The organism is Mesorhizobium sp. B2-7-2 (genome assembly GCF_006440775.1).
In the GTDB taxonomy this organism is placed as follows: Bacteria; Pseudomonadota; Alphaproteobacteria; order Rhizobiales; family Rhizobiaceae; genus Mesorhizobium.
Window position 1 is genome coordinate 1 of the sequence record NZ_VFTZ01000017.1, and the last position, 50,308, is coordinate 50,308.

A 50,308-nucleotide genomic window follows, 5' to 3' on the forward strand; every position below is an offset into this window, starting at 1 on the left:
ATACCCTGCGCCGCCACGGAATCCGAGCAGCCACAACCGAGTCAATCCGTCGCAGAAAGATGTGTATATGCCCTAGCGCTGTCACGGGGCCAAGAAGGTTTTTCTTTGCGCGCGCTGGCTGAGCTCGAACGGCCATTGCTGCCCAGGGGGCACGCATCGGCTGAATTGTCCGGGACACAGTATCGCCTGCCTCGAATGCAGTGTGCGCGAGAGCTAGCGGGATTCGCGGATCTGCCGCCGGTCGATTGCAACGCCGCCGAATCTTGTTCTATGGCAGCAATGATCATCTGACTGGGACGCGCCCTGCGACGGCAAACACTTCCGCTCCTTGCGGTCGTCGCGCTGATCGTCACCTTGCGCGCCAACTTCGCCGAAACGCAGATCGGGAACCGCAACGCCAGACGCGAAGCAATCGGCCGGCGGCGAAGCTGAGGGACGCGCTGGCGACGCCCTGAGGCCGGGTCGCGCCGTGGGCCGTCAGATGCGGCCGAGCAACACCAGGATGATCACGATGACCAGGACGAGTCCGAGGCCGCCGCCGCCATAATAGCCGGTGCCGTAGAAAGGCCCTCCGCCTAAGCCGCTGAAGCCGCCAAGTAGGGCAAGAATTAGAATGATGATGAGAATCGTGCCGAGGCCCATGGTTTCTTCCTCTCTGACAGTGCGATCCCGCGCATTGCTATCGAGGAAGTGAACTCGCAAGCCGCGCGCATGTTCCGCCGACGTCGAAGCCAGCTTCTGTTTTCGGACGACCCGATCGGCGGCTCGATCCGCTTGGAACCATTTCGCAGCCGGCAACGTTGGAGCCTGCCCATCCGGGCAATCTTGGTAAGGAGGCAGGCATATGGGCGCATCGATCCTTATCGGCATATTGATCACCTTCCTGGTGGTGATCCTGGTGCTCTACCTCGTGCAACGCCTGCCGCTCGATGCCCGCGCGCGGCAGATCGCGCAGATCATCGTCATCATCATCGGAATCGTTTCGCTGCTCAAATATCTTGCGGTATTCTAGCCGCGGTCCATATTCGACACCCGGAAACTTCAAAACCCCGGCGTCCCCATGAGAACCCTGTCGATCGCACTTGGCGCTGGCAGAATATTGTGCGCCGGCCCAATGTTGTGCACCGTGAGCGCTGCCTACGCCCGGCCGGACACACGCGCGATGACTTGCGAGCAGACGCAGACACTCATCAAAAGCGATCGTGCCATAGTTTTGAGCACGGGTCGGGATACCTATGACCGGTTCGTTCGGCAATTCGGCAATGAGTGCGACTGGCCGGAAGTGCCTGTGTCGACGACGGTTCCGACCAAGGACGGCGAGTGCCGCGTCTATCGGTGCGAGGAGCCGATCAACCTCCCCGACTGACCGGTGCTTCTTGCTCGCAGGCGTGGAACTATCGCAACTTGTTGCGGGTTTTAGCAGCCGGCGGCGGGACCTGCCGGGCGCGAGGGAAATTGCCTCTGTGCATAACCGAGGGAGGAACGGCAATGCCTGAAATCGCACGCAGCGGGAGTTGCCTGTGTGGCGGGGTGCAGTTCCGCGTCACTGGGGAGCCGCTCCGGGTCGGCCTCTGTCACTGCAAGGACTGCCGCAAGACAAGCGGATCGGTCTTCCATGCCTACGCCGTATGGCCGCTAAAAGCGTTCGAAACCACCGGCATCACCAGCAGCTATGGCGCTCGGAGCTTTTGCCCCACCTGCGGAAGCCGCGTCCCGTTCGTCGGCGACGACGAGGCCGAAGTGACGATCGGTAGCCTGGACGTGGCGCCAACCGAAGGGCTGGTGCCGAGCTACGAGCTGTGGATCGGACGCCGCGAGCCCTGGTTGCAGGCCCTCCCCGCGGCGCGCCAGTTCGAGCATGACCGGATCGCCGATGATTCGGCCGCAAGCGCTGAAGCCGACCTGGAGCCGCGGCAAAGATTGGCCTAGGTTGATCTCTTGGCAGACTTTAGTCCGAACGACCTTCAGTCTGGTGACGGCTTCGGCACGTCCGGGAGGACGCCCGGCCGCGGACTGATGCGCGAGCTTTTCTCGAAGTTCCGCGTTTTTCAACCACCGGTCGGTTTGCCGGTCAATCGGCTGACGCTAGCATTTGGATAAGCTGCAAATATGAGGCGGTAAGCCGGCTTGGCTCCCTGCAGCAGCACGCAAAGAGTTTTATTCTTTTTACAAAATATAAGAATTTTCAACCATCCTTCTTGTGGAAATACAACCTCCGGGATTGTTTCGCCTGCTTGCCTGCCGCATTTTCGTGTGAAACGCCAAGCGGCAGTTGCAACATTATGGTGAAAATTCTTTCGGCTCAAGAAATTTTTCTTCACCGTCTTGCCGGTTATACCGAACATGGCATCCCGAATTGCCACCGGCAGCAAACCTTATGACTTCGGGCCTTGTACAAAAGGCCATGTTTGTTTCTTACCGATTTTGCGACATAGTGCTGCCAAAGCTTGAAACCGGACGGGGCGGTTTTCATGACGTCGGCGCCTGAACACGACCGCAACATGCATATGCGGTATCCACCGATCGACGGGTTCTGGACCTGGGACATCAAGCGCGACCGCGTTTATGGCGACGCCAATCTTTCAGATTATTTCGGCCTGACACTCGATGAGTTCTCTCACGGCGCCTCGCTTGAACGATGCATGCAAAGCATCGATCGGGACGACCGCTCACGGGTCCGGCTGGCGATCCGCAAGGCCGTGGAGCGCAGGTCCGCATTCAGGGAGGTCTATAGGGTCCATTCCGAAAAGATGGGATTACGCAAGATCCTGGCCGTCGGCCAATGCTATGTTGACGGGACGGGCGAGGCAGCGCTCTATCCCGGCTGGTTCGTCGATTTGACGGACGACGCCGCGTGCGAAGAGCAGGCGCTGCGCGAGATCCGCAACCATGTCGGGCAAGCCAAGGACCTGGCGCGGTCGATCGGACACGAGCTGATGTCGTATCTCCTGGACAACATCGAGGAAGAGGTCGAGCAGCGGCTTGGCGCAAGGCTGGGGAGGCGAAGATCGTCTTGAAGCAGCTTTCGCCGATTGCTCGCGGGTCAATTTCGCTTGCCGCGTCGGCCGACTTCAGCCGCGACCATGCGCGCAAAATGCGACTGGGGCGACCGGCGCTCTATGAGCTTGGCCCGCTCCAAGGCCGCATCGCCGTAAAATTCGATCAACACGCCGGCTGCCTTGGCGGCGTCGGCTCTCAATCGGCCCAAATCGGCTTGCCCGCTCTCGCTCGGGGGCTCGCTCCTGCCGATCACGTCAAGCATGGCTTGCAACTTGTCAGGAGTGCTGCCCTCGTCTTCGTGCATGGTCGCCATCCGATTGGGCGCGTAAAATATCGACATTTCCGCGCGATGTCCAACAGCTTCGTTGATCCGGCGTCCTCAGTGCAACCGAGTACAGCTTCACCGCGAGCGAGGCGATAATCTTCGTACAAGCATAGTGAGCCAAACTTACCGCACCGACATTTGGGGGCACCCATGGACCAGCCTAGCAAAATGGAAAACCTGCAGTTTGCGCAGGGGATCCTGCGAGAACTTCGCCAGAAGGCGGAGGCCGATGGCGAGAAGCTTTTGACCTACCTGATCGACATGGCTTATCTCGAAGCTAGCGACCGCATCCGCGCCCACTGGATCGGCAGCCACGAACACGAAGGCCGCCGAGCCAAGGGCTGAGGCCCGCCGGGCCGGGACAACCGGCCGGAAACGCAAAAAGCCCGCCATGCCTTCCGGCATGGCGGGCGGATCAAAGCGCGTGAAACCTATGTCAAACGCGGCGGTCGCTGATTATGACGCGGCCGCCTGTTGGCGAACCGGAAGCTTCCAGCCCGGCCGTGCGAAATGGCAGGTGTAGCCGTTGGGATAGCGCTCGAGATAGTCCTGATGCTCGGGCTCGGCTTCCCAGAAGGGCCCGACCGGAGCGAGCTCGGTGACGACCTTGCCAGGCCACAGGCCGGACGCGTCGACATCGGCTATCGTGTCCTCGGCGATCCGCTTCTGCTCATCGCTGGAATAGAAAATCGCCGAGCGATAGCTCGCGCCGATATCGTTGCCCTGGCGGTTCTTCGTCGTCGGATCGTGGATCTGGAAGAAGAATTCGAGCAGCGTGCGAAAGCTGGTCCTAGCAGGGTCAAAGATGATCTCGATCGCCTCGGCGTGGGTGCCGTGGTTGCGGTAGGTGGCGTTGGGGACATCGCCGCCGCTGTAGCCCACGCGCGTCGAGATCACGCCGGGCAAGCGCCGGATCAGATCCTGCATGCCCCAGAAGCAGCCGCCGGCAAGGACCGCGCGCTCGGTGGAAGAAGCCATGTCGTACCTCCTTTGGATTGCTCCATAGATAGGCGTTGCGCCTGGATTCTTCCAGCGGCTCGATCGGGCCAACCGCTGACACCGGCATCTTGGTCCGGTGTGGACGATCCGCCGGTCGACGTCTTGATGCCCTGCACGCTTCGGTCCGCCGCGATCAGGAATCCGGCGTTTGTTTGAATCTTCGCACCACCACCTCGAAAACGATGTCCGAGATCCACATTGCAGAGACTCCGATGAGGAAGGCGGCGGCGAGCGTGGTGGTGTCGTCGGCGGCGGGGATCGGCAGGCCGCTTGCCCGGATCCAGGCGACGACAGGCAATGTCAGATAGGCGGCGGCCAAGGCGCCGCAGATGGGCGAGGCAATCATCTCGCGCAGCTTGTAGCGATGGCGCGACAGCGCCCGCAGCACGCCGCCGGCGAGCCCCGCTGCCACGACCTGGCCCTTGATGCCGAGAAGATCGAAAATGTCATGCATCACGGCCTCCAGCCGCAGAGTTTTTCGCCCTTGCGGTTGTGCGCAAGCAGCGCCCTCGCCTCCTGGTCGGACAAGGCATCGACCGCGCTGGCAGAGAGGCGCATTGGCGAGGCGACGGCGCAGAAACTGCCCCTGGCCGTGGTGCAGCCGGCGAGCGCGGCGACGATGGCGGCGACGATCAATCCCTTGCCCATGATTTCAGCTCCTTTCTGACCGCGTCAGCCGGCAAAGCGCCGACATCGTTGTCGACCTGGTCGGCGACATCCCGGGCCGCGACCTCGGCGTCGGCCTGCTTGCTGCGCTCGGCCCTTGCGCCGGCGAGGCGCTGGCTAAAACCCCAGCCGATCGCCCCGACAAGGCCGGCGGCGATCGCCAGGATTGTCGGATTGGTGAGAAGCCATGCCAGCAGCGCGCTCATAGCAGCGCTCCGATGAGAAGACCGGCGACAAAGCAGGCGGCACCGATAACGACATACGGCCTGGCGGCTTCGATACAGGCGGTGAGCAGACCTTTCAGATTTTCCATGGTCAATGCTCCCAGCCGAACCGGCGCGCGAGCAGATGCCACCACTCGGCCGCGGCGGCGACGGCAAGACCGAGGCCGGTCTCCAGCGCCATTTGAATGTCGGGATCGGCGGAGAGTGCCGAGGCGTCGTCGGCGGCCAGGAGGCCGCGTGCGACAAGCACGCCCGCGCCATAGCGCAGGGCGATGCGGATGATGACGGCAATCATTGGCAGAACACTCCGAAAAGATTGCAGGAAAGATGCGCGGTCCAGGCGGTGAGCGAGCCGAGCGCCAGCGCGATCAGCGCGAGGACGCCGGCTACCTTGGCTGGCGATGCGGATTTGTGTGGCACAGCGAGCGCCTCGCCGGCGGCAGGCGATCTGGCGCCGGCAGGGGTTGCGGCTAGCGGAACGTCATCGGCGGACGCAGGCCCCGGCGAAACGGATCCCTCAGTCGCCGACGGCGCGGCCGACATCAGCAGCGCCTGCCGGCGCACGGAGGCGACTCGGGCGCTCCAGCCCCGGCCGAAGCTCGGCCAAGTCGATAGTCTTTCCAGGAAGGCGAGCCGCGCGTCGCACAGCGCATCGATGACGACGCCGGCGGGTTTTGCCCTCACCGCCGCCAGCGTGGCCGGGCCAATGCGGCCATCCTGAACAACGCCGAGCACACCTTGAAGATACTTCGCCGCCCTGCCCGGCCCGCTGTTCACGGCGAAGTCGAACAGCGCGTAGTCGATGCCGCCGGGGAGCTGAGCGCCCGCTACAGCATCCCAATAGAAACGGCGGTAGACGGTGGCGACTTGGTCATCCGAGATGGCGCGCAGATCGGCCTTAGTGGCGTCTGCTTTGACGTAGCGGCGGAAATTGGCGAGCGTGACGCCCTTCATGGTCGCACCGCCGGGGTCGGCGGGGTTGTCGGACCAGCCGCCTTCGGAGGCGAGAACGAGCGAAAGGGCACGCGCAAAGTTGCGGTCCATGGGAGTTCCTTTCGGATTATGTTTTGGATATGGCCGGCGCCAGGAGAGGCCGATGCGCGACGGCGTGACCTTGAGGCGCACCGATGTTCAGGCGGAGACGTTTGACGAGGCGGCGGCAACGCTCGGGCCGGTCAAGGGTGGCTGAGCCGGGAGCCGACAGCGGCCGGACTAACTGGGCTGCTTAAGTGACGATCACTCGGCAGGAGCGAACGTTCTGCCCCTCATATGCCTGATGCCGACCAGTTCTCCCATGCCATCGAGTTCCATCAGGCAGCCATCTGGACAACCCAGTTGGTGCCGTCTGAAATCAGCAGCGCCCACTTCCCCGCAGTAGCGGCAAGGATAGCAGTTCCGGCCGCGCCACCCGCAAGCGGCACGACATTCGCCGAAGCAGAAACTGTCGTGAAGGCTACAGTCGTCTTGATGAGGATCTCACGGCCGAGCCAGCTGGACGCCGATGGTAGGGTGGCGACGCAACTTGACCCCTTCGTTACGATAATGCTGTTTTCCGCATCTCCAACCGTGAAGTCAGCACTTTTCGTGACTGGGCCGGAACGCCCAAAGCTGCCTGATACCATTGACATAAACCCCCTATTGTCGACGGTCACCCGATCGGTGACAGCAGCCGCGCCGTCAGAGGTCGTCGAAATTTTAACCTTACCAGGCATGTCCCCTACGCCGGGAGTGCCGTCCACCACAATGGAGATGGACGCGGCCGGCGGAGCGTTCACGCCATCATCGCCGTAGCCGATCACTGTCGCAAGAGTGTCACCGTTCTGAACGATCGCGCGCGCTCCCGGCGAGGTTCCTCGAGACTTGAACATCCCGATAGTGGAGCCCCCCACGGAATTGGCCCAACGATAGAAATTCCCTTGCGCGCCGCCGGCATCCGTGCCGTGGGATTGGAACTGCGGCGCCGAGGCGCTGGTCGCCCCCACTGCCACCGACGTGCCATAACCGAGCATGAACTTGCCGAGGAGGTAGGACAGGACGGCTGTGCCGAAGTTCCTCAGCAACCCTGAGGCTGGTTTCGCCCCGGTCCGCCCAATGACGTTGTTGGCGATAGCTCTACCGATCGCCCAACAGCCAGCGCCTGTAGGGTGTGCCGTGTCTTGCCACATAGCGGCGGAAGTCCAGCCGGGATAAACGAACTGGCGTGTCTCCGGCTCAACCTGCGCGCACTGCTGGAGGACGGTATTCATCACGTCCTTACCGGAGGTGCCCCCCAAGACTTCCGGCATGAGCCCGCAAATGGTGACGGGCAGCTCGCGAGGATACCACGTCTCTCCGCGGAACCTGGTCTGTACTGTTTCGAAGTCCGTCTGATAGGTCGTTGGCGTTGCGATGTCGCCCTCGCCCTGCCACCACAGCATGTGGCTGATCTTCGACCGGCCGAGCAGCGTCAACGCCGCTTCGACGTTGCTTTTGCAGTTCGCATACTGGTCCGGTGAAGATGCGCCCGCCTTCCACTGAGCGATCCCGTTCGGCGGTACCAGCAAGCCGACGCGGACCAGATAGACCTTGCGAAGCGGGTTATTCTCGGCAATTGCGGCAGCGAAAGAGTACGACGTGTTGATTTTCGTGCCGTCGAGCGCCGCAAAGGCCGTCCCGGTCGTGCCGTCAACGCCGCTGTAATTCCAGTTGTAGAGGTTCGTCGGCGGCGTCCACAAATAGTTCTCCTCTTTGCCGATGTTCGATTGTCCTGTAGCGAGGATAACGATGGGATCTGTGGTGATCCCAGGCAGAGCCGCCGCCGCAGCAGCGGACGCCGCCGCCGAAGACGCGCTGCCCGCCGCCGCAGTGGCTGAATTCCCTGCATTGGTCGCTGCGGTCGAGGCTGTCGATGCTGACCCAGCAGCAGCCGTCGCCGACGTTAACGCGGCGCTTGCCGAGCCGGAAGCGGCCGTGGCCGAGCCGGCCGCATTGGTGGCGCTGGTGGCCGCCGCATTCTTGGAGGTGAGTGCTGCGGCCGCGCTCGCGGCGGCGGCATTGGCAGCATTCACTGCGCCGCCAAGCGTGTCCTGCGAGAGATAGAAGCTGAGCACGATCGGGTCGGCGCCAATCACCGGATCCAGCGTCTCGAAGGCATAGACGCGATCGACCGAAACAAGCCCCTCCTGCACATGCACCGTCGTGCCCTTCTGCATCGTGCGCGCGGTGCGGGCGTCTGCGGCGCGAAACCACTGGCCCTCGCTGGCGGTGTAGATACCGTTCTGGGTCTGGTCGGCCTGGTCCTTGACCAGCACGCGGTCGCCAACTTCGGCGGCCACGCCGTCGATCGTCTGCAGGGCATAAAGGGTGTTGTTCGCGGTCGTCGCCAGGCGCACGGGTTCGCGTTCGTCACGTACACGACATCCGCTTCGGTATCCCAGGCAAGCTCGACCGCGGCCGACGGATGGTCCCAACCGAAATCGAGCGCGCCGATGCGCGGCCACCAGCGCGGCAATTTGAACGGCTCGCAGGCGACCATCTCCTCCGCCACCGGGAAGATGCGGCCGGAGCCCAGCACCGGAATGCCTTTCGCGCGGGCCTCACGCTCGTGCTCGGAATAGGCGGCGACGATCTCGGCGCGCTGCTCGGGCGTATAGTGCCCGGCATCGTCGATGGTCATGAAGGTAACGTGGCGGGACATGGCAAACCTTTCCCTTCTCCCCCTCCGAAGGACGAGGCGAGACCCGTGGCTCGCCCCCGGGCGGTGGATCGGCGCAGCGCCGAGACGGATGAAGGGTGTTCCACCGGAGAGACGCGCTGGCGTTCCCTGGAGTACCCCCTCATCGGGCCGCTTCGCGGCCACCGCCCGGCCTTTCGCAGGCTCAAGGCGTTCGAAGCTCGAAAAGCCAAGCAATCGGCTTTTCGTCCGCTAAACGGACCACTTCTCACCCCGCAAGGGGAGAAGGGAAGAGCTTCACGTCGCGATATCGTTCACCGGCGCCAGCGGCGCGGGAAGCGCGGTCTCGCCAAGGCCACGGCGCAGCTCGATCTCAATGTCGCGGCAGATTTGCGAGATCGGCACGTCGTTGGCATTGCCTTCGAACGGATTGGCGCTGCTTTCGCCGACCAGGTCCAGCGACATGTAGACCCAGCCCAGCAGCGCGCTGAACGGGATGGTCAGCCAGATCGAGATCCAGCCGAGCACGCCGCCCAGCTTGGCCATGTCGGCAAAGACCGGAACGACACCAAACGGCAGCAAGGTGCAGAAGATGATCATGAACATCGAGCTCACGATCGCGTATTGGCGGGGATAGGGATTGTTCTTGATGCGATCGCAACGCGCCTGCTGGTCCTGGAAGTCGCGTATCAGCTTGGTCAATTCGGAATAGACCTGCGTCGGAATGGCCGAGCTCTTCAACAAGCCGTTGACCACGGTCAATTGCCTGTCGAGAAGTTCTATCGCCGGCTGCGGCGATTTCAGCACGCTTTCGGCTTCCTCGCCGAGCAGCCTGCGCAGTTCCTCGGCAAGTGACGTCTTGTCCTCCTCAATGTGATAGCGACGGCGCCTGAACTCGATGTTGGCTGCTTTCGCCAGCGATTCCCAAGGCATCGGCCGCCGCAGCGAAAAACGCAGCGCCGTCAGCCAGGCGAGATGGCGGTGGATCAGTTGCCGGGCGGCGGCCGCATCCATGAAATCGCGGCAGAAGCCGGACAGCATCCGGCTGCTGGCGGTGATCTGCGAAAAAGCCTGCAGAGCCTCGTTGGCGCGGGTGAAGACCTGAGAATTCTTGAAGCCGGTGACCAGCGACACCGTTGTGCCGAGCACCAGCACGACCGACCACGGCACCGAGAAGCCCGCGGTCGCCGGAAGGCGGTAGGCGGCGATCGCCAACCCGCTCACCACGACCATGTAGATGACGCTGCGCCGCGACCAGAGCGCGAAGTCCAGCAACCTATAAGAACGGCCTACATACATTCCTGAAGTCCCTTACGGCAGGCAAATCGCGCGACCGCGCGCTCGCGCACCATAAGGGGTGGAAAACGTTTTGACAGGGGCCTACAGCCTTCCCTTCTCCCCTTGTGGGAGAAGGTGGATCGGCGCGCAGCGCCGAGACGGATGAGGGGTGTTCCAGCGGAGTGAGACGTTGGTTTTTCTGTCGCTATGCCCCTTCGCTGTACGAGCGCTTTTGCCAAGCTGGAGCACCCCTCATCCGACCGAGCTACGCTCGGCCACCTTCTCCCACAAGGGGAGAAGGGAAAGCCAACGCTCAGCCCTTATAGCCCTCGTTGACGCAGTCGTTCTTCCAGGCCCAGTCGAAATCGGCCTGCGACATGGACGAGCCGAGGCCCGGTTCGACATAGGGCCCGGCGCCGTCGATGTAGACGATGAAGCGCGCTTGCTTGGTGAAGATGCCGACCTTGCTTGCGATGACGCCGCAGGTCTGGCCGCTCGCGCTGTCGCCGGTGAGGTCGACATGCGAGAAACTCGCCGCCGGATCGTTGATCAGGCTCCGCATCCTGGCTTCGGCCGAAGCGATCGCATCGCCGCGCCAGTCGCCGCTAGAGCCGGAACAGGCCGAGAGCAACGCGCAGGCCAGAAGCAGGTTCGGTTTCGGTCGCATGTCGGCCCCCGGATCGTGGCCGAAAACTACTCGACCTTCGGTTGCGGCCAAAGCGACATCGCAAATCATGGTTTCGGCGCGGTTTCGCGTTGGGTGCGGCAGCCGAAGCTGCCGATCTCCCCCTCGTGGGGGAGATGTCCGGCAGGACAGAGGGGGGCGCTGTTCCCGCCGGCGTATCAGTGGTCAAGTCGGTGTATGAGCGATCAGACCCATCCACAATGGTCGAGGAAGCACGCCGCCGCGGATAAAGTCGAGGTAAGCACTCTACGGCGCCCCCCTCTGCCCTACCGGGCATCTCCCCCACGAGGGGGGAGATTGGCCGTCACCTACCTCTTCCCAATTCTTTCCACCTCGCCCGCGCTCAAGAACCTGAGCACCACATCGCTCATGCCGAGCAGCGGCGTGAACGTCACGATCGTAATGCCATCCGTGGCATTCGTACGGGTGAGGCCCTCGGAGTAGATATCCAGCGGCGGTTCCTCGTCGAACCAGACGCCGTGCAGCGTCTCGCCCTGCCATTTCTCGCGGCCCTTCTCGTAACTCTTGAACGAAAGCACGCTCTCGCCGGCCTGCACATCGCCGCCACCGCCCCAGCGCACGACGACGCTGTCCAGCGCTCCCGGCGCGCCGCGGCCCATTACCGTGTCGGCGATGGCATCGGCCGGGATCATGCCGGTGCCCCATTCTGCCTGTTGTTGCGGCGGACCGACCAGCACGCGCTGCGGATTGTCGCGCGTGCCTTCGCCGGTCACGCCGGCGGCCCAGAGCCTGACCGGTGTGTCGAACACTTTGCCCTTCCACCAGCCCGGATAGCGGCCGGTGAGGTGCATGGCCCATTCCGCGCCCCCTGCCCTGGTCTTGCCCAGCTGGTTGCCGGCCATGAACAGGCGTTCGCGGTTCGTTGCCCCTGCCGCGTGAAATTCGGCCTGCTGCTTGTAGGGCGCGTAGGCTGCAAGAAGGTTACGGCGACGCCTGCGGTCCATCTCCTCGAGCAGCGCCAGATAGGTTTGCATCGCTGTCCAGGAGCGGCCGGAGGCTCGCTTCGAGGCCGCGGATGCGGTTGCGGATCTCGTCATCGCTCAACTGCTCGAGACTGGTTTGCTTGGCATCGACAGGTTCCGAGAAATCCTTGGCCGAAAAATCCTTGGGTAGCAGCGTCAGCACGACCTTCAGATACTGGTCAGGTTTTTCGGCCCGCACCGCGGCGATGACGCCGGCACCATGGGCGCGGAAGTCGGCGCGAAGCGCGGCGGCGAAATCGTCGACGAGCGTCCTTCGCGAGCGCTTCGGGCGGGGGGACGGAGTGGCAGCGGCTTGGGTGGCTTTCGGCTTTCGCCTCGCCCGCTTCGCGCCGACGGGCTCGCGGCGCCTGCTTTCGTCAGCCATGCGTGACCGCATCCGATGGTGCTGCTTTCGCCGCCTTCGCCTTGCGGACCTTGCGGGCGGGTTTCCTGCGTCGCCTTGCGCTGGTCGGCTTGGCGGGCTTGGCATCGGCGGAGGGCGCGGCCATTGCCTTCAGCCCCGCCGTGGCTGTGCGGACCGCAGCCGGGCCGAGGCACTGGCGCGGGAAACCAAAACCGGCGACGACTTCATCAAGGCCACCCCGCACCATGCCGATGCGCACGCCCGGCGCGACCTGCTCGACACGGCCCGAGCGCTGCGGAAGGCTTGCGCCTTCGAATTTGCCGATAGCGCTGACGATCTCGGCGCCGTCATCGGCGGTGACGATGGTGGCATAGCGTGGCATCTGGGCCTCGATGTTGAAAGCGCCGCAGGACAGGGAAGACGCCGCCAGCGCTTCGAAAGAATGGATGGCGCGAAAAACAAAAACCCGCCGGCGGCGGGTTCGTTGGCGCAAATCAGCACCATGGACAAAATAGTAGCATAGCTGCCTTCATCAGGCAATAGCTTCTAGGTACATTTTCCTAAATTTCTCGCAATCGAGCCAGCAAAGCCCCGTGCGCGCCACACCTATAAATTGAAACGCCAGGCCAGATCACAGCAAATTTTTGTCGGAACCAACCCTGGTCCGACGGGTTGCACTCTTAGTCGCAACGCGACAGACGACCGTCTCGCAACAGAGGAGAAGAGATCATGCTTACGAAGATTCTTGCAGCTTCGGCCTTGACCATCGGCCTCGCGACGGCGGCGATGGCCCAGAACGCCGGTACCGCCGGAAATGACGGCGCGGGCAGCGGCCAGACCGTTACCGTCAACCCGAAGACACCGGCCGCGCCATCGCCTGACCAGGCCCCTCCGCCCGATACCGGCACGACCGGCAGCATCACAGGCGGCGACATGAATTCGAACGCCGACAAGAACTGCGCGAATAATCCGCAGGGCGCAATGGGCGATGCCAACAACAGCACCGCCACCACGGTGCAGCCGAACGTGAACGACAACAACTGCGGCAAGTAGCTGCGGCAAGCAAGGGCATCGGGCTTGGACCAAGGGCCGTGGAGTTCGCTCCGCGGCCCTCGTCTTTTGGCCTGGCGGCGCGCCTGCGGAAACCGCGGCGGAACAATGGCACGGCTTGGCCGTTCGTTCCCAGGAGGCAAAAAGGAGAGACCGATGGCAGACAATGACACCAGCACCACCAATTCAGCCAACGGCAACGCGAAGACCGCCGCCGCGCGCGCCACGCGCAACCGTCCCGCGTCCCGCAGCAGCGCACGAGCCTCGCGGGCATCGGAAGACGCGATGAAGAAGCAGATCGCCGAGTTGAAGCGCGAGGTGAACCGGCTGAACCGCACGCTTTCCGAACAAGCCGCAGAGACCGCGCATGGCTGGTACCAGGGCGCGGCCGACCGGGCCTCGACCCTTTACAGCGGCGCCTCCGACCGCGCGTCGCGCGCGGCGAGCCAGTTGCGCAGCCAGGCGCATAGCGTTTCGGAAACCGTGCAGCAGAACCCCGGCACCTTCTCGACCGCGATGTTGATCGGCGGCCTGGTCGGCTTGCTGGCCGGCATGGCGATCAGCCGAAGCTCCGCCCCCGAGCCGGACTGGCTGCATCGCTGGCACAGGTAGACATTTCCGGCCCGGCTAGAGAGCCGACCCGGAAAACGGTGAGGTTGCCTTGCGGCGACCGCGCGGAAGGAAAGGCCAGGCCGTCGCGCCCGGCCTTTTTCTTTCCCCGCCGGCTTCCAGTTTCCGAGGTTGTGCTGGGGCCTGCTCTGTTCCGGCGGCCGTCCCGGGCTGGTCATTAGCCGGTGCTTGTGGGATCATTCCCCAAGGGAATCGCGGAGAGCAGGCATGGACAAACCTGCCATGGCATCCGTCTTTCGGATGCGGCATGTGCCAGCAAACATTTCGGGCGTTCGCAGCCTCGGCCGGGGCCAGGCCGATCCGATCTTCCATTCGAGACCGCTCGGCGAAGCGATCCGCTTCATCGCCCAGGCCGAGGGCCAATATGACCTCAGCGCCGTCGCTGTCTTCTACGGCGACCGCCAGACGCCGCCGCTCGGCAACCGCGAGATCCGGCGGCTTTGGAGCGAGTATGGAGAGCGGTGGATGGAGGCCTAAGCGAGGCTCGCGCATCTCCGGATCGTAACCGCGGCTCGCGCGTTTCACCCCGGTCAATGGGAGCAAAAGCCATGAATGTCGCCAATCTGCAGCTCGAGGGCCTCCTGATGGCCGTCGCTTCGGTCAACCAGGTGCTGGTGCGCAAGGGCGTGCTGACGGTCGAGGAGATCGACATCGCGCTGCGCAAGGCGGAGGCCAGCGAAACCAGCGAGGAGCGCTCGGAAGGCATGTCGGCCTCGAGCCGCGACGCCGTCAACTTCCCGATCCGGCTGCTCGAACTCGCCAATCAGTGCCAGCCGGAGGCCGACATGCCGTCCTTCTCGAAGCTGGCGCGCATGGTCGGCCAGATGAAAGAGCCGTATAACGATCAGATGTGAGCGTGTGGGGAAGGCGCCTTGTCTTGAAATGTTGGCGCCGCCCCTCATCCGGCCTTCGGCCACCTTCTCCCAGTAGAACGGGGAGAAGGAAAGTTCATGCCCTGCCCGGCCAACCCTGCTTGAGGGCCAGCACGCTGCCCGGGCCGTGGACGGCGGCGTAGAGCAGCCCGGCGGCGAACGGGAAATGCGACATGAAGGCGCCGAACTCGGCCTGGTTTCCGGCCCAGTGCGACGGGCCGTGAAAGGCGAAGCCCAGGAAGATGACATAGACCGCGCCGATCAGCGCCAACGGCGTCAGATAAGCGCCGGTGAGGAAGGCGATCACCAGCAACGCTTCGAGGATCGCCGCGCACCAGGCCAGGAACAGCGGGAACGGGAAGCCGGCGGCCGCGATGTAGCCGGCGGTGGCGCCGATATCCATCAGCTTGAAGGCGACGGCCATCGCGAACATGGCGGCGAAGATCAGGCGGGCGATGAGGATGGCGGCGGTCTGCCAGATCGATTGCATTTCCACGATGTTCCTCCGGATTGTTGAAGCGGTTGATGCCCCCAAGGACGGGCGGAGGGAGTTGGTTCCGACAGGCGGTGGAAAAATTGTTTGGCGGGGACGCGGCGCCTCGCCTTCTCCCCTTGTGGGAAAAGGTGGATCGGCGCGACAGCGCCGAGACGGATGAGGGGTGTTCCAGCGAAGTGAGACGTCGGTATTCCCTGGAACACCCCTCATCCGTCCGCTTCGCGGCCACCTTCTCCCACAAGGGGAGAAGGAGAAAGTTGCGGCGGATGGCTGATCGAATCCCGAACGGTGCCGTATTCGGCGCCCCAGCGGTCCGTCATGGCGCAGCGAATGTCCCAGAGCTCGGGGAAGAAGCGGTGACGGGCGCCGCCTTCGAGGATCTCCACCGGCCTGCCTTTCAGCGACTTCGCGCCGAGCCCGATAGAGCGGTGGATCAGATAGAGGTGATTAGCGCGGAATTTCTGGAACAGCTCGTCGAACTCGATCAGCGCCTCGGCCACGACATAGGAATCGCCGTGGTCATAATGCTCGTCATAGATATCCTCCACGGTCAGCCCGCGGCCGTCGAGATAGGCATGCCTGAAGGCCCGCCAAAGGTCCGGCGGCAGGCGCAGCAAAAGCTTGAAGCCTGGCGATTCCTGGCCGCTGCCATTGCCGAGCTGCAGGCGGATCTGCTGGTACTCCTTGGGCGACATGGTTTCCAGGAGGTCGAGCTGCGCCGTCATCATGCGCATCAATCGGTGCACGCGGCCCATCAGCGTGACGATGCGATGCGTGTCCTGTTTCTCCAGATAGTCGAGGACATCGACCAGCGTGTAGGCGATGAGCTTCATCCACAGTTCCTCGACCTGGTGCACGATCTGGAACTGCAGCTCGTCGGCGTTGACCATGTCGGAGAGCGGTTTTTGGCAGGCGAGCAGCTGATCGCATTTCAGATAGACGCCGTAGTCGCGCATCTCGGGGGTCTCGATGCGGGCGTGATAGTCCGTCTTGTCCATGGCTTCTCCTCCTCGCGGCAGGTTTTCGACCTGGCGACAAGGATAGCGCTTTCGGCTTGAACATTGTTCCTTTCTGTTATTCAAATGACGTGGAATGAAGGACGATCGTCGATATCTTCTGTCATATTGGAGAACGAATGACGCTGGATTCTGTCGACCGTAGAATAGTCGCCGCACTTGAGCGCGACGCGCGCATCTCCTTCGGCGAACTCGCCGAGGAGGTCGGCTTGAGCAAGACGCCTTGCTGGAAACGGGTGAAGGCGTTGGAAGAGGCCGGCATTATCCGCGGATATTCGACCCGCATCGACCCGGCCAGGATCGGCTTCGGCATCGAGGCCTTCATTCAGGTGTCGATCGACTTCGAAGTGTCGGACGCCTTTGAAGCGGCAGTGAAGAAGCACCCGCTGATCCGCCGCTGCTACGCCACCACGGGCGAAGCCGACTATCTGCTCCAGATCGTCACCGTCGACATGATGGCGCTCGACCGGATGCTGCGCGAGGAACTCAGCCGCCTGCCCGGCGTGCGCCGCACGGTGACTTCGATGGCGATGCGCGAGATCAAGGGCGACATCTCGTTCGCCGACGCGGCGGCGCGTGCGCTGAGGGGATAAGGCGAGCGGCAAATTGAGACTCGGCTCGACGGTACCCCTGTCGGCAATCGAGCCGTGGACGCTGGCCGCGCCGCACGGTGTCTTTATGGCGACGCGAGGCGATCTACTGGTTGGAGGACGCGTGACGAGAATATGGGAGCCTGGTCACGGCCGGCTCCCGCTCCACCTTCTCCTTCTCCGCGTCGGCCTTGCGTTTCGGGCATTCCTCAAAATCATGGTCGCGGCCGCCGCAGTAGGAGCAGCACTTGGCTGGAGTGTCGGGGTAAAGCATCGAGACCATTCCCAAGAATGCACCAAAACGTTTCCCATTGCAGCAATCGCGTGAAGACGCTGCAATCGCCGTTCAGCCCGATGCCCAGACGTCGCAGTGGCAGGAGCTCGCCGCGTGCGCGGCGGGCTCCCGCTCAATCACCGCTCACGCATGAGCGTGGGGATGACGGAAGTCCCAGACAGCCCAGGCCGATGCCGCGACCACCAGCACGCCGAGAACGACATGCGTGGCCATGACATACGTGTCAGCCGCGAAGTGTAGCAACCAGGGCGACACGATCAGCCAGAGCCCGAGGACGACGTTTACCCATTCTTCCCACTCGGCGAACACCGAAAGCGTCGCGAGCGCCAGCGCGCCGAGAAGAACGCCGACAATCCAGGCGTTCCACGCGGGCACCGTTGCCGCGGTGAATCCGATGACCCATGGTGAGATGAACAGGCAAATCGCCAGGATCAGGGTGATCCAGTCCTGGCTCTTTCTTGCTTCCATCAGTTTGCTTGGCATGACAACCTCCATAGACGAAGCTTGACCAAAGCAACTGTATCCGCGTGGACATTGCACGCTTAGCGATTGATGTAATTACGTTTCTATCAGGCTGCAAGTGGCGGTCGGGCGGGTCCGGACTGCGCGTCGCCCGGCGCGGGACGGCAGAAATCCCGCCGCCTGCCGCTCAGACGCTGAAGTCGGTATCGCTCTCTGCCCCCAGCTGCGGAACCACGATTGCCTCGAGCGGCGCGTCGAGCGTCCATTTCACGCTGCCGGGCGAACGCTCGAGGCTTGAAGAACCGCTCAGCGACTGCGGCGCCACCCGCTGCAGCACCACGGTGCCAAAACCCTTGCGCTCATTCGTCTTCTGCTCAGCTCCAACGGCCGTCGCGCCGGATGTCTCGTGCCACAGAAGATGAAAGCGCCGCTGCGCTTGCGGGCCGGGCTCGACCTGCCAGGTGATTTCGATGCGGCCGCCTTCACCCGCCAGCGCGCCATATTTGGATGAGTTAGTGCCCAGTTCGTGGAAGGCCATGCCGAGATTCTGCACGGCGTTGGACTGCAGCGTCAGGAGCGGCCCGGAAAGCGAGATGCGCTCCTCATGGCCGAAAGGCTTCAGATGCTCCTGGATCAGGTCGAACAGGCTGGCGCCGGCCCATTCGGAGGTGACCAGGAGATCGTGCGAGCGCGACAGCGCCATGATGCGCGAACGGATCAGTTCCTCGAACTCGCCCGGATCGGTGGAGCGCTTGCTGGTTTCCCTGATCATCGACAGGATCACGGCGAACTGGTTCTTCACGCGATGGTTGACCTCGCGCATCAAGAGCCGGATGCGGCGCTCGCTTTCCTTGGCAGCGCTGATATCGCGGGCGATTGTCGAGGCGCCGATGATCTCGCCCGCGTTGTTCTTGATCGGCGAAATCGTCAGTGAAACGGTGATCAACGAGCCGTCCTTGCGCCTGCGCACCGTCTCGAAGCTCGGAATGCGCTCCCCCTTGCGGATGCGGCCGATGATCTCGGTTTCCTCGTCTTGCATATGCTCTGGGATCAGCATCAGGATCGACCGGCCGATGGCCTCTTCGGCGGTATAGCCGAACATGCGTTCGGCCGCGTGATTCCAGTCGGTGATCACGCTGCCCAGAGTCTTGCCGACGATGGCGTCGTAGGACGAATCGACGATCGCGGCCAAGCGCGCATCGGCATTCGGATCCTGTCGAAACGTCCCCCCGCGATTGGTCATGGACGGTAATTAGGGCCGGCCGAGGTCAAGGCAATCTGCCGCGAGCGAGCGTGCATTTGCTCAGGGTTTCGGGTCGCTGGAGCCATCTGCGGCCTTCCGATCCAGCGATATCACGCCGAAATCCTGCGACTTCGCGCCGAGGCCAGCGGCCAGAAACCCATCGGATGCCAGCCCACGGCGCAAAAGCTCGCGCACGGCGGCCGAGCGGCTTGGCATGCGTTTTTCGAAACGCCAGTTTTCCAGCGCCGCCAATTCCTCGTCGGTCAGCATGATCTGCAACCGTTGCGGCCGTTCAAGCTCAACCACTTCCGCCTCCATCCGAGCCGAATGCTGTGAGTTAGTATCCGCCTAACTGTGAGTAGAAATAGGAAGCGGCGATAAGGCGTCAAGAGGGGATGATTTGCCGACCGGCAATGAAGCCAACGATGCTAAGGATGCGGTGAAACTGCGTTTGATATACTTTGCTAACCGGCTGATTTATTTATTGTTTTTAAAATTTGTGTATTGCCAACCGCACTGCTCCGGCGCATGGTTGCAACAGAGGGATAGACCCCCGCGAAAGGAGGGTTTTCCAATGATGCGAGGATTTTCCAACCGGCTGCGCGACGACTCTCACTGCAAGGTCCAGCAGGCCCTGCGGATCGACGGCATCGTCAACATCATCCGGGTTGCGGAAGAAATCAGGCTCAAGAACCTCGCCGACAACATCGCCCGCGAGGATATAGAAAGCCTGGTGATGCAAATCGCCCAACTTTACGGGGCGCCAATCGAGTTCGACGACCAGGCCTTGACGGCGCTCGACCTGCCGGAAGCCACGGGCGGCGACAACCGCAACGACCTCGAAAGAGCCCTGTGGGAGCACTCGCTGCCGGACGCGCGGATCGATTTGCTGCAGCTCGACGAATAGCGGGCGCCGCCGGCAGCAGGCCGGTGCCCCCCGACGCCGCTCAGTCCCTGGCGGCCAACTCGTCCAGAATGCCGAGCCCCGTCTCATACCGGTCCGGCGCAACGCCCGCCTGATGAGCTTGCCACAGATTGTCGCGCAGGTCGGCTATCTTAACCGGCAGGGCAAGCTCGTTCGAGGCGGCGCGGAAAATGAAGCCCTCCTCGCTCTCGTCCATGCGCCTGGTCAGCGCATCGACCGCCGCCACCACCGGCAGGCCGAAGCCGGCGCCTTGCAGCCGCTCGAGACTCCAACCCTCGCCTTTCTCGACCACGTCATGCAGATAGGCAACCGTCTTTTCGTCCAGCGTTTCGACCGCATCGGCAACCCGTCTCAGATGTTCGATGTAGGGTCTGCCGGTCTTGTCTTTCTGACCCCGATGGGCCTGCTCGGCGATTTTGGCGGCTTGGTGAAGCATGGTTCTTCCGATCTCGTCACGATAAAGCCCGTCCCGGCGAGGGACGGCCGAGGCGGGCTTGCTCGGGTCGGAACCCGGTCGGATGACGCGCCTTCGGGGAACTGCGCGCCATCATGCATGCAAAAACCTCGGCACCGGCCTAATGTTCCAACGCTGCCGGATTTTTGAGGATGCGCCATCGCCAATCCGCGCCACCCGTTCCAGGCGGGATGCCAGCACCTGAGGCGCGTCGCTGAAAGGGATTCAGACGACACGCTTTAGGTCTTTGTTTTGATGCTCGTCGTCCCAGAACCGCTGCGCACTTCTGGGCGACATGCATTAAAAAGAAGCCCGGACCAGGAGCCGGGCAAGAGAGGTCTTGGGAACATGCTGACCGGGGGTCACGTTCAGCGTTTGCTAATTTGGCGGTTCATTATGACGGCCAGATGAAGGCACATTCGTCCGCGTCGTTGTGCTCAGTGCCTGCCTCGACGCAGAAAGAGCTTTCGACAGGAACTTCGCGGTCGTGTTGCCGTTAGCCCTCCGTGTCCAACAGGAGGTCCGGCCATGGACTGGAACCGCGTCGAAGGCAATTGGAAGCAGGTGAAGGGCAAGGTGAAGGAAAAGTGGGGCAAGCTGACCGACGACGATCTCGACCGTATCGCCGGAAAACGCGACCAGCTCGAAGGCATAATCCAGGAACGCTACGGCCTGGAGAAGGATCGCGTGCGCCGCGACATCGACGACTGGTACAGGATGCAGGGCTGGTAACAGCCGGCTCCCCAAAAACGAAGGGCGTTGCCTCGCGGCAGCGCCTTTTTGCGTAAGCCGGTCAAGCCCTCGCGACGGCGGCGTGTCCATCTCGACCTGCAGGTCGGGCGGCATGAATGGCTCCGACGGGCTGCCATGGCCGAGTTCCGCCCCGCTGCGGGCGCACCGTATTATCCGGATTCGGCTTGCCTTCGCGAGGCTCCTGGCGCGCCGCCTTGCGGCGGTTCCAGAAAGACGCGGCATCGGGGACCAGCCTGAAATCTCATGGTCCGCCGCCAGCGGGACATCCCCGGATGTCAAATTGCGGAAACGGATGAAACATGCCGCCGCCTCGACAGTTCCTACCGGAAGGAGTTGGCTCATGATCGACGATGGCGCCGAACCCGGCGACGGCAAAGCGGCTCAACCAGCGAAGGGCGATGTGGAATTGCTTGCCCGCCGCCTGGCAAAGGATATGGACATCTCGGAGGACGAGGCTCGCGAGCTGATCGAGCTTATCGGCCCCGACTGGACTTCACTGGTGAGAGAGGCGAGGTTCCTCAAGGGACGGCACTGACAAAGGCTTGTCGAGATGATTTTCCCGCAGCCGGGGCGACCATTTCAGGAAGTGATGAACCCAGCCCTGCCGCCACGGCCCGCTCAGGCCGCGCCCCTATTTGGCGGCGGCCTTCTTCTTCACCTTCTTTACCGGCTCCTCCACCGGCTCCTGCGCCAACCTGGCCTTACGAAGACGCGCCGTCTTGGCGATCCTGGCCGCCGCCTCGCTGTCGATGATGGCGCGCGCGGTTTTTGTAGTGGCCTCGTTCTTGGCGTCGCCTTTCGGCTTGAACACATTCGTATCAGCCATGTGCTACCTCGCTATGCAAATGAAAAAGGCCGGGCGAACCCGACCTTCCCTCAAAGCCCCAGCGCCTGTGCCGGTACATCCGTGGTCAAAGGCGCCGACGCATGGCTTAGGCTGCCTGGAGGTTCTCCGCGGCGCTCTTGCCGCTGCGAGCGTCCTTGACGACGTCAAAGCTTACCTTCTGGCCTTCGACGAGAGAACGCATCCCTGCGCGCTCCACGGCGGAGATGTGAACGAACACGTCCGGCTGGCCGCCGCCCTGTTCGATGAAGCCAAAGCCCTTGGTGGCGTTGAAAAACTTCACGGTTCCAGTAGTCATACGATTTCCTTTCAAATCGACGCAAATCACCGCCGCTTGGCCGAATGCCAAACGTCACGGTTTTCGAAATTGAGAGGGAAGATCGTCGGGCGCAAAGGCGCTGAAACAACGTTCGTTCAACAAGATCGATATCACACATATAGCGTTTAAACTGACTCCCGGCAAGACAACCCCCGATATATTTATGCAGGACCCTTTTCGGCACCCGACCGGATCCGCCCTCTGATGCGAAGGTGACGATGACGGCGGAACCGACCTCATCGCCGCCAGTTACTCACCATCTTCGTTAGCTCTTGCTTATCTACGCAAAACACCTGTCCGAGCCTGTCGTGCAAGTCGCTCCGATTATCCCTGGCCTCGGCTGCCATTGCGCTAGCGCTCGGCCGGGCATGGAAGAAGCAACGATGGCCGAAGTCGGTTCGCACATCGAGAGAGAACAAAGCAACAGGTCGGCGAAGGGACCTTTGCAGCGGTTCCTGCGTACAATCGGCCCCGGTTTTATCACCGGCGCATCCGACGACGATCCCTCCGGCATCGGAACTTACAGCCAGGCGGGTGCGCAGTTCGGCTTCGATATCGGCTGGACCATGCTGTTCACCTTCCCGCTGATGGCGGCCATCCAGGAGATCGCCGCCCGCATCGGCCGCACCACGGGCAAGGGGATTTCCGGCAACCTCAGCAGACACTATCCCGGCTCGCTGCTCTACGTCGTGGTAGTGCTGCTTTCCGTCGCCAACGTCATCAATATCGGCGCCGACCTCAGCGCCATGGCGGACGCGTTGGAGCTGCTCATCGGCGGGCCGAGCCCGCTCTATGTCATCGCATTCGCGATCGTCTGTATCTGCGCGATCGTCTTTCTCGACTACACCCGCTACGTGAAAGTGCTCAAATGGACGACCTTGAGCCTCTTCGCCTACGTCATTGCCATGTTCGCCGCGAATGTAGCCTGGGCCGATGCGGCCAAAGGTCTGTTTGTTCCGCACATTGAATGGAGTGGCGCTTTCTTCACCACGCTGCTCGCGATCCTCGGCACGACGATTTCGCCCTATCTGTTCTTCTGGCAGGCCTCGCAGGAGGTCGAGGAGGAGGAACTCAAGCCAAGCGCCAAGCCGCTGCGATGGGCGCCGTGGCAAGCTTCCAGGGCATTCCGGCGGATACGCGCCGATACGCTGGTCGGAATGGCGTTTTCGAATTTGATAGGCATCGCGATCATCTTCACCACGGCCGCCACGCTTCACAAGGCGGGGGTGACCGACATTGCCTCGTCCACCGACGCGGCCAAGGCTCTGGAGCCGGCCGCCGGAAAATTCGCCTTCATCATTTTCTCGATGGGAATCATCGGCACCGGGCTTTTGGCTGTGCCGGTGCTGGCGGGGTCAGCGGCTTTCGCCGTCGGCGAAGCCCTGCACTGGACGGTGGGGCTGCAGCGCAAGCCGAAGGAAGCGTTGGCGTTTTACGTCACACTCGCCGCCGCGACCGCGCTTGGCACCGGGATCATGTTTACCCCGATCGACCCGATCAAGGCGCTTTACTGGAGCGCCGTCATCAACGGCATATGCGCCGTTCCCGTGCTGGTCGTCATGATGCGGATGGCCGGCAGCAAGGACATCATGGGTGAATTCCCGGTTCAGGGTTGGCTGCGCGCGCTGGGATGGCTGACGACAATGACAATGGCAGTCTCGTCGGTGGGCCTCATCGCGCAGTGGTTTGTGTGAATCCCGGGCAGGGAAAGCGGTCTTTCAGATGCGACAGGCGGCGATTCATGCGTCGGTCCGGCCAATTGCCTGGCCGCGGCGGTGCTTCGTCGCCGTCAATAACAATTGATGCTTTTAGCTGTGTCGCCGCATGTATTTCTTTCTGGAACAAGTTTGATCAGGCCGTGTTGGTGATGATCCAACCCCCACCAGGAGATTCAGAATGGCGACGACGAAGGCGGCCTCGAACAAGGGCCTCAACGAACTTTTCCATGACACGCTGAAGGATATCTATTTCGCCGAGAAGAAAATCCTGACGACGCTGCCCAAGATGGCAAAGGCGGCGCAGGACGATGCGCTGAAAATGGCCTTCGAGAAGCATCGCGACCAGACGGAGGAACATGTCGCCCGTCTCGAGGAAGTGTTCGAGGTGATCGATAAGAAACCGGCGGGCAAGACTTGTGCCGCCATCATGGGCATCACCGAGGAAGGTGCAGAGATCATGGACGAGTACAAGGGCTCGCCCTCGCTCGACGCCGGCCTGCTGGCTGCCGCGCAAGCCGTCGAGCATTACGAGATCTCTCGCTACGGCACGCTCAGGACTTGGGCGCAGGAACTCGGCCTGACGGAGGCCGTGACCTTGCTCGACAAGACGCTGAACGAAGAAAAGGAAACGGACGCCGCGCTCACCCAGCTTGCCGAATCCGCAGTCAACGTCGCGGCTGAAGCCGCATAGCGGACGATCCGCTGACGGCCGCCGGGCCCCGGCAGCTTGCCAGGGCTCGCTGCCACATTGCAGGTCCAATCGAACGGCGGCGGCCGCTGCCGGCGCTGCCAACGATCTTAGCTGTTTGTTGGACCGATAATTCGTCGTGGATGGCAGAATTGGCGCGCCGGTTCTTGCAGCGATCCCGGGCCTCTTGACGGTCAAGATCTACAAACCCATATCGCCGCTGAGCTTGGGCCGCTGTCGGCACCAAGCCGTTGCCTGAACTCAATTGTTCGTTCGATTGGAGGACGTTATGAACGATCGCATGTTCGACAGCCCTGTTTTCGTGAAGAGCGGAGACAGCCTCATCCAGGAAATCGCGTGCCTGGAAGATGCCCTGGAATTTCTCTACGCGTGGCCCAAGAACAGGCGCGGAGCCATCTTTGAAACGGCCCTTCGTGCCTGCCAGCGGGCATTCGACAGCGGCTATCCGCTGACTGCCGCCAGAGATGCCTTTAGCGGTTTCGCAAGGTCGGTCAAAATTCTCGAGGACGTGAGTATCCCCTTGCCATGGATGACCGGCAAAGGCGGCCGCGGCGGCGGACTGACTGCTTGAAAGTTTCGCGGCTATGGGAGTTCGCGATGCTTTCCAAACCTTTCGAGAAACCCCTTCGCGTTTGGGTAGGACTGGGCTTTCCCCGGCAACTGAACACCGTCGTCGATGCCTATCAGTTCGCGACCGACTGGTGCGGCAATAGCCCGGAGCAGAAAGCGGCTATCCGTGCCTGCAAGGCGGCTTTGGTCGGCGACGTCGACGCGGAAACCGCGCGAGGCGTTTTCGCCGCATTCGCGCGCAAGAAGGATATCCTTGTCGAGGACGGACCAATCCCCCCCGCGATAGAAAAAGCTCGGCCGTCAGATCACCGATGACGATCGGGGCGCGCCCCGCGACCGCTGTCGGGGCGCCTCACCGCGTGCGGCGTGTCATCCGGTCCGCCCCTTGGCACTGGATCGTAGCCTCGAATGAACGCCCACCAGTCGCGGGAATGGTGGGCGTTCAAACAGTTGACGATGAAGGGACTCAAATATCCGTCAAACCGTCCCCCAACCACCAACGGCGGGCTAAGGTTTCACTGCTTGGACCAAAGCGGCGCTGCGTGCGACTTCAGTCCCAAGTGAGTGGCATGTTGCGGCCGCCCAGCCTGCCTTCCTGGTTTCCAGCAAGTGCCTCATGCCGCACCGTCGTGGAGGAACATCGGCTAAATGGAACCTCGATCCTGATTGTCTGTTCATTGGAAGGCGGGCCAACATGAACAGATCGTCGCTTCATCTTCTCAAAGGTACAGGGTATCTGATTTCCACAGTGAGCGTGGCACTGCTGGCGATCGTCAGCTGGGACAGTGCCTCGAAAAGTCCGTTGCTGGTTGCTTGTCTGCTCGGCGGAGCCGCTACCTCGGTTATCGGCATGTTCTGCCGCTGGCTGTCCTACGAAATCGAGAAACGGCAGGAAGAACGGCGGTAGCCCCCGAGCCTGGCGACGAGGTCGTGTCAGCCTGAGCGGCGCAAGACCCGCGTGACAAGCAGAGTGATCAGGCTGCCGAGGACAATCCATAGGACGATCCCACCGCCGGATGCCCGAGGCGCCGCCGCGCCGACACTTGCACCAGCGTCGGCCGGCATCGTCGTCCCGGGTTTGGCTACTTTTTCGATATAGTGCGGCGCAGCCCGGTCGGTTGCATTCGCAACGACCGGCGCGAGGTCGCGCCGGCTGCCGCGCCGTACCGAATAGGCCCGGGTAATCTCGGCGCCGAAAAGAAAAATCTGTGCCGAATAATAGACCCAGACCAGCACCACCATCAGTGCGCCCGCCGCTCCGTAAGACGTCGCTATAGCGCTGGTGCCGATGTACCAGCCGATCAGCGACTTGCCGATGGTGAAGAGCAGCGCCGTGACCGCAGCGCCGATGCCGACATCGCGCCATTTGAGCGTGCGGTCCGGCAGGACCTTGTAGATCGCGGCGAAGAGCAGCGCGATCAGCACAAAAGAGACGATCGTGTTGACGCCGCTGACGATCACGCCACCGAACGGCAGGCGTCGGTTGATCAATTCGCTCAGCGCCGAGATCGCCGTGCTTGCCGCGAGTGATACCAGCAGCAGGAAGCCAAGCGCCGCGACGAGACCGAGGCTCGCCGCCCTCGCCCGCACCAGGCGCGACAGCGACACGCCGTCGGGCTTCACCTTCCATATCTCGTTGAGCGACTGCTGCATTTCGCCGAAGACGCCCGAGGCGGTGACGAAAAGCGTGACCAGTCCGATGAGCGTGGCAAGCGTGCTTGACCAGCGCTGCGCCGCGCTCTCGATCGTTGCCTTCAGGAGGTCGGCACTTTGCGGCCCCATCACGCCCGATATCTCGGCCGAGAGCGCCAGTTGTGCGGCGTCATTGCCGATGACGAAGCCGGCAATCGCCACGACAATGAGGAGTATCGGCGCCAGCGAGGTCGTGGCATAGAAAGCGATTGCCGCTCCGTGGCTCAGGGCATTGTCGGCGATGTAGCCAGCGACACTCTCCCGCAAGAGCAGCCAGCCTTCACGAACCCAGCCCGGCATCGTCGCCTCATCTGTTTTGGACCTGCCCTTTGCCGCCAGGTCCGGCTGACGCGGTTCGCAAATCACAATCCCATGCCGGCACAATGGTTCCCAATGGGCGTGCACCGACGCCGGATCGCTAAAAACGGCCGCGTATTTGCAATCGGAAACAATGGATTTATATTTAGCTGACTAAGTGATTCATGGCGCGGTGAACCGATGGCCAAGAAGAAGCACAGACGGTCGGCTTGCACTGTTTCGGCAACTTCCGACGCCGAGATCCTCGAAGCGGCTTATTTTGCCCGCAAATGCGGCCTCACGCGTGAGGAGGCATTGCAGATGATACGCGAGGCCCACAACCTGCCGGCCGTCAGGGCGGCCGAAGGCGAGAAGCGCAAGCATTGAACCCTTGTTGTAGAAGACGGGCCTCATTGGCCGGTCTGCGGCGGAATTTCGCCCGGCTTGATCACCGGCATGTCGCTGCCTGTCGGGGGCGGTGGCGTCGCGTTCTTGTCGCCGGTCGGCGGCGGCTTCAGCACGCCGCCGCAATTGCCGAGTTTTTTCGACAGTTCATCCGTGTCGGCCTGCTGCTTTTGTTTCTGCTGCTGGTCGTTGGCGTCGGGCTTGGCCTGGCAGTTCTGCGCCTGCTGGTCGTTCGGCTGGGCGGCATTCTGGGCCACCGCCGGCAGAGCCTGGACCAGGGTGACGGCTGCAATGAGAAGCGCTTTTTTCATGAGATCCTCCTCATGGGTGTCAGTAACCCCCGATGATCGGCAGGATTTCGCCGGTGATGTAGCTCGAGCATTGCGGTGAGGCCAGGAACACATAGGCCGGCGCGATCTCTTCCGGCTGGGCGGGCCGCTTCATCGGCGTCTTGGCGCCGAACTGCGAAACGTCTTCCGCTTGTTTTTCGGATGGGTTGAGCGGCGTCCAGACCGGACCCGGCGCCACCGCATTGACGCGGATGCCCTTCGAGATGAGGTTGCCGGAGAGAGCGCGGGTAAAGGCATGAATGCCGCCCTTGGTCATCGAGTAGTCGACCAGTTCCTTCGAACCCTCGATGCCGGTGACCGAACCGGTGTTGATGACGGCCGAACCCGGCGTCATGTGCGGCACGGCTTCCTGAGCCATATGGAAATAGCCGTAGAGATTGGTCTTCAGCGTGGTGTCGAAATGCTCCTCGGTCAGATCGGCGAAATCGGCCGAGTGGATTTGAAAGGCGGCATTGTTGACCAGCACGTCGAGCTTGCCGAAAGCCTTGAGCGTTTCCGCCACCGCCTTGCGGCAGAAGGCGCGTTCGGCGACGTCGCCGCGCAAGGTGATGCAACGCCTGCCCTCCGCCTCGATCGCATGCTTCGTCGCCTCGGCATCGCGGTCCTCGCTGAGATAGGCGATGGCGACATCGGCACCCTCGCGTGCGAACAGCACGGCCACAGCGCGGCCGATGCCGGAATCGCCGCCGGTGATCAGCGCGACCTTGTCCTTGAGCTTGCCCGACCCTTGCCAGAAGGGCGCATCATAAAGCGGCGCGGGCTCGATCGCCCATTCCTCGCCGGGCTTGGGATGATGCTGCCTGGGGAAAGGCGGCGTGGGGTATTTGCGCGCGCCGGCCTGCATGGCGCCCGGCGCTTCCGGCTTCGGCTTGCCGCGGTCCGTGGCATCGACTTTGCGCTGCACGCCGCGCTGCCTATTCGCCGTCGTCGCCGTGTCTGTCTTCTTGGCGGTCGCTGATTTTCTGGCCGTGTCGGTTTTCGTTCGGCTGCCGGTCGGCATGGTGGTCTCCTTTCGGAGGACAACGCATGCCGACGGAAAAGGTTGGCCCTTGGATCGCCGCACCTCGCCGAGATGCCTGCGCGTACATCAAAGTTAAATGCGGCCGCCCGGCCGCGGTGCTATCGCTTGGTCACTGGGGGACTCTTTAGGAGGAGTCCACATGGACGTTCGAACTCTCATCGGCAGTCTCTCGGCCGCAATGCTGCGCCGGCGCGCGGCAGCGCCGCCAGTCCCCGTCAGGGTGATCCGCGCTTCGCTGGCCGAGGTGCCGCTCAGGCCGCGCCCACGTCCGCCGCACCGCCCGGCGCCACCGGCCCGGCCCGCGAGCAATATGTAGCCTCGGATTTGCAGCCTCGGACCAGCCGGCCGGATGCAACCGACTGCCGAAGTCATCGTTTATGGCCATCCGCAATTTTTACGGTGAAACATGAAATCCATGCGTACGAACAGCCCGCTTTTCATTCTCGCCGCCGCCATGATCACGGCCGCGCCCTTTGCCGGTCTTGCCTGGCGCACGCGCGAATGGCTCGGATGGTGAAAGACATATGAGCCGTTTCCTGCCCCTCACCATACGCTTCGTCAGCGGTGGTACGATGGTGGTCACCACCGTCGCCGAGGCCAAGAAGGCGCTCGGAGGCGCATGGAAGAACAAGGATGCGCCAGCCTATCTCAAAGCGGTCCGGCTGGTGGACGACGCGATCGCCGGCACCTGCCGTCCAGCCATCGCCTTTGCCGCCTTCAAGAAGGTCGCCGCGCAGCAGGGCCTGCTGAGGCCTGCCCAGCCGAGTGCCGCCCTTACGATGCTGGATGAGCTGTGGTCGCGATCCAAGACCCCGCGCAGCTAAAGCGCGTCTTTCAGATTCGCTCCATGCGCTTTAGCGTCTTGATTTTACGCATGTCTTTATCCCGAAACCGGTTCCCACTTTCGGGAGACATGCTTTAGATGCCTATCTCGGCTCGCGCGTCATGCTGAGATAGGTTGGATCGAATTCGGCGATCGCAACCAGCCGCTCCCAGTCGAGGATCGTGATCATATGGTTCGTCCAGTTGACCACGTTCATGCGGCGCAGCGTGCCGATGACCCGGTTCATATGGACGACGGAGAGGCCGAGCACGTCGGCGAGCTCGGCCTGCGACAGCGGCAGATGGAAGCTCATCTCGCGCGTCTTTTTCACCACCTGCAGCCTGACGAACAGCTCGCATATCAAATGCGCGAGATGAGAGGTCTTGGAACGGCGTCCCATGGCCACGATCCATTCGCGATGGATGGCGCCATCGACCAGCGTGTTCAGCCACAACAGCCGGGTAAGGTGCGGCGCCTGCTCGGTAATCGTCTTGAGCTTGCTATGCTCCGCTGCGGCGACATGGCAGGGAGACAGCGCGACGATGCCATGGTCCATCGTCTTCAGCAAAAACGCATGAAGGTCGACGAAATCGCCCGCGACCTGCAGCGAGGTGAACTGGCGGCCGCCGTGCTCCAACACCTTGTAGCGGGCGGCAAACCCGTCGATGATGAGCGTGCTGTAGATCGGCCGCGTGCCTTCCGTGACGATATGCTCGCCGGCGGCGAGGTATCTTTCGAGCGACATGGCGCCGGCGAGCAGCGCCTTCTCTTCTTCTGACAGGACGTCATGCTGGCCGAGGTTGAGGTAAAGCGATTCCAGCATCCGCGGTTCTCCATGCGCAACAGCTAACGCCGCAGGGCCGGGCCGGTTGCAGGCGGCCGCGCAGCAAGGGCCGGCGCGCCGCGGATTCTCCTGAGGATCAACCGCTTGGAACCATGATCGGGGCCAGGGATTGAACTTGCCAAACGCCCGGAGTGCTTCATCGATGGAACGCTACTATTTCGACCTCCATAATGCCGAGCATGGCCAGGTTGACGAGCACGGGCAGCTTTTTGCCAACCGCGAGCGTGCCCGTCTTGAGGCGTTGCGCATCCTGCACGACATTGCCCGCGACGAGGCGCCCGGGACCGAACAGTTGAAGATCACCGTGAAGCTGCGCACCGCGAAGGAGCAGATATTCGAGGCGTCGCTGACGCTGGACTCGGCCTGGAAGTGAGGCCTTTGCCCTCAGCATCGCATCCCGCCGGAGGCAAGCATGTTCGTCGATTTTGAAACATTGGAAATAGACACCGGCGAGGCGCGTATCTTCGCCCGCCATGGCGGCAGCGGGCCCGGCCTGCTCCTGCTGCACGGCTTTCCCGAAACGCATGCGATGTGGCGCGACGTGGCGCCCAGCCTGGCGCGGGATTTCAGCGTCGTCTGTGCCGATCTGCGCGGTTATGGGCAAAGCTCCTGCCCGCCATCGGCCGCCGACCATGCGCCCTACGGCAAGCGCGCCATGGCCGCCGACATGGCGGCGCTCATGGAGGACCTCGGCTTCCGACGTTTCCTGGTCGCCGGCCATGATCGCGGCGGGCGCGTCGCCTACCGGCTGGCGCTCGATTATCCGGACCATGTCGAGAAGCTCGCCGTGCTCGACATCGTCCCGACCGCCGAGGTCTGGGACCGGGCCGATGCCAGGCTGGCGCTAGGCTTTTGGCCGTGGTCGCTGCTGGCGCAGCCCGAGCCGCTGCCGGAGACGATATTGGCGGCGACGGCCGAAGCAATCGTCGACAATGCGCTTTCCGGCTGGGGATCCGCAGCCGACGCGTTCCCGCCCGGCGTGCGGCAGGCTTATGTCGATGCGTTGCGCGATCCGGCGCATATCCACGCCATCTGCGAAGAGTATCGCGCGGCGGCTTCGCTCGACCGGCTGCACGACCATGCGGACCGCGAGGCCGGCCGGCGTATATCCTGCCCCGTGCTGGCGCTGTGGAGCGAGCATGGCGCGCTGGCCGAATGGTATCGGGACGAAGACGGACCGCTGGGCATATGGCGGAACTGGGCCGACGATGCCAGCGGCGGGGCGATGACCGGCGGCCACTTCTTTCCGGAGGAATCGCCGATCGAAACGGCGGCCACGCTCGACGCCTTCTTTTCCGGAAGATAGAGACTCTCCGGCAGATGGCGCCGGCCGGCCAAGCGGCCGGTCGGCCTGGCTCACATCAGCATCAGCCAGAGCAACGGCAGGGCCGCCAGGCCGATCGCCATTGCGATGAGCGCGGCATGGCCGAGACGCTCGGCGCGCCTGGCAATGTCGGCGACCTCGTTCTCGTCGTTGATGATGTCGAGGAACGAAAGATCGGCAAGGGTGGTACGCTGGTTGTCGTTGGCAGGCAGGCTTTCGGCATCCTGCCGAGCGGGCTTTGCAGAGATATAGGTCAAAACGTCGTCTCGCTCCGAAGTCGGCTGCGCGGCCTTCTGTTTATGGATAACGGTGCCCGCCGGAATTGCGCGGGGCTGACCGGCGGGCACCATGATAGCCGGCGATGGAGGGGGCTTTCTCGTCGGCCGCTCACCAATTCGCAAAAAGAGATTTGGTTGCACAGGCCAGCCCAATGCGCTGGCCGGATCGGACTTCAGTCTGACGAGTCACAAAATGTTTCGATCGGAACATCGGTTGCGGGCGCCTGTTCCCCTTACTCAGGGATGTTGGACGCATCCTTGAATTCACCCTCAAGAAAAATCCGAACCAACGGAGAATTCGACATGGCCAATCAAGGCGGAACCCACGAACAGCACGTCAAGGCCGGCCAGCAGAGTCACAAGAACCGCGAAGGCCAGCATCGCGGCAGCGGGCAGCAGCAGGCCGAGGACCGCGACATGGGCCAGCGGAGCGCCGGCCAGCATCGAGGTGGCAGCGGCAACTTCGCCGAAGACCGCCGGCGCGCCTCCGAGGCTGGTCGCAAGGGCGGTCAGCACTGAGTTTCAAAATGGCGTTCGCAAAACGCGGGCGCCATTTTGGTGTCCCGCGACTTCCAGATGTCCCGCGACTTCCAGCCGGGATGGAACCTCTTTCCCGTCCTCCAGTTCCCTTAAGGGCCGGCCGCCTCAAGCGAAGCCGTCGCCGCAGGACGTTACATGGAGGCACCGATGTCCTTGCGTACACTTCATCCCGAACGCGTCGATGAGACCCGGGTACAGGCGTATTCGACCTTCGGTCCGTTGCTGATCCATTCGCTGGCGCAGAAACTGGCGCACTACCAAGGCATGCGCGAACTGGACAAGCTCGAACAATCGCTGGTGCGGCTGGTCGAGGAGACCGACGTCGCCGCGCCGCACGGCGAGGAGATGAAGGAATTCGCCGTCGAACTCGTCGTGTCGACGCTGCGCAATGTGCGCGAGCATCCCGACGCCAAGCAAGATTTGGAAGAGATCGACGGACGCCGCGCCGAAGGGCGTTCGGAGGACCCGGATACGCTGGAGGAGCAGTTGCAGTCCGGCCTTGAGGATTCCTTTCCGGCAAGCGATCCGCCGGCCGTGGTCTCGACCGCGATCACCGGCGGCTCGAAGGACATCGTCGGCACCGACGAGGTGCTGCGCCGCAAGAAGCAAGCACGGCGCAGGCAAACAGCGAACTGATACGGCGGAAATCGAAGGAGGCCTGCGATGACCCAGGCGAACGACAATATACCGAACCGGCCGGGCGCCGCCGATGCGCCGGCGACCGGCAATCTGCCGACCAAAGGCGGCGACGATCCCGATGTGCGCTTCCTGGCGGAGCACACCGATCTTTCGCCGAAGCAGGCGCGGGAGTTGATCCGCGAGCACGGGCACGACCGCGACAAGCTGCTCGAGATCGCACGGACCATGAAGGCGGAGGGCTGACCCTCCCCACAGATCGAAAGCGAGGCAGACCATGAGCAAGGAACCACATCCGGGACGGCCCGGAACAACCGAGCAGTGGCCGCGCTGGGAGGGTCCGAAGGGCAACCGCCCGCCGGGCTATCTGAAGCCTAAGGACGATCCCGACACGAACCGCGACGCGGCCGGCGAGAACAACGAGGATCCGGAACGGTCCGATCTCGGCGACGTCGCCAAGAAGAAAGGTTCCTGAGGGCGATTTCACTCAGCGCAACAAGGAGCAAGCAAATGCCACGTGGCGATAAATCGAAATACACCGACAAGCAGGAACGCAAGGCCGACCATATCGCCGAAGGCTACGAGAAGCGCGGCGTGTCCGAAAAGGAAGCCGAGCGGCGCGCCTGGGCGACCGTCAACAAGGACGACGCCGGGGGCAAGAAGGAAGGCGGCTCCGGCCGCGGCAAGCACACCGGCAATCCGGCCGCGCACAAGGGCGGCAGGACGGGTGGCAAGGCGTCGGGCGAGCGATCCGCGGCCGCGCGCTCCGCTTCCGCGAAGAAGGCAGCGGCCACGCGCAAGCGCAACGCTGAGCACCACGCCCATCATTGAGGAACTTCCCCTTCTCCCCTTGTGGGAGAAGGTGGATCGGCGCGCAGCGCCGAGACGGATGAGGGGTGTTCCAGCGGAGCGAGACGCCGGCTTTCCCTGGAACACCCCTCATCCGGCCGTTTCGCGGCCACCGCCCGGCCCTTCGCAGGCTCAGGGCGTTCGAAGCTCGAAAAGCCAAGCAATTGGCTTTCCATCCGCTCACGCGGACCGCTTCTCACCCCACAAGGGGAGAAGGAGAATGCCCCCTACAGCGGCATCTCCGAGGTCTGCTTGATCGTCTGGCTTGGCACATCCGTCTTGACGTTCTGCACGCCCTTGATGCGGCTCAGATGCTCCGACTGGAAGCGGCGGTAGTCGTCGATGCCGGCCGCCACGATCCGCACCATCGCGTCGCAGTCGCCCAGCATCAGATAGCACTCCATCACTTCGGGGAATTTCGCCACCTCGGCGGCGAAATGCTCGATCGTGTCCTCGTCCTGCTGCTTCAGCCAGATGCGGGTGAAGAAGGTCTGGCCGCGGCCGATCTTGGCCGGGTTGAGAACCGCGACGTAGCGGTCGATGACGCCGGCCTCCTCCAGCAACTTGACGCGCCGCAGGCAAGGCGACGGCGAGAGGCCGACTTCCTTGGCCAGATCGTTATTGGCCATGCGCCCGTCGCGCTGCAAGGCGCGCAGGATGCGCCTGTCGATCTCATCCAGCTTCATAGTGCCAGAGTCCAATCTTTTGCTCTAATTCGCCATTCAATGCTAAATTTTGGCAGAAACGGGGCATCTTCGCAACCCGATTGCGAGGCAATTCGGCTATAGTGCCCCACCGATAGCAACCCACAACCGAGCGGGAGAACGGCGGCCGCGAGGCCAGCCGAAAGCAAAGCCATGAGCGTTTCCGAGATCGCCCTCGCCGAGGGTCAAAGCACCGATGGACGCGGCGGCGAGTTCCGGCGCGGGCTCGCCGCTTCGACGCCGGTGCTGCTCGGCATCATCCCTTACGCGCTGGTGCTCGGCGCGCAGGCCGCGCAGAAGGGCCTGAGCGTGGCCGAGGTGCCGCTGATGACCGGCCTCAATTTCGCCGGTGGCTCCGAGTTCGCCGCGATCCAGCTCTGGACTTCGCCGCCGCATATCCTGTTGATCGCCGCCATCACCTTTCTGGTCAACAGCCGGCATTTCCTGATGGGCGCCGCACTTGCGCCGTTCATCAACCATCTGCCGAAGCGGCAGGTTTTTCCGGCGCTGTTCCTGATGTGCGACGAGAGCTGGGCCGTAGGCCTTGCGGATGCGCGGCGGCGCGCCGACGCCGGCATGCGGCCGGCCTTCAGCCCGGCCTTTTATTTGGGCGCCGCCCTGCCCTTCTACCTCGCCTGGGTGGCGTTCACGACCTGCGGCGCGGCACTCGGTCCGGTGCTCGGCGACGTCGAGACATACGGTTTTGCCTTGGCTTTCCCGGCTGTGTTCCTGGTGTTGCTTCGGGGCATGTGGACGGGCTTTGCCGCGGCGCGGCCCTGGCTGGTCAGCCTGGTGGTGGCGGCGCTCACCTCTCTCGTCATGCCCGGCGCCTGGTATGTGGCGGCCGGTGCGCTGTCCGGCCTGGTGGCCGCGTGGTTCCCGGCAGGTGAGAGATGATCGATCCGATGACCGTGCTCGCCATCCTGGCGATGGCCGGCGTGACGTATCTCACCCGCATCGGCGGCTATGTGGTGCTGAGGAACCGCGCGCTCGGCCCACGCGCCACGGCGGTGATGGAAGCCGCGCCCGGCTGCGTGCTGATCTCGGTGATCGCGCCGGATTTCGTCTCGAAGAATCCGGCCGATCTGGCGGCGCTTGTAATCACGGTGATTGCCGCGACACGGCTGTCGATGCTGCCGACAGTGGTGATCGGGGTGGCTTCGGCGGGCGTGCTGAGGTGGCTGATGGGTGGCTGATCTCCCCCGAGGAGGAGATAGCTTAGCCGGCCCGCATCCCCCACGCGCCGCCCGTCGCCCTTGCCACGATCGCTTCCAGCGGCTCGGGCCGGTGCAGGAAATAGCCCTGGCCATAGGCAACGCCCATGCCCATGAGGATTTCCAGCGCGTTCTTTTCCTCGATCTTCTCTGCCACCACGGCAGCGCCCATCGAGCGGGCGATGCCGGTGATCGCCGAAACGATCTCGCGGTCGAACCGGCTTTCGGCGATGTGCTCGACGAAGGAGCCGTCGATCTTGATGGCATCGACGGGAAAGCGCCTGAGATATTCGAACGAGCTCATGCCGGCGCCGAAATCGTCGAGGCTGACGCGGCAGCGGCGTTGCCTGGCCTTGCGCACGAACTCGGCCGCGGCATCGAAATTGGTGACGGCGGCGGTTTCTGTGATCTCGAAGCCGATCGCCGATGCCGGCGCGCCGCTGTCGGCGATCGCCTCGTCGACGAACTCCCAGAGCTGCGGATCGGAAAGCGTCTGCGCCGACAGGTTGAAGTCGAGCGAGATGGCGCCCGCGCGCATCGCCTCGCCGTGGCGCGTCAGCGCGGCGCGGATGATCCAGCGGTCGAGCCGGGCGGCAAGGCCGAAGCGTTCGGCGACCGGCATGAAACCGCAGGGCGGGATCATGTTGCCGCTGCGGCCCTCGAGCCTGGCCAGCACCTCGACGTGGCGGCTGTCCTCCCATGACTGCCCGAGCCGGTGGATCTCCTGGCCGAACAGCTTCAGCCGGCCATCCTCCATCGCATCGACCAGGTCTGCGGCAAGCCGCGCGGCGTTGAGGCCGCCGGCGCCCGACGCCGTTTCCGGCGAGAACACCGCGAAGCGGCCACGGCCGCCGGCCTTGGCGGCGTAGCAGGCATCGTCGGCGCAGGCGAGCGCGTCGGCCACGCTCATGGTGGGGTCGCGCACGAAGGCGATGCCGATGCTGGCGGCAAGCCTGCGCGAGGTGGCGGCAGAGCCGGGATCGGCGTCGTGCACCGCGGCAAGCACCGCGCGGGCAAGGCGCTCGGCGCAGGCGTCATTGCAGTTCGGCACCAACAGCGCGAATTCGTCGCCGCCGAGGCGCGCCGCCTGCCCCGACGCGGGCAGGCTGGCGAGGATGCCCGCCGCGACGCTCTTCAGCGCGAGGTCTCCGGCGGCATGGCCGGCATAGTCGTTGAGCGCCTTGAAGTAGTCGAGGTCGACATAGAACACGGCAAGCGGCAGCCGCCCGGCCATGGCGATGTTCTCGGCAAGCAGCCGGTCGAAGGCCGAACGGTTGAGCAACCCGGTCAGCGCGTCGTGACGCGCGGCGAATGCAAGCTCCTCGGCGCGCGTCTTCTCCTCGGTGATGTCGCGCACCGTGCCCAAAATCTGGCCGGCCGAGCCGACGCCGGCAATGAAACGCACCAGCGACTCGAGATGGCGGACCTGGCCGTCACGCAGGACTATCCGGTATTGCGAGGCGACGACGCTGTTCGAGCCGGGGGCGATCAGATGCGCTCGCTCGGTAGCTTCCTTGTCGTCGGGATGAAGGTAGGTGTGCCAGAGGTCGGCCGTCACCTCATCGGTATCGGCAACCAGGCCGAAGATCTCGCGCGTGCGCGCGTCCCAATAGCTCTTCTTCGTACCGATATCGTGATGCCAGATGCCGGTGCCGCTGGCGGCAATCGCGAGGCGGAAGCGGATATTGACCTGCTCGAGCGCCGCCTCGGCCTCTTTCTGCCGGGTGATGTCGGTCTGCACGCCCATCATCCTGAGCGGCTTGCCGCTGGCGTCCTGCTCGACAATGCCGCCGCGGTCGAGCACCCAGACCCAGTGGCCGTCCTTGTGGCGCAAGCGCAGCTCCGTCTCGATGGAATCGACGAGGCCCGCAATATGCCGGTCGCCGCTTTCCTGCGCGCGCTGGCGATCGTCGGGATGGGTCAGCTTCAGCCAGAGATCGGGCGTGTTGGCGAGCTCGTTCGCCTCGTAGCCCAACATCTTCGACCAGGTCGGCGAATAGTAGCAATCGCCGGTCGACAAATTCCAGTCCCATAGACCGAGATGAGCGCGATCAAGCGCCAGCGCCCAGAACTTACCGTTGCGTTTATCGTCGTCCGCCATTCTTTGTTCTTGCCATCCCGTCCCGGCAATATTGCATGGAAGCAGAGAAAAAAGGGTTACCGGGAGTGGTTCAGTTAACCTCCTCCCAGGAGGGGGGGATGGCCGGCAGGCCAGAGGGGGCGTGAAGGATCGCGACGTTGATTTTGTTGGGGTGGAGCTGGTCGCTAACCGGCTTGGCTGTGACTGCAAAAATTGAAACGCCGGCGGGACAGCACCCCCGTCTGCGCTCGACCGCCGCCGCCAATCGCCTAGCCCACCGCCAACCTTCGCCTCACCACCGCCGCATGGAACCGTGCGCCGTGCAGCAGGGCCATGTCGTCGAAATCATAGGACGGGTTGTGCAGCGGTGCCGTATCGCCATTGCCCATGAAGACGAAGCAGCCAGGCACATGGTCGAGGAAGCGGGCGAAATCCTCCGAGGCGGTCATGGGCTCAGCCGCGATGCGAACGGCATCGTCGGCCGCGACGCGAACAGCGTCGTCGGCCAGCACGGACCGGGCCGCCGCAAGCGCCTCGTCGACCAATGCCGCATCGTTGATCAACGGCACGAACTCGCGGGTGTAAGCGACTTCAGCCGCAACGTTATAGGCCTGGGCCGTGCCGTCGGCGATGCGGCGCATCTCCTTTTCGATCGCGGCGCTCACCTCGGGCCGGAAACTGCGGCAGTCGCCGAGGATGCGCGCCGTGCCGGGCAGCGCATTGCGGGTGCCGTCGGCAATGAGCTCGGTCACCGAGACGACGCCGATATCGGCGGGGCTCAGGCGCCGCGAGACGATGGTCTGGAGGTTGACGACCAGCGCGCAGGCGGCGACCAGGGTCTCCTGGCCGGCATGCGGCCGCGCCGCGTGGCCGCCCAGGCCCTTGAGCACGATCTCGAAATTGTCCTCGGCCGACATGACCGAACCGCTCCGGGTCTCGAAATGACCGATGGGCAGACCGGGCATGTTGTGCAGCCCAAAGACCTCCTCGAAGGGGAAGCGCTCGAGCAGGCCGTCGCCCAGCATAGCCAGCGCGCCCCTGCCCCATTCCTCGGCCGGCTGGAAGATGAAGCGCACCGTGCCGTCGAAGCCGCCCTCACCGGCAAGCAATTTCGCCGCGCCGAGCAGCATCGAGGTATGGCCGTCATGGCCGCAGGCATGCATGGTGCCCGGCATTTGCGAGCGCCAGGCTTGCCTGCCCTGCTCCGCGATGTGCAGCGCATCCATGTCGGCGCGCAACGCGATGGCACGGTTGCCGCTGCCTCGGGTCAGCGTGCCGACGACGCCGGTGCCGCCGACGCCTTCGGCGACCTCCAGGCCGAACTCCCGCAATTTCGCGGCGATAAAAGCGGCGGTGCGCTGTTCCTCGAAGCCGAATTCGGGATGGGCGTGGAGATCGCGTCGCCACGCCGTCATCTCGCTGTGCAGTGCCTGCTGGTCGAGCTCAGCCATCGTTGCCCTCAAGTCTCTTTTCTTGACGCAATTCTGGACGGAAGGCTACGTCGAAGTCGCCGAGTCAACCGCTGCGCGCTTTTCCCGGAATTGCTCTCAGGCAGTCTGCAGGAACACCTCTGCCGGCGCCATCCCGACCAGCTCGGCAAAGCGGCCGTGGTCGGTGGCGCCCTCCGAGTTGACGACGAGCACGCGGGAGCCGGCATCGAGGCCTAACGCCGCGCGCATCTGCCCGTCGCCCGCAGCGCGGACCAGTCCGGCAAGCCCGACGCCGCCGCTCTCGCCGGAGACGATCGCCGGATCGTTGTCCAAGGGCCGCGCCAGCCGCTTCATCACGGCGACCGCGTCCTCTTCTTCCACTGTCATGAAGGCATCGCCGACGCGCGCCAGCACGCGCCAGGCGACCAAGGACGGCTCGGCGCATTCGAGCATCGTCATCACGGTCGGCTGCTGCTGGGCGATCGTCACCGGACGTCCGGCCTCAGCCGAAGCGTAGAGGCACGCCGAGCGCCGCGGCTCGACCACCACCGCTTTCGGCCGCCTGGAGCCAAGTATGACCGCCATATGGCAGGCAATTGCCGCCGCGAAGCCGCCGACGCCGGCCTGCAGGAAAATATGCGTCGGTGGCTCGGCCAGGCGCCGCAGCGTCTCGCGCACGATCACAGTGTAGCCCTGCATGACCAGTCCGGGGACGCGCTCATAGCCGAGCCAGGACGTGTTGGAGACGATCTTCCAGCCGCGCTCGGCACCGACGCGGGCGACCTCGCGCACCGTATGGTCATAGCCGCCCTCGACCCGCACGATCTCGGCGCCGAGGCGGGCGATGGCCGCGACGCGCTCGGCGCTGACGCCGGCATGGACGAAGATCACCGAACGCGCACCGACAAGCCCGGCGCCCTGCGCCACGGATCGGCCATGGTTGCCGTCGGTGGCGCAGACAAAGATCATGCTCGACGCGATCCCGCGCACTCTCGGCTCGTTGATCTCCGAGACATCGACATCGCGACCGAGGCGCTTGCCGGCCTCTTCCAGCACCAGCCGCATGACGGCATAGGCGCCGCCCAGCGCCTTGAAGCTGCCAAGGCCGAGACGCTGGCCTTCATCCTTGACATGAAGTGCCGCGACGCCGAGGTGATCGGCCAGCGCCGGCAAGGCGTGCAGCGGCGTTTCGGCATGATCGTCGCGCGCCTTGAGGTAACGCTCGGCCCGCTCGCCCCCCGCGATGCCGAGCGACTCGGCATCGGCGGCAACCAACGGCTGGTTGTGTTCTGGACGTTGGTTGAGAAGCAGCATGCTAGTCTTCCTGCGAGGCACTGAGCTCTGTCGGCGGGCGCGATTCGGGCGCGATTTTGGATGTTTTAATTGGCTAAGTGATTGAAGTTTGTTTCGATTGGATGTCGCCGGATGTTCGCTTCTGGACGACCAGATAGAGCCAACATGACTATTTTTGGTGGTATTTCATCCCCAGCGGCACCCCTATCTGGTTCCTCCCGCGATCAGCCGCCCGCCAGCCGGGCGGCGACGCTAAGCAGGATGTTGGCGCCGGCGACCAGCTCGTCGGGAGCGGTGAACTCGGCGGGGTTGTGGCTAATGCCGCCCCGGCTCGGCACGAAGATCATCGCGGACGGCGCGATGCGGGCGATCATCTGCGCGTCGTGGCCGGCGCCCGAGGTCATGCGCCGGCACGAAAGGCCGGCGGCCCTGGCGCCATCCTCGATCAGCGCGACGATGCGGGCATCGAAGGTCACCGGCTCGAAACGCGCCAGGCTTTCGGCATGGACGGTAACGCCGGCGCTTGCAGCCAATTTGTCGAGGAAGGCGGCAAGCGCCGCCTCCTCTTTGCGAAGGTGCGTTTCCTCGGGATCGCGCAGGTCGATCGTGAAGGTCGCCCGCGACGGGATGACGTTGATGGCGTTCGGCTCGAACGCGATGGTGCCGACGGTGGCGACAGTGCGCGTCGACGAGGCGCTGGCCCGGTCCGCCAAGAAGCCGATCACGCGGGCGGCGGCGACGCCTGCGTCCTTTCGCATCGACATCGGCGTGGTGCCGGCATGGTTGGCCTCGCCGTTAATGGTAACGCGCTGCCAGGAAATGCCCTGCAGGTTTTCGACCGCGCCGATGGCGATGCCCTCGCGCTCGAGCACCGGCCCCTGCTCGACATGCAGCTCGACATAGGCATGCGGCTTGAGGAAGCGGGGCTGATGCCGACCGGCATAGCCGATGCGCTCCAGCTCCTTGCCCAGCACCGTGCCGTCGGTGCCGACCGAGGCCAGCGCTTCCTCGAGGTTCCGACCGCCGGCAAAGACCAGCGAGCCCATCATGTCGGGCGAGAAGCGCACGCCCTCCTCGTTGGTGAAGGCGGCAACCACGATCGGGCGCGCCGGCGCGAAGCCGGCCTCCCTCAGGCACTCGATCGCTTCGAGGCCGGCAAGCACGCCATAGCAGCCGTCATAGATGCCGGCGTCGATCACCGTGTCGATATGCGAGCCGAGCATGACCGGCTGCTGGCCGCTATTGGCATCGTCGCGCCAGATGCCGAAAATGTTGCCGATGCGGTCGACGGCGACCTCGAGCCCTGCCTCTTCCAGCCAGCCGACGAGGCGGTCGCGGCCGAGCCGGTCCATCTCGGAGGCGGCGACGCGGACCAGCCGCCCCTGCGCATCGCGGCCGATACTGCCGAGCTCCTGGATACGGCCGAGAAGCCGGTCGGCGTTGATCGTCAGATTGCTCATGCCGGCAGCCTCGCTTGCGCGACTTCTTCCGGCGCCATTCCGACCAGCTCGGCATAGCGGCCGGGATCGGTCGCGCCTTCGGAATTGATGATCAGCACGCGGGAATTCCCATCGAGACCGAGCGCCGCGCGCATCTTGTTGTCGCCGGCAGCGCGGATCAGCCCGGCGAGCCCTGCCCCGCCGCTCTCGCCCGAGACGATCGCCGGATCGTTGCCGGCAGGTCTCGCCAGACGGTTCATCACCGCGACGGCATCTTCCTCGTCCACGGTCATGAAAGCATCGCCGACCCGTGACAGCACGCGCCAGGCGACCAGAGACGGCTCGTAGCATTCGAGCATCGCCATCACCGTGGGCTTGCTGTGCGCGATCGTGACCGGACGTCCGGCCTTGGCCGTCTCATAGACGCAGGCCGCCCGCGTGGGCTCGACCACGATGGCCTTCGGGCGATCCTCGCCAAGCATGATGGCGAGATGGCCGGCGACCGCCGCGGCGAAGCCGCCGACGCCGGCTTGAAGGAAGACGTGGGTGGGCGGCTGCGGCAAGCGCCTCAGCGTCTCGCGCACGATCACCGTGTAGCCCTGCATCACAAGCCCGGGTATGCGCTCATAACCCGGCCAGGACGTGTCGGAGACGACGGTCCAGCCGCGCTCGGCGGCGACGCGGGCGGCTTCCCTGACCGACTGGTCGTAATCGCCGGCGACGCGCACTATTTCGGCGCCGAAGCGGGCAATGGCCGCCACGCGCTCGTTGCTGACACCCGAATGAACGAAGATGACGGAGCGCGCGCCGACAAGGCCGGCGCCCTGCGCCACCGAGCGCCCATGATTGCCGTCGGTTGCGCATGCGAAGGTCATCTGCGCGGCGACCGCCTTCACCTCAGGCTTGTGCAGGTCCGCGACATCCACGGCGCGGCAGAGCCGGCTACCGGCCTCCTCCAGCACCAGATGCATGACGGCATAGGCGCCGCCGAGCGCCTTGAAACTGCCGAGGCCGAGGCGCTTGCCCTCGTCCTTGACATGCAGCGCGTCGATGCCGAGCTCGGCCGCCAACGCCGGCAGGGCGTGCAGCGGCGTCTCGGCATGATTGTCGCGCGCGGCAAGGAAGCGTTCCGCTTCATCGGCCCCGGCGAGCCCAAGCGTCGCTGCGTCCTCCTCGCTCAGCGGCTGGCGATGGTCCGGGTGGCGGTTGAGCAGCAACATGGGTTTCTCCGTCTTGATGATCGAAATTTATTGCAGGCTAGGCGAGAAAGACGCTCTGTTTTGGCGCCTGAATTGCAAGTTTGTTTCGTTTGGAGCGCTGCCATGTCCATTTCGCCCGAACTCGACGCCTTCGACCGCGCCATCCTCGCCATCCTGCAGAAGGACAACGCCACGCCGCAGCGCACGATCGGCGAGAAGGTCAACCTGTCGGCGCCGGCCGTGCAGCGGCGCATCAAGCGCATGGAGGAGACCGGCGTCATCCGCGCCAATGTGGCGCTGGTCGATCCGGCCAAGGTCGGCCACCCGATCACGATCTTCGTCGAGGTGGAGGTGGAGAGCGAACGCGCCGAGCTCATCGACGCCGCCAAGCGCGGTTTTGCCCAAGTGCCCGAAGTGCAGCAATGCTACTACGTCACCGGCGAGGCCGATTTCATCCTGGTCGTCACGGTGGCGACGATGGCCGATTACGAGGCGCTGACTAGGCGGCTGTTCTTCGAGAACAACAATGTCAAAAGGTTTCGCACGTTTGTCGCCATGGACCGGGTGAAGGTGGAGATGGAAGTGCCGGTCGGGTGAGGCGTCGAAGCTGCCGACCTCCCCAACGGGGGGAGATCGGCTGTCGTCCTGGCTTTCGCCAATCTCCAGCCTTTACTGGGTCGGCGACGCGGCGTGTTCGCACGACACTTTCGGGTTCATGTCGGCGAAGGTGCCGGTCGGGTTGCCTTTCCAGGCCCAGACATGCAGTTCGTAGAACTCGCCCAGGCCGTAGCGGTTGGGCGCGCTGTTGAAGTTGAACAGCTGGCCGTCGAGCGACGCGGGCCCCTTCGAGGTGATGTATTCGACCGCCACCAGCTTCAGCGTGCCGTCGGCCATCGGCTCGTACATGACCGCTTCCGGACGGGCGATATCGATCTTGTCGTCCTTCAGATACTGGCCGTTGACATAGTGGATGCCCATGGCGCCGCCGGTGATACCGCTGGCGCAAGGAATGGACGCATAGCCCTCCGCCGTGGCAGCCTTGACGTCAAGAAACCGGCTGTTGGCCGCTCGCACCTTGTCGGCCAGCGGGTTGGCGCCGGACACCGATGCAGCCGCGTCCTGATGCGCCTGGGCGAAGGTCGTACAGGCCGTCAGCGCAGCCGCTGCCACGAGCAGCCTGTTACAAAAGTTTGGTGTCATGTTCATTCCGTTCTTCCTGAAAAGCACGGCTGGCCGGCCGCCGAAAATACGGCGGCGCGACAGGCAAGCGCCGTGGCTGTTTGTGCTTGATGATCCCGGTTTGGATGCGGCGGCTGCCGATCATCCCTTCGGCAGGTACGAAATCGTTCCGGCCAGATCGGTGTTGTCGATCAGCTGAAAGCGGCTGTCGCTGCCGCCCTGGCGGGCCGACACGAAGGGGGCGTAGGCCGGATCATTGGTGAAGGCGTGCGCCGCCGCTTCCGATGGAAAGGCCATCAGCGCGATCAGTGTCGTGTCGAGCGGCTTGCCCTCGAGCGTCCTCACATTGCCGCTGCGCGCCAGATATCTGCCGCCGTGCTTGTGAACGAGGTCGTGCACGGTCGCGGCGTAGTCCGGTATCCATTTCGGATCTTTCACTTTGATGTCCGCGATAAGGTAAGCGGTCATGGTCATTCTCCTGGTTGCTGCGCACAGGGATATCCCGTGCGTCGGCCAAACGGCTCGCACGGCAAGGCTCGCGCCAACCAGTCCTGGATCTGTACCGGCCCGGTACAGTTTCTGTACTCGCCGCTTCATTCATGAAGGTCTAATGTCCGGTCGACTTTTGAGGAGGCGCCGATCATGGCCCAGCACGGTTACAAGCAGTTCTGCCCGCTATCGATGGCCGCCGAGGTGCTGTGCACCCGCTGGACGATGGTGTTGATGCGCGAGCTGGTGGCGGGCTCGACCCGCTTCAACGACCTGCGCCGCGGCGTGCCGAAAATGTCGCCGACCCTTCTGTCGCAACGGCTGAAGGAGCTGGAGCTGGCGGGGGTCGTGGAGCGCCGGGAAGTCCCCGGCGAGAAGGGTATCTTCGACTATCGGCTGACCGAGGCGGGACTCGATTTGCGCCCTGTTGTCGAGGCGATGGGCTTCTGGGGACAGAAATGGGTCGAGTCCCGGCTGTCGTTGAAGAACCTCGATCCGTCGCTGCTGATGTGGGATATGCGGCGCAATCTGAACCCCTTGCCGCTGCCCGAGGGAAGAACGGTGATACAATTTCTGTATCAGGATCTGCCGGCCTCGAAACGCTCGTGGTGGCTGATCGTCGAGAAGCATGGCGAGGTCGATTTGTGCTGGTACGATCCGGGTTTCGAGGTGGACCTCTACGTCTCGACCGATCTCCACACGATGACCGCAATCTGGATGGGCGTGCTGACTGTCGAGAAGGCCGGCGTGAAGGTCGTCCTGACCGGCGACAAGGCCATTGGCAGGAAGATGCAAACCTGGCTCGGGCTCAGCCCGTTCGCGGTCGAACCCAAGCGGGCGGCATAGCCGGGCACCACCTTGCTGTCGCACGTTTGTGGCGATGGACCGGGAAGGCGGGCCGGAAGTGCCGGCGGGCGCACCTCGCTCAACATGACCCCTTCGAGCCATTTCGTATCATCGAATGATACTTTGCGCTTGATCTTGAAGACGCATCATGAGAAGATACGTTTCGGGGGAAGTGGATGATACGTTCGTTCAGAGACAGCACCACTGAGGCGGTTTCGACAGGCAAAGCTCCGAAAGGATTCCCGGCAGATCTCGTTCGTGTCGCTCAACGGAAACTGTTCATGTTGGACAACGCTGCCGAACTGGCCGATCTCAAGGTCCCACCGGGAAACCGGCTTGAAGCGCTGAAGGGCGATCGCGCCGGTCAATACTCGATCCGTATCAACGACCAATTTCGCGTTTGCTTTCGGTGGACGGATGGTGGAGCGGACGATGTAGAGATCACCGACTATCATTAGCTGAACCAACCAGCTCTATCCGACAGGAGCGGAACCAAATGATCGACCTCGACAAGCCTATTCATCCCGGCGAGATATTGAGGGCCGAGTTCCTCGAGCCACTCGACCTGAAGCCCTACACCGTGGCGAAGAAGCTTCACGTCCCACGTACGCGTATCGAACGCCTTGCCAACGAGACCACCCCTGTTACGCCAGACACCGCTTTGCGCCTCGCAAAGTTCTTTGGGACGACTCCGCAGTTCTGGATGAACATGCAGGCCAGCTATGACCTCGCCGTCGAGGGCACCTCCATACAGGAAGAACTCAAAGAGATTGAGCGGTTCGGGGCGGCCGCAGCTTAGGAGTTCTTGCCGCCCGCCCTCCACCCCAGCCACCGCGCATAGACCTCCCCGACAATCCCACGCCGGAATACCAGCACGCAGACCATGAAGATCAGCCCCGTGGCGATGGTCACAGGGAAGCCGGATGTCGCGAGTGTATTCTCCAGCCCGACGACAAGGCCCGCGCCCGCCACCGGGCCGACCATGGTGCCGATGCCGCCGAGCAGCGTCATCAGGATCACTTCGCCCGACATCTGCCAGGTGACGTCGGTGAGCGTGGCGAACTGGAAGACGATCGTCTTGGTCGCGCCGGCAAAGCCGGCAAGCGCGGCCGACATGACGAAGGCGGCGAGCTTGTAGCGGCCGACGGAATAGCCGAGCGAAATGGCGCGGTTCTCGTTCTCGCGGATGGAGCGCAGGATCATGCCGAAGGGCGAGTTGACGATGCGCCAGATGGCGAAGACGCCGATGAGGAAGACGGCGAGCACGAAGAAATACATGTTCATGGCGACGTTGAGGTCCACGACGCCGAACAGGTGGCCGCGAGGCACGCCCTGGATGCCGTCCTCGCCCTCGGTGAAGGGCGCCTGGACGCAGAAGAAATAGAACATCTGCGCCAGCGCCAGCGTGATCATCGAGAAATAGATGCCCTGCCGGCGGATGGCGAGGAAGCCCATGACGAGGCCCATGCCCGCGGCACCTGCGGTGCCGAGCAGGATGCCGGCCTCTGGCGGCCAGCCCCAGGCTTTCACCGCATAGGCGCAAAAATAGGCCGCGCCGCCGAAGAAGGCGGCATGGCCGAAGGAAAGCAGGCCGGTGTAGCCCAAGAGCAGGTTGAAGGCGCAGGCAAACAGCGCAAAGCACAGCATCTTCATGACGAAGATCGGATAGATGACGAAGGGCGCGGCGATCAGCGCCACGATGCCCAACACCACCAGCGCCCGTTCGAGCCTCACGGAGGCGGCGGCTCGTTCTGCGTGAAGGGTCGCCTCGCTCATCTCAGGCGTCCCTTCCGAACAGGCCGGCGGGCCTGAGCAAAAGCACGATCGCCATAATGACGAAGACGACGAGGTTCGAGGCCTCGGGATAGAAAACCTTGGTCAGGCCCTCGGCGAGGCCGAGCATGTAGCCGGTGACGATGGCGCCGAGGATCGAGCCCATGCCGCCGACCACGACAACGGCGAAGACGACGATGATCAGGTCCGAGCCCATCAGCGGGCTGACCTGGTAGACCGGAGCGGCGAGAATGCCGGCGAGCCCCGCAAGCGCCGCGCCCAGCCCGTAGGTGAGCGTGAGCAGAAGCGGCACGTTAACGCCGAAGGCCTGAACCAGTTCCGGGTTCTCGGTGGCCGCGCGCAGATAGGAGCCTAGCCTGGTCTTCTCGATCAGCAGCCAGGTGCCGATGCAGACGATGAGCGAAGCCGCCACCACCCAGCCGCGATAGTTGGGCAGGAACATGAAGCCGAGATTGGTGCCGCCGGCGAGCAGCGCGGGCACGGCGTATGGATTGCCGGAGACGCCGTAATAATAGCGGAACACGCCTTCGATGACCAAGGCAAGGCCAAAGGTGAAGAGCAGGCCATAGAGTGGGTCGAGGCGGTAGAGATGCGACAAAGCAAGGCGCTCGACCGCCATGCCGAACAGGCCGACGACAAGCGGCACCAGGACCAGCGCCGGCCAGTAGCCGATGCCCAAATGCACGAGCAGCAGATAGCCGATGAAAGCGCCCAGCATATAGAGCGCGCCATGGGCGAAGTTGATGATGCGTAAGAGGCCGAAGATGACGGCGAGGCCGAGGCTGAGCATGGCGTAGAACGAACCATTGATCAGGCCGACGAGGAGCTGACCGAGAAGCGCCTGGATGGGGATGCCGAAGATCATGGTCATGGCGCCATCATACCCCTAGCACCTCGTGCAGCTTATCGGTGTGCGCGGTCAGCTGGCCGACGGCAAAACCCTCCACCACCTTGCCGTGCTCCATCAGGTAGAAGCGGTCGGCGATGCGGGCGGCGAAGCGGAAGTTCTGCTCGACCAGCAGGATGGTCATGCCGCGCTTCTTCAGCGTCGCCAGCAACTCGCCGATTCGCTGGACGATGACGGGCGCCAGGCCCTCGGTCGGCTCGTCGAGCAAAAGCATCTCGACGCCGGTCCGCAGGATGCGGGCGATGGCCAGCATCTGCTGCTCGCCGCCGGACAGCTTCGTGCCCTGGCTGTTGCGGCGCTCCTTGAGATTGGGGAAGAGCTTGAAGATTTCTTCCACGCTCATACCGCCCTTGGCCACGACGGGCGGCAGGATGAGGTTCTCATCGACGGTAAGAGTGGCGAAGATGCCGCGCTCCTCCGGCACGAAGCCAATGCCCTGATGCGCGACGCGGTGCAACGGCAGGCGGATCAGGTCCTTGCCGTTGAAGGTGACGGAGCCCGTGCGCTTACGGATCAGGCCCATGATGGCGCGCAGCGTCGTCGTCTTGCCGACGCCGTTGCGGCCAAGCAGCGTCACGGTCTCGCCGCGCATAACGTCGAGGTTGACGCCATGCAGCGCATGGCCCTCGCCATACCAGGCGTGGAGGTCGCGCACGGCAAGCAGCGGCTCACTCATGCTCGGTTCCCATGTAGGCGACGCGGACGCGCTCGTCCTGGCTGACGGCGGCGTAGTCGCCGGCGGCGAGCACCTGGCCGCGCTGCATGACGGTGATCCAGTCGCAGAGATCGGCAACCACGGTGAGGTTGTGCTCGACCATCAGCACGGCGCGGTCTTTTGCCAGCGAGCGGATAATGCCGGAGATCGTGCCGACGTCCTCATGCCCCATGCCGGCCATCGGCTCGTCGAGCAGAAGCACCTTCGGTTCGAGCGCCAATGTGGTCGCGATCTCCAGCACGCGCTTGCGGCCGTAAGAGAGATCGCCGGCGAGACGATGCGCCGTGTCATCGAGGCCGACGATGGCGAGCAGCTCGCGTGCCCTTGGCGTCAGCCGATCCAACGCCGAGACCGGGCGCCAGAACTGGTAGCCCAGCCCGCTTGGACGCTGCAGCGCCACGCGCACATTGTCGAGCACGGAGAGATGCGGAAAGATCGCCGATATCTGAAAGGAGCGGACGAGCCCCATGCGCGCCACTTTGGCCGGCGGCGTGCGGGTGATGTCGGTGCCGAGCAATTCGATCCTGCCGCTGGTCGGCTGCAGGAATTTGGTCAAGAGATTGAAGATGGTAGTCTTGCCGGCGCCGTTCGGGCCGATCAGCGCATGGATCTTGGCGTGATGGACGTCGAGGTCGACATCCTTCACCGCGACGAAGCCGGCGAAGTCGCGCCTGAGGCCGCGGGCGGAAAGCACCACCCGCGGCATCTGATCCGTGCTGTCCGGGCGGACAGCGGTGGCTGTGTCGAGCGTCACTTGGCGGCGAGCGGGCAGCCGCTGTCCTCGGCCTTCATGAAGGCCTTGTCGCCCGGAATGGTCGCCAGATAGGTGTAATAGTCC

At 63.6% G+C, this 50,308-nt stretch carries 72 protein-coding genes and 2 pseudogenes (1 of these 74 cut by a window edge); 32 read left to right on the forward strand and 42 right to left on the reverse strand.

Annotated elements, in window-relative coordinates; translation table 11 throughout:
* Positions 1-477 precede the first annotated feature (477 nt).
* The gene (locus tag FJ425_RS21550; protein WP_095768421.1) at positions 478-642 is read right to left on the reverse strand and encodes a DUF3309 family protein; all 165 of its coding nucleotides are present in this window, start codon (positions 640-642) and stop codon (positions 478-480) included.
* 202 nt (positions 643-844) lie between these two features.
* Between FJ425_RS21550 and FJ425_RS21555 the strand changes: the two genes are divergently transcribed.
* Positions 845-1,012, forward strand: a complete 168-nt coding sequence (locus FJ425_RS21555) for a Thivi_2564 family membrane protein (protein WP_140545453.1) — start codon at positions 845-847, stop codon at positions 1,010-1,012.
* A gap of 476 nt (positions 1,013-1,488) precedes the next feature.
* The gene (locus FJ425_RS21565) at positions 1,489-1,929 is read left to right on the forward strand and encodes a GFA family protein (protein WP_140631214.1); all 441 of its coding nucleotides are present in this window, start codon (positions 1,489-1,491) and stop codon (positions 1,927-1,929) included.
* A 119-nt stretch (positions 1,930-2,048) separates the two neighbouring features.
* Here FJ425_RS21565 and FJ425_RS21570 read toward each other — a convergent pair whose 3' ends face one another.
* Positions 2,049-2,345 (reverse strand): hypothetical protein, encoded by a 297-nt coding sequence (locus FJ425_RS21570; protein ID WP_140631217.1) that lies wholly within the window; start codon positions 2,343-2,345, stop codon positions 2,049-2,051.
* Between the two features lie 126 nt (positions 2,346-2,471).
* On the opposite strand from FJ425_RS21570, the gene FJ425_RS21575 reads away from it, so the two are divergent.
* On the forward strand, positions 2,472-3,017 hold the full coding sequence (locus tag FJ425_RS21575) for a hypothetical protein (RefSeq protein WP_140725917.1): 546 nt from the start codon (positions 2,472-2,474) through the stop codon (positions 3,015-3,017).
* 26 nt (positions 3,018-3,043) lie between these two features.
* Here FJ425_RS21575 and FJ425_RS21580 read toward each other — a convergent pair whose 3' ends face one another.
* Positions 3,044-3,304, reverse strand: a complete 261-nt coding sequence (locus FJ425_RS21580) for a hypothetical protein (protein ID WP_140631222.1) — start codon at positions 3,302-3,304, stop codon at positions 3,044-3,046.
* Between the two features lie 189 nt (positions 3,305-3,493).
* Between FJ425_RS21580 and FJ425_RS31625 the strand changes: the two genes are divergently transcribed.
* A complete protein-coding gene (locus tag FJ425_RS31625) occupies positions 3,494-3,670 on the forward strand; it encodes a hypothetical protein (protein WP_167498612.1) in 177 nt (58 codons plus the stop codon).
* Positions 3,671-3,781: 111 nt separating this feature from the next.
* On the opposite strand, the gene msrA is transcribed toward FJ425_RS31625, so the two are convergent.
* The 13 genes and pseudogenes from msrA to FJ425_RS21645 form a co-directional block, all read right to left on the reverse strand.
* Positions 3,782-4,303 (reverse strand): peptide-methionine (S)-S-oxide reductase MsrA, encoded by a 522-nt coding sequence (gene msrA, locus FJ425_RS21585; protein WP_140545449.1) that lies wholly within the window; start codon positions 4,301-4,303, stop codon positions 3,782-3,784.
* 154 nt (positions 4,304-4,457) lie between these two features.
* Positions 4,458-4,778 (reverse strand): hypothetical protein, encoded by a 321-nt coding sequence (locus tag FJ425_RS21590; RefSeq protein WP_140631225.1) that lies wholly within the window; start codon positions 4,776-4,778, stop codon positions 4,458-4,460.
* Complete coding sequence (locus FJ425_RS21595; RefSeq protein WP_140545447.1) at positions 4,778-4,972, reverse strand: hypothetical protein; 195 nt, start codon at positions 4,970-4,972, stop codon at positions 4,778-4,780. The genes FJ425_RS21590 and FJ425_RS21595 overlap by 1 nt, the downstream gene beginning before the upstream one ends.
* A complete protein-coding gene (locus tag FJ425_RS21600; RefSeq protein ID WP_140631228.1) occupies positions 4,957-5,196 on the reverse strand; it encodes an ABC transporter permease in 240 nt (79 codons plus the stop codon). The genes FJ425_RS21595 and FJ425_RS21600 overlap by 16 nt, the downstream gene beginning before the upstream one ends.
* 109 nt (positions 5,197-5,305) lie before the next feature.
* On the reverse strand, positions 5,306-5,509 hold the full coding sequence (locus FJ425_RS21605) for a hypothetical protein (protein WP_140631230.1): 204 nt from the start codon (positions 5,507-5,509) through the stop codon (positions 5,306-5,308).
* On the reverse strand, positions 5,506-6,258 hold the full coding sequence (locus FJ425_RS21610) for a glycosyl hydrolase 108 family protein (protein ID WP_140725920.1): 753 nt from the start codon (positions 6,256-6,258) through the stop codon (positions 5,506-5,508). Before FJ425_RS21610 ends, FJ425_RS21605 begins: the two co-directional genes overlap by 4 nt.
* Before the next feature lie 266 nt (positions 6,259-6,524).
* A complete protein-coding gene (locus FJ425_RS21615) occupies positions 6,525-8,585 on the reverse strand; it encodes a sialate O-acetylesterase (protein WP_246677976.1) in 2,061 nt (686 codons plus the stop codon).
* A 158-nt stretch (positions 8,586-8,743) separates the two neighbouring features.
* Positions 8,744-9,052: pseudogene (locus tag FJ425_RS32380) on the reverse strand (terminase family protein); the annotation flags it as partial.
* Positions 9,053-9,163: 111 nt separating this feature from the next.
* Positions 9,164-10,165 carry a bestrophin family ion channel gene (locus FJ425_RS21625; protein ID WP_140631318.1) on the reverse strand — a complete coding sequence of 334 codons (1,002 nt, stop codon included), beginning with the start codon at positions 10,163-10,165 and terminating at the stop codon, positions 9,164-9,166.
* A gap of 292 nt (positions 10,166-10,457) precedes the next feature.
* A complete protein-coding gene (locus FJ425_RS21630; RefSeq protein ID WP_140631321.1) occupies positions 10,458-10,811 on the reverse strand; it encodes a hypothetical protein in 354 nt (117 codons plus the stop codon).
* Positions 10,812-11,137: 326 nt separating this feature from the next.
* Positions 11,138-11,824 (reverse strand): terminase family protein, encoded by a 687-nt coding sequence (locus tag FJ425_RS21635; protein WP_246673336.1) that lies wholly within the window; start codon positions 11,822-11,824, stop codon positions 11,138-11,140.
* Entirely contained in the window at positions 11,772-12,197 is a 426-nt protein-coding gene (locus tag FJ425_RS21640; protein ID WP_140631328.1) for a hypothetical protein, read from the reverse strand. The genes FJ425_RS21635 and FJ425_RS21640 overlap by 53 nt, the downstream gene beginning before the upstream one ends.
* Positions 12,190-12,558, reverse strand: coding sequence for a hypothetical protein (locus tag FJ425_RS21645; protein WP_140631331.1), 369 nt, complete (start codon positions 12,556-12,558; stop codon positions 12,190-12,192). The genes FJ425_RS21640 and FJ425_RS21645 overlap by 8 nt, the downstream gene beginning before the upstream one ends.
* Positions 12,559-12,905: 347 nt before the next feature.
* On the opposite strand from FJ425_RS21645, the gene FJ425_RS21650 reads away from it, so the two are divergent.
* The 4 genes from FJ425_RS21650 (at position 12,906) to FJ425_RS21665 (ending at position 14,710) form a co-directional block, all read left to right on the forward strand.
* Complete coding sequence (locus FJ425_RS21650) at positions 12,906-13,229, forward strand: hypothetical protein (protein ID WP_140543019.1); 324 nt, start codon at positions 12,906-12,908, stop codon at positions 13,227-13,229.
* 153 nt (positions 13,230-13,382) lie between these two features.
* A complete protein-coding gene (locus FJ425_RS21655; protein WP_246673339.1) occupies positions 13,383-13,838 on the forward strand; it encodes a hypothetical protein in 456 nt (151 codons plus the stop codon).
* A gap of 225 nt (positions 13,839-14,063) precedes the next feature.
* Entirely contained in the window at positions 14,064-14,333 is a 270-nt protein-coding gene (locus FJ425_RS21660; protein WP_140631334.1) for a hypothetical protein, read from the forward strand.
* A 71-nt stretch (positions 14,334-14,404) separates the two neighbouring features.
* Positions 14,405-14,710 (forward strand): hypothetical protein, encoded by a 306-nt coding sequence (locus FJ425_RS21665; RefSeq protein ID WP_095768409.1) that lies wholly within the window; start codon positions 14,405-14,407, stop codon positions 14,708-14,710.
* A 94-nt stretch (positions 14,711-14,804) separates the two neighbouring features.
* On the opposite strand, the gene FJ425_RS21670 is transcribed toward FJ425_RS21665, so the two are convergent.
* Both FJ425_RS21670 and FJ425_RS21675 read right to left on the reverse strand, forming a co-directional pair.
* On the reverse strand, positions 14,805-15,218 hold the full coding sequence (locus tag FJ425_RS21670) for a DoxX family protein (RefSeq protein WP_140632034.1): 414 nt from the start codon (positions 15,216-15,218) through the stop codon (positions 14,805-14,807).
* A 212-nt stretch (positions 15,219-15,430) separates the two neighbouring features.
* Positions 15,431-16,222: a tryptophan 2,3-dioxygenase family protein gene (locus FJ425_RS21675; RefSeq protein ID WP_140725926.1), complete on the reverse strand. Its 792-nt coding sequence runs from the start codon at positions 16,220-16,222 to the stop codon at positions 15,431-15,433.
* A 137-nt stretch (positions 16,223-16,359) separates the two neighbouring features.
* Here FJ425_RS21675 and FJ425_RS21680 point away from each other — a divergent pair, with 137 nt between their 5' ends.
* Entirely contained in the window at positions 16,360-16,833 is a 474-nt protein-coding gene (locus FJ425_RS21680; protein WP_140725929.1) for an Lrp/AsnC family transcriptional regulator, read from the forward strand.
* 415 nt (positions 16,834-17,248) lie between these two features.
* Here FJ425_RS21680 and FJ425_RS21685 read toward each other — a convergent pair whose 3' ends face one another.
* The 3 genes from FJ425_RS21685 to FJ425_RS21695 all read right to left on the reverse strand — a co-directional run bounded on the left by FJ425_RS21685 (position 17,249) and on the right by FJ425_RS21695 (position 19,136).
* On the reverse strand, positions 17,249-17,608 hold the full coding sequence (locus tag FJ425_RS21685) for an SPW repeat protein (protein WP_095768502.1): 360 nt from the start codon (positions 17,606-17,608) through the stop codon (positions 17,249-17,251).
* A 166-nt stretch (positions 17,609-17,774) separates the two neighbouring features.
* On the reverse strand, positions 17,775-18,779 hold the full coding sequence (locus FJ425_RS21690) for a PAS domain S-box protein (protein ID WP_246677977.1): 1,005 nt from the start codon (positions 18,777-18,779) through the stop codon (positions 17,775-17,777).
* A gap of 111 nt (positions 18,780-18,890) precedes the next feature.
* Positions 18,891-19,136, reverse strand: coding sequence for a hypothetical protein (locus tag FJ425_RS21695; protein WP_140543076.1), 246 nt, complete (start codon positions 19,134-19,136; stop codon positions 18,891-18,893).
* Between the two features lie 94 nt (positions 19,137-19,230).
* Between FJ425_RS21695 and FJ425_RS21700 the strand changes: the two genes are divergently transcribed.
* The gene (locus FJ425_RS21700; RefSeq protein ID WP_140725935.1) at positions 19,231-19,737 is read left to right on the forward strand and encodes a hypothetical protein; all 507 of its coding nucleotides are present in this window, start codon (positions 19,231-19,233) and stop codon (positions 19,735-19,737) included.
* Positions 19,738-19,777: 40 nt separating this feature from the next.
* Here the strand turns inward: FJ425_RS21700 and FJ425_RS21705 are convergent, their stop codons facing one another.
* On the reverse strand, positions 19,778-20,191 hold the full coding sequence (locus tag FJ425_RS21705; RefSeq protein WP_140725938.1) for an HD domain-containing protein: 414 nt from the start codon (positions 20,189-20,191) through the stop codon (positions 19,778-19,780).
* A gap of 546 nt (positions 20,192-20,737) precedes the next feature.
* On the opposite strand from FJ425_RS21705, the gene FJ425_RS21710 reads away from it, so the two are divergent.
* Positions 20,738-20,941: a CsbD family protein gene (locus tag FJ425_RS21710; RefSeq protein ID WP_140543025.1), complete on the forward strand. Its 204-nt coding sequence runs from the start codon at positions 20,738-20,740 to the stop codon at positions 20,939-20,941.
* Positions 20,942-21,302: 361 nt separating this feature from the next.
* Positions 21,303-21,497 (forward strand): hypothetical protein, encoded by a 195-nt coding sequence (locus FJ425_RS21715; RefSeq protein ID WP_140725941.1) that lies wholly within the window; start codon positions 21,303-21,305, stop codon positions 21,495-21,497.
* Between the two features lie 96 nt (positions 21,498-21,593).
* Here FJ425_RS21715 and FJ425_RS21720 read toward each other — a convergent pair whose 3' ends face one another.
* A complete protein-coding gene (locus FJ425_RS21720) occupies positions 21,594-21,788 on the reverse strand; it encodes a hypothetical protein (RefSeq protein ID WP_095768400.1) in 195 nt (64 codons plus the stop codon).
* A gap of 106 nt (positions 21,789-21,894) precedes the next feature.
* Positions 21,895-22,104, reverse strand: a complete 210-nt coding sequence (locus tag FJ425_RS21725; RefSeq protein WP_095768399.1) for a cold-shock protein — start codon at positions 22,102-22,104, stop codon at positions 21,895-21,897.
* A gap of 404 nt (positions 22,105-22,508) precedes the next feature.
* Between FJ425_RS21725 and FJ425_RS21730 the strand changes: the two genes are divergently transcribed.
* The 5 genes from FJ425_RS21730 to FJ425_RS21750 all read left to right on the forward strand — a co-directional run bounded on the left by FJ425_RS21730 (position 22,509) and on the right by FJ425_RS21750 (position 26,029).
* A complete protein-coding gene (locus FJ425_RS21730) occupies positions 22,509-23,819 on the forward strand; it encodes an Nramp family divalent metal transporter (protein ID WP_140725945.1) in 1,311 nt (436 codons plus the stop codon).
* A gap of 202 nt (positions 23,820-24,021) precedes the next feature.
* Entirely contained in the window at positions 24,022-24,534 is a 513-nt protein-coding gene (locus FJ425_RS21735; RefSeq protein WP_140543029.1) for a ferritin-like domain-containing protein, read from the forward strand.
* Between the two features lie 286 nt (positions 24,535-24,820).
* Positions 24,821-25,123 carry a DUF982 domain-containing protein gene (locus tag FJ425_RS21740; RefSeq protein WP_140543030.1) on the forward strand — a complete coding sequence of 101 codons (303 nt, stop codon included), beginning with the start codon at positions 24,821-24,823 and terminating at the stop codon, positions 25,121-25,123.
* A gap of 26 nt (positions 25,124-25,149) precedes the next feature.
* The gene (locus FJ425_RS21745) at positions 25,150-25,437 is read left to right on the forward strand and encodes a DUF982 domain-containing protein (RefSeq protein WP_140543077.1); all 288 of its coding nucleotides are present in this window, start codon (positions 25,150-25,152) and stop codon (positions 25,435-25,437) included.
* Between the two features lie 379 nt (positions 25,438-25,816).
* The gene (locus tag FJ425_RS21750) at positions 25,817-26,029 is read left to right on the forward strand and encodes a hypothetical protein (protein WP_140725947.1); all 213 of its coding nucleotides are present in this window, start codon (positions 25,817-25,819) and stop codon (positions 26,027-26,029) included.
* 26 nt (positions 26,030-26,055) lie between these two features.
* Here the strand turns inward: FJ425_RS21750 and FJ425_RS21755 are convergent, their stop codons facing one another.
* Positions 26,056-27,114, reverse strand: a complete 1,059-nt coding sequence (locus tag FJ425_RS21755; RefSeq protein WP_140725950.1) for a YihY/virulence factor BrkB family protein — start codon at positions 27,112-27,114, stop codon at positions 26,056-26,058.
* A gap of 198 nt (positions 27,115-27,312) precedes the next feature.
* Between FJ425_RS21755 and FJ425_RS21760 the strand changes: the two genes are divergently transcribed.
* The gene (locus FJ425_RS21760) at positions 27,313-27,498 is read left to right on the forward strand and encodes a hypothetical protein (protein WP_140725953.1); all 186 of its coding nucleotides are present in this window, start codon (positions 27,313-27,315) and stop codon (positions 27,496-27,498) included.
* Between the two features lie 23 nt (positions 27,499-27,521).
* Here FJ425_RS21760 and FJ425_RS21765 read toward each other — a convergent pair whose 3' ends face one another.
* Both FJ425_RS21765 and FJ425_RS21770 read right to left on the reverse strand, forming a co-directional pair.
* Entirely contained in the window at positions 27,522-27,827 is a 306-nt protein-coding gene (locus FJ425_RS21765) for a hypothetical protein (protein WP_140725955.1), read from the reverse strand.
* 19 nt (positions 27,828-27,846) lie between these two features.
* Complete coding sequence (locus FJ425_RS21770; RefSeq protein ID WP_140725958.1) at positions 27,847-28,866, reverse strand: SDR family oxidoreductase; 1,020 nt, start codon at positions 28,864-28,866, stop codon at positions 27,847-27,849.
* 545 nt (positions 28,867-29,411) lie between these two features.
* Here FJ425_RS21770 and FJ425_RS21775 point away from each other — a divergent pair.
* The gene (locus FJ425_RS21775) at positions 29,412-29,711 is read left to right on the forward strand and encodes a DUF982 domain-containing protein (protein WP_140725961.1); all 300 of its coding nucleotides are present in this window, start codon (positions 29,412-29,414) and stop codon (positions 29,709-29,711) included.
* 102 nt (positions 29,712-29,813) lie between these two features.
* Here FJ425_RS21775 and FJ425_RS21780 read toward each other — a convergent pair whose 3' ends face one another.
* On the reverse strand, positions 29,814-30,533 hold the full coding sequence (locus FJ425_RS21780) for a Crp/Fnr family transcriptional regulator (RefSeq protein WP_140631364.1): 720 nt from the start codon (positions 30,531-30,533) through the stop codon (positions 29,814-29,816).
* 163 nt (positions 30,534-30,696) lie between these two features.
* Here FJ425_RS21780 and FJ425_RS21785 point away from each other — a divergent pair, with 163 nt between their 5' ends.
* Positions 30,697-30,927: a hypothetical protein gene (locus FJ425_RS21785; RefSeq protein ID WP_140543038.1), complete on the forward strand. Its 231-nt coding sequence runs from the start codon at positions 30,697-30,699 to the stop codon at positions 30,925-30,927.
* A gap of 39 nt (positions 30,928-30,966) precedes the next feature.
* Positions 30,967-31,860, forward strand: a complete 894-nt coding sequence (locus tag FJ425_RS21790) for an alpha/beta hydrolase (RefSeq protein ID WP_140725964.1) — start codon at positions 30,967-30,969, stop codon at positions 31,858-31,860.
* Between the two features lie 50 nt (positions 31,861-31,910).
* Here the strand turns inward: FJ425_RS21790 and FJ425_RS21795 are convergent, their stop codons facing one another.
* The gene (locus FJ425_RS21795; RefSeq protein ID WP_140725967.1) at positions 31,911-32,135 is read right to left on the reverse strand and encodes a hypothetical protein; all 225 of its coding nucleotides are present in this window, start codon (positions 32,133-32,135) and stop codon (positions 31,911-31,913) included.
* A 438-nt stretch (positions 32,136-32,573) separates the two neighbouring features.
* Here FJ425_RS21795 and FJ425_RS31630 point away from each other — a divergent pair, with 438 nt between their 5' ends.
* The 5 genes and pseudogenes from FJ425_RS31630 (at position 32,574) to FJ425_RS21820 (ending at position 34,163) form a co-directional block, all read left to right on the forward strand.
* Complete coding sequence (locus FJ425_RS31630) at positions 32,574-32,675, forward strand: KGG domain-containing protein (protein WP_140543078.1); 102 nt, start codon at positions 32,574-32,576, stop codon at positions 32,673-32,675.
* Between the two features lie 459 nt (positions 32,676-33,134).
* Positions 33,135-33,332, forward strand: a pseudogene (locus tag FJ425_RS32115) (hypothetical protein); the annotation flags it as partial.
* A gap of 27 nt (positions 33,333-33,359) precedes the next feature.
* Complete coding sequence (locus FJ425_RS21810) at positions 33,360-33,578, forward strand: hypothetical protein (protein WP_140631380.1); 219 nt, start codon at positions 33,360-33,362, stop codon at positions 33,576-33,578.
* Positions 33,579-33,609: 31 nt separating this feature from the next.
* Positions 33,610-33,807, forward strand: coding sequence for a hypothetical protein (locus FJ425_RS21815; protein ID WP_140631383.1), 198 nt, complete (start codon positions 33,610-33,612; stop codon positions 33,805-33,807).
* Between the two features lie 35 nt (positions 33,808-33,842).
* Entirely contained in the window at positions 33,843-34,163 is a 321-nt protein-coding gene (locus tag FJ425_RS21820) for a plasmid stabilization protein (RefSeq protein ID WP_140631386.1), read from the forward strand.
* A 245-nt stretch (positions 34,164-34,408) separates the two neighbouring features.
* On the opposite strand, the gene FJ425_RS21825 is transcribed toward FJ425_RS21820, so the two are convergent.
* Positions 34,409-34,867: an Lrp/AsnC family transcriptional regulator gene (locus FJ425_RS21825; RefSeq protein ID WP_040981044.1), complete on the reverse strand. Its 459-nt coding sequence runs from the start codon at positions 34,865-34,867 to the stop codon at positions 34,409-34,411.
* Positions 34,868-35,038: 171 nt separating this feature from the next.
* Between FJ425_RS21825 and FJ425_RS21830 the strand changes: the two genes are divergently transcribed.
* Positions 35,039-35,782 (forward strand): AzlC family ABC transporter permease, encoded by a 744-nt coding sequence (locus FJ425_RS21830; protein WP_140631388.1) that lies wholly within the window; start codon positions 35,039-35,041, stop codon positions 35,780-35,782.
* Positions 35,779-36,081, forward strand: a complete 303-nt coding sequence (locus FJ425_RS21835) for an AzlD family protein (RefSeq protein WP_140631392.1) — start codon at positions 35,779-35,781, stop codon at positions 36,079-36,081. Before FJ425_RS21830 ends, FJ425_RS21835 begins: the two co-directional genes overlap by 4 nt.
* 22 nt (positions 36,082-36,103) lie before the next feature.
* Here the strand turns inward: FJ425_RS21835 and FJ425_RS21840 are convergent, their stop codons facing one another.
* The 5 genes from FJ425_RS21840 to FJ425_RS21860 all read right to left on the reverse strand — a co-directional run bounded on the left by FJ425_RS21840 (position 36,104) and on the right by FJ425_RS21860 (position 43,561).
* Entirely contained in the window at positions 36,104-38,200 is a 2,097-nt protein-coding gene (locus FJ425_RS21840; protein ID WP_140631397.1) for an EAL domain-containing protein, read from the reverse strand.
* Between the two features lie 248 nt (positions 38,201-38,448).
* On the reverse strand, positions 38,449-39,630 hold the full coding sequence (locus tag FJ425_RS21845; RefSeq protein ID WP_140631401.1) for a M20 aminoacylase family protein: 1,182 nt from the start codon (positions 39,628-39,630) through the stop codon (positions 38,449-38,451).
* A 96-nt stretch (positions 39,631-39,726) separates the two neighbouring features.
* Positions 39,727-40,923, reverse strand: a complete 1,197-nt coding sequence (locus FJ425_RS21850; RefSeq protein ID WP_140631407.1) for a diaminopropionate ammonia-lyase — start codon at positions 40,921-40,923, stop codon at positions 39,727-39,729.
* A gap of 203 nt (positions 40,924-41,126) precedes the next feature.
* The gene (locus tag FJ425_RS21855; protein WP_140631410.1) at positions 41,127-42,362 is read right to left on the reverse strand and encodes a Zn-dependent hydrolase; all 1,236 of its coding nucleotides are present in this window, start codon (positions 42,360-42,362) and stop codon (positions 41,127-41,129) included.
* Positions 42,359-43,561, reverse strand: coding sequence for a diaminopropionate ammonia-lyase (locus FJ425_RS21860; RefSeq protein WP_140631413.1), 1,203 nt, complete (start codon positions 43,559-43,561; stop codon positions 42,359-42,361). The genes FJ425_RS21855 and FJ425_RS21860 overlap by 4 nt, the downstream gene beginning before the upstream one ends.
* A gap of 102 nt (positions 43,562-43,663) precedes the next feature.
* Here FJ425_RS21860 and FJ425_RS21865 point away from each other — a divergent pair, with 102 nt between their 5' ends.
* Positions 43,664-44,137 (forward strand): Lrp/AsnC family transcriptional regulator, encoded by a 474-nt coding sequence (locus FJ425_RS21865; protein WP_140725970.1) that lies wholly within the window; start codon positions 43,664-43,666, stop codon positions 44,135-44,137.
* Between the two features lie 72 nt (positions 44,138-44,209).
* Here the strand turns inward: FJ425_RS21865 and FJ425_RS21870 are convergent, their stop codons facing one another.
* Together FJ425_RS21870 and FJ425_RS21875 are read right to left on the reverse strand one after the other, a co-directional pair.
* On the reverse strand, positions 44,210-44,746 hold the full coding sequence (locus FJ425_RS21870; RefSeq protein ID WP_140725973.1) for a hypothetical protein: 537 nt from the start codon (positions 44,744-44,746) through the stop codon (positions 44,210-44,212).
* Positions 44,747-44,860: 114 nt separating this feature from the next.
* Positions 44,861-45,187, reverse strand: coding sequence for a DUF1330 domain-containing protein (locus FJ425_RS21875; RefSeq protein WP_140543052.1), 327 nt, complete (start codon positions 45,185-45,187; stop codon positions 44,861-44,863).
* A gap of 174 nt (positions 45,188-45,361) precedes the next feature.
* Here FJ425_RS21875 and FJ425_RS21880 point away from each other — a divergent pair, with 174 nt between their 5' ends.
* From FJ425_RS21880 to FJ425_RS21890, 3 genes are all read left to right on the forward strand, one after another.
* Entirely contained in the window at positions 45,362-46,054 is a 693-nt protein-coding gene (locus tag FJ425_RS21880) for a helix-turn-helix domain-containing protein (RefSeq protein ID WP_140631418.1), read from the forward strand.
* A 176-nt stretch (positions 46,055-46,230) separates the two neighbouring features.
* Positions 46,231-46,512 (forward strand): type II toxin-antitoxin system RelE/ParE family toxin, encoded by a 282-nt coding sequence (locus tag FJ425_RS21885; protein WP_140631420.1) that lies wholly within the window; start codon positions 46,231-46,233, stop codon positions 46,510-46,512.
* Positions 46,513-46,550: 38 nt separating this feature from the next.
* On the forward strand, positions 46,551-46,853 hold the full coding sequence (locus FJ425_RS21890; RefSeq protein WP_140631423.1) for a HigA family addiction module antitoxin: 303 nt from the start codon (positions 46,551-46,553) through the stop codon (positions 46,851-46,853).
* Here the strand turns inward: FJ425_RS21890 and FJ425_RS21895 are convergent.
* The 5 genes in view from FJ425_RS21895 to FJ425_RS21915 are tightly spaced (at most 44 nt apart) and all read right to left on the reverse strand, a layout consistent with a single transcriptional unit that may run on beyond the window.
* The gene (locus FJ425_RS21895; protein WP_140631425.1) at positions 46,850-47,830 is read right to left on the reverse strand and encodes a branched-chain amino acid ABC transporter permease; all 981 of its coding nucleotides are present in this window, start codon (positions 47,828-47,830) and stop codon (positions 46,850-46,852) included. The genes FJ425_RS21890 and FJ425_RS21895 overlap by 4 nt on opposite strands.
* 1 nt (position 47,831) lies before the next feature.
* Entirely contained in the window at positions 47,832-48,719 is an 888-nt protein-coding gene (locus tag FJ425_RS21900) for a branched-chain amino acid ABC transporter permease (RefSeq protein ID WP_140631428.1), read from the reverse strand.
* Positions 48,720-48,726: 7 nt separating this feature from the next.
* The gene (locus FJ425_RS21905; protein WP_140631430.1) at positions 48,727-49,431 is read right to left on the reverse strand and encodes an ABC transporter ATP-binding protein; all 705 of its coding nucleotides are present in this window, start codon (positions 49,429-49,431) and stop codon (positions 48,727-48,729) included.
* Entirely contained in the window at positions 49,424-50,176 is a 753-nt protein-coding gene (locus tag FJ425_RS21910) for an ABC transporter ATP-binding protein (protein WP_140632042.1), read from the reverse strand. The genes FJ425_RS21905 and FJ425_RS21910 overlap by 8 nt, the downstream gene beginning before the upstream one ends.
* 44 nt (positions 50,177-50,220) lie before the next feature.
* Positions 50,221-50,308, reverse strand: partial view of an ABC transporter substrate-binding protein gene (locus tag FJ425_RS21915; RefSeq protein WP_140631433.1) — the final stretch only. It continues 1,121 nt past the right edge of the window; only the last 88 of its 1,209 coding nucleotides appear in the window; its start codon lies beyond the right edge, outside the window — the gene reads right to left on this strand; its stop codon occupies positions 50,221-50,223.

Excerpts from the sequence above, each read along its gene's own strand:
- FJ425_RS21550 (WP_095768421.1), bottom strand. The coding sequence starts at position 642 with ATGGGCCTCGGCACGATTCTCATCATCATTCTAATTCTTGCCCTACTT.
- FJ425_RS21555 (WP_140545453.1), top strand. The coding sequence starts at position 845 with ATGGGCGCATCGATCCTTATCGGCATATTGATCACCTTCCTGGTGGTG.
- FJ425_RS21565 (WP_140631214.1), top strand. The coding sequence starts at position 1,489 with ATGCCTGAAATCGCACGCAGCGGGAGTTGCCTGTGTGGCGGGGTGCAG.
- FJ425_RS21570 (WP_140631217.1), bottom strand. The coding sequence starts at position 2,345 with ATGTTCGGTATAACCGGCAAGACGGTGAAGAAAAATTTCTTGAGCCGA.
- FJ425_RS21575 (WP_140725917.1), top strand. The coding sequence starts at position 2,472 with ATGACGTCGGCGCCTGAACACGACCGCAACATGCATATGCGGTATCCA.
- FJ425_RS21580 (WP_140631222.1), bottom strand. The coding sequence starts at position 3,304 with ATGCACGAAGACGAGGGCAGCACTCCTGACAAGTTGCAAGCCATGCTT.
- FJ425_RS31625 (WP_167498612.1), top strand. The coding sequence starts at position 3,494 with ATGGAAAACCTGCAGTTTGCGCAGGGGATCCTGCGAGAACTTCGCCAG.
- msrA (WP_140545449.1), bottom strand. The coding sequence starts at position 4,303 with ATGGCTTCTTCCACCGAGCGCGCGGTCCTTGCCGGCGGCTGCTTCTGG.
- FJ425_RS21590 (WP_140631225.1), bottom strand. The coding sequence starts at position 4,778 with ATGCATGACATTTTCGATCTTCTCGGCATCAAGGGCCAGGTCGTGGCA.
- FJ425_RS21595 (WP_140545447.1), bottom strand. The coding sequence starts at position 4,972 with ATGGGCAAGGGATTGATCGTCGCCGCCATCGTCGCCGCGCTCGCCGGC.
- FJ425_RS21600 (WP_140631228.1), bottom strand. The coding sequence starts at position 5,196 with ATGAGCGCGCTGCTGGCATGGCTTCTCACCAATCCGACAATCCTGGCG.
- FJ425_RS21605 (WP_140631230.1), bottom strand. The coding sequence starts at position 5,509 with ATGATTGCCGTCATCATCCGCATCGCCCTGCGCTATGGCGCGGGCGTG.
- FJ425_RS21610 (WP_140725920.1), bottom strand. The coding sequence starts at position 6,258 with ATGGACCGCAACTTTGCGCGTGCCCTTTCGCTCGTTCTCGCCTCCGAA.
- FJ425_RS21625 (WP_140631318.1), bottom strand. The coding sequence starts at position 10,165 with ATGTATGTAGGCCGTTCTTATAGGTTGCTGGACTTCGCGCTCTGGTCG.
- FJ425_RS21630 (WP_140631321.1), bottom strand. The coding sequence starts at position 10,811 with ATGCGACCGAAACCGAACCTGCTTCTGGCCTGCGCGTTGCTCTCGGCC.
- FJ425_RS21635 (WP_246673336.1), bottom strand. The coding sequence starts at position 11,824 with ATGCAAACCTATCTGGCGCTGCTCGAGGAGATGGACCGCAGGCGTCGC.
- FJ425_RS21640 (WP_140631328.1), bottom strand. The coding sequence starts at position 12,197 with ATGGCTGACGAAAGCAGGCGCCGCGAGCCCGTCGGCGCGAAGCGGGCG.
- FJ425_RS21645 (WP_140631331.1), bottom strand. The coding sequence starts at position 12,558 with ATGCCACGCTATGCCACCATCGTCACCGCCGATGACGGCGCCGAGATC.
- FJ425_RS21650 (WP_140543019.1), top strand. The coding sequence starts at position 12,906 with ATGCTTACGAAGATTCTTGCAGCTTCGGCCTTGACCATCGGCCTCGCG.
- FJ425_RS21655 (WP_246673339.1), top strand. The coding sequence starts at position 13,383 with ATGGCAGACAATGACACCAGCACCACCAATTCAGCCAACGGCAACGCG.
- FJ425_RS21660 (WP_140631334.1), top strand. The coding sequence starts at position 14,064 with ATGGACAAACCTGCCATGGCATCCGTCTTTCGGATGCGGCATGTGCCA.
- FJ425_RS21665 (WP_095768409.1), top strand. The coding sequence starts at position 14,405 with ATGAATGTCGCCAATCTGCAGCTCGAGGGCCTCCTGATGGCCGTCGCT.
- FJ425_RS21670 (WP_140632034.1), bottom strand. The coding sequence starts at position 15,218 with ATGCAATCGATCTGGCAGACCGCCGCCATCCTCATCGCCCGCCTGATC.
- FJ425_RS21675 (WP_140725926.1), bottom strand. The coding sequence starts at position 16,222 with ATGGACAAGACGGACTATCACGCCCGCATCGAGACCCCCGAGATGCGC.
- FJ425_RS21680 (WP_140725929.1), top strand. The coding sequence starts at position 16,360 with ATGACGCTGGATTCTGTCGACCGTAGAATAGTCGCCGCACTTGAGCGC.
- FJ425_RS21685 (WP_095768502.1), bottom strand. The coding sequence starts at position 17,608 with ATGCCAAGCAAACTGATGGAAGCAAGAAAGAGCCAGGACTGGATCACC.
- FJ425_RS21705 (WP_140725938.1), bottom strand. The coding sequence starts at position 20,191 with ATGCTTCACCAAGCCGCCAAAATCGCCGAGCAGGCCCATCGGGGTCAG.
- FJ425_RS21710 (WP_140543025.1), top strand. The coding sequence starts at position 20,738 with ATGGACTGGAACCGCGTCGAAGGCAATTGGAAGCAGGTGAAGGGCAAG.
- FJ425_RS21715 (WP_140725941.1), top strand. The coding sequence starts at position 21,303 with ATGATCGACGATGGCGCCGAACCCGGCGACGGCAAAGCGGCTCAACCA.
- FJ425_RS21720 (WP_095768400.1), bottom strand. The coding sequence starts at position 21,788 with ATGGCTGATACGAATGTGTTCAAGCCGAAAGGCGACGCCAAGAACGAG.
- FJ425_RS21725 (WP_095768399.1), bottom strand. The coding sequence starts at position 22,104 with ATGACTACTGGAACCGTGAAGTTTTTCAACGCCACCAAGGGCTTTGGC.
- FJ425_RS21730 (WP_140725945.1), top strand. The coding sequence starts at position 22,509 with ATGGCCGAAGTCGGTTCGCACATCGAGAGAGAACAAAGCAACAGGTCG.
- FJ425_RS21735 (WP_140543029.1), top strand. The coding sequence starts at position 24,022 with ATGGCGACGACGAAGGCGGCCTCGAACAAGGGCCTCAACGAACTTTTC.
- FJ425_RS21740 (WP_140543030.1), top strand. The coding sequence starts at position 24,821 with ATGAACGATCGCATGTTCGACAGCCCTGTTTTCGTGAAGAGCGGAGAC.
- FJ425_RS21745 (WP_140543077.1), top strand. The coding sequence starts at position 25,150 with ATGCTTTCCAAACCTTTCGAGAAACCCCTTCGCGTTTGGGTAGGACTG.
- FJ425_RS21750 (WP_140725947.1), top strand. The coding sequence starts at position 25,817 with ATGAACAGATCGTCGCTTCATCTTCTCAAAGGTACAGGGTATCTGATT.
- FJ425_RS21755 (WP_140725950.1), bottom strand. The coding sequence starts at position 27,114 with ATGCCGGGCTGGGTTCGTGAAGGCTGGCTGCTCTTGCGGGAGAGTGTC.
- FJ425_RS21760 (WP_140725953.1), top strand. The coding sequence starts at position 27,313 with ATGGCCAAGAAGAAGCACAGACGGTCGGCTTGCACTGTTTCGGCAACT.
- FJ425_RS21765 (WP_140725955.1), bottom strand. The coding sequence starts at position 27,827 with ATGAAAAAAGCGCTTCTCATTGCAGCCGTCACCCTGGTCCAGGCTCTG.
- FJ425_RS21770 (WP_140725958.1), bottom strand. The coding sequence starts at position 28,866 with ATGCCGACCGGCAGCCGAACGAAAACCGACACGGCCAGAAAATCAGCG.
- FJ425_RS21775 (WP_140725961.1), top strand. The coding sequence starts at position 29,412 with ATGAGCCGTTTCCTGCCCCTCACCATACGCTTCGTCAGCGGTGGTACG.
- FJ425_RS21780 (WP_140631364.1), bottom strand. The coding sequence starts at position 30,533 with ATGCTGGAATCGCTTTACCTCAACCTCGGCCAGCATGACGTCCTGTCA.
- FJ425_RS21785 (WP_140543038.1), top strand. The coding sequence starts at position 30,697 with ATGGAACGCTACTATTTCGACCTCCATAATGCCGAGCATGGCCAGGTT.
- FJ425_RS21790 (WP_140725964.1), top strand. The coding sequence starts at position 30,967 with ATGTTCGTCGATTTTGAAACATTGGAAATAGACACCGGCGAGGCGCGT.
- FJ425_RS31630 (WP_140543078.1), top strand. The coding sequence starts at position 32,574 with ATGGGCCAGCGGAGCGCCGGCCAGCATCGAGGTGGCAGCGGCAACTTC.
- FJ425_RS21810 (WP_140631380.1), top strand. The coding sequence starts at position 33,360 with ATGACCCAGGCGAACGACAATATACCGAACCGGCCGGGCGCCGCCGAT.
- FJ425_RS21815 (WP_140631383.1), top strand. The coding sequence starts at position 33,610 with ATGAGCAAGGAACCACATCCGGGACGGCCCGGAACAACCGAGCAGTGG.
- FJ425_RS21820 (WP_140631386.1), top strand. The coding sequence starts at position 33,843 with ATGCCACGTGGCGATAAATCGAAATACACCGACAAGCAGGAACGCAAG.
- FJ425_RS21825 (WP_040981044.1), bottom strand. The coding sequence starts at position 34,867 with ATGAAGCTGGATGAGATCGACAGGCGCATCCTGCGCGCCTTGCAGCGC.
- FJ425_RS21830 (WP_140631388.1), top strand. The coding sequence starts at position 35,039 with ATGAGCGTTTCCGAGATCGCCCTCGCCGAGGGTCAAAGCACCGATGGA.
- FJ425_RS21835 (WP_140631392.1), top strand. The coding sequence starts at position 35,779 with ATGATCGATCCGATGACCGTGCTCGCCATCCTGGCGATGGCCGGCGTG.
- FJ425_RS21840 (WP_140631397.1), bottom strand. The coding sequence starts at position 38,200 with ATGGCGGACGACGATAAACGCAACGGTAAGTTCTGGGCGCTGGCGCTT.
- FJ425_RS21845 (WP_140631401.1), bottom strand. The coding sequence starts at position 39,630 with ATGGCTGAGCTCGACCAGCAGGCACTGCACAGCGAGATGACGGCGTGG.
- FJ425_RS21850 (WP_140631407.1), bottom strand. The coding sequence starts at position 40,923 with ATGCTGCTTCTCAACCAACGTCCAGAACACAACCAGCCGTTGGTTGCC.
- FJ425_RS21855 (WP_140631410.1), bottom strand. The coding sequence starts at position 42,362 with ATGAGCAATCTGACGATCAACGCCGACCGGCTTCTCGGCCGTATCCAG.
- FJ425_RS21860 (WP_140631413.1), bottom strand. The coding sequence starts at position 43,561 with ATGTTGCTGCTCAACCGCCACCCGGACCATCGCCAGCCGCTGAGCGAG.
- FJ425_RS21865 (WP_140725970.1), top strand. The coding sequence starts at position 43,664 with ATGTCCATTTCGCCCGAACTCGACGCCTTCGACCGCGCCATCCTCGCC.
- FJ425_RS21870 (WP_140725973.1), bottom strand. The coding sequence starts at position 44,746 with ATGAACATGACACCAAACTTTTGTAACAGGCTGCTCGTGGCAGCGGCT.
- FJ425_RS21875 (WP_140543052.1), bottom strand. The coding sequence starts at position 45,187 with ATGACCGCTTACCTTATCGCGGACATCAAAGTGAAAGATCCGAAATGG.
- FJ425_RS21880 (WP_140631418.1), top strand. The coding sequence starts at position 45,362 with ATGGCCCAGCACGGTTACAAGCAGTTCTGCCCGCTATCGATGGCCGCC.
- FJ425_RS21885 (WP_140631420.1), top strand. The coding sequence starts at position 46,231 with ATGATACGTTCGTTCAGAGACAGCACCACTGAGGCGGTTTCGACAGGC.
- FJ425_RS21890 (WP_140631423.1), top strand. The coding sequence starts at position 46,551 with ATGATCGACCTCGACAAGCCTATTCATCCCGGCGAGATATTGAGGGCC.
- FJ425_RS21895 (WP_140631425.1), bottom strand. The coding sequence starts at position 47,830 with ATGAGCGAGGCGACCCTTCACGCAGAACGAGCCGCCGCCTCCGTGAGG.
- FJ425_RS21900 (WP_140631428.1), bottom strand. The coding sequence starts at position 48,719 with ATGACCATGATCTTCGGCATCCCCATCCAGGCGCTTCTCGGTCAGCTC.
- FJ425_RS21905 (WP_140631430.1), bottom strand. The coding sequence starts at position 49,431 with ATGAGTGAGCCGCTGCTTGCCGTGCGCGACCTCCACGCCTGGTATGGC.
- FJ425_RS21910 (WP_140632042.1), bottom strand. The coding sequence starts at position 50,176 with ATGCCGCGGGTGGTGCTTTCCGCCCGCGGCCTCAGGCGCGACTTCGCC.